This window comes from Caballeronia sp. LZ043 (assembly GCF_031451075.1).
In the GTDB taxonomy this organism is placed as follows: Bacteria; Pseudomonadota; Gammaproteobacteria; order Burkholderiales; family Burkholderiaceae; genus Caballeronia.
On record NZ_JARUXT010000004.1, the window covers coordinates 379,673 to 435,729 of the forward strand.

Consider the following 56,057-nt stretch of genomic DNA (forward strand, 5'->3'; position numbering starts at 1 on the left):
TTTCTTCGCGACCAGTCGCGTGGGCGTGTTGAACAGCTTGCTCGAGAAGGCGATCTGCTCGGCGCGTTGCGGGGTCATCGACATCGACGAGAGCACGCCGTCGAACTTCTTCGCCTTGAGGGCGGGGATCATGCCGTCGAAGTCATTCTCGACCCACACGCATTTCGCCTTGAGGCGCGAGCAGATCTCGTTGCCGAGATCGATATCGAAACCGACCAGCTTGCCGTCGGAACCCTTGGATTCGAACGGGGGATAGCTGGCGTCGACACCGAAGCGGATCGTCGAATAGTCCTTCGCCTGCGCGGCGGTGACGGCGGTGAGCGACGTGGCGGCGAGAAGGGACATCGTCAGTGCCGCGAGCAGTTTCTTCACTGTTGTAACTCCAGAAGGTGGTCGGTTCTACCCGGAAGGTCTCGTTTCCAGGCGACCGGCGCATGGTTGGGGCGCCGGATCAGGTGCATTCCGCGGATCGTGTCCGCTCAGAATCGGCAGAAGGTTACCAAGCCAAAAATGTTGGGGAGCTAGTGAAAGCCCCGATAGCGGGTCTTCGAAGCCTTGCGGTGTGAGGAAGGTGCTTCATGCGGCCTTCAACTCGATGTGCGGATGCAACCCGACGCGCACGGCCAGTGCCAGCAGCATGTCGAGGCTGAACTTGTCCCACTTGCTTCGGTTTAGGTCGGAAACACGCGGCTGGGTGATGCCGAGCGCCTGAGCAGCCTGTGCCTGGGTCCAGCCGCGGGCTTCGATCACCTGACGCAACGAAGCCATCAGGTCGGCGCGGAGACTGAGCAGGAGAGCCTCTTCCTCGGGAAAGCCGAGGTCGGCGAAGACGTTTCCGCTCGAATCTACAATGGGTTCGTTCATGATTCAGCCTCCAATCAGCCGATAGCGGCGAGCCGCCAGTTCAATACCTTCGTGTCGCGTTTTTTGGGTCTTCTTTTGGAACGCGTGAAGCACATAGACTGCGTCGCTGAACTTCGCGACGTAAAGTACTCGCCACTCTCCCTCGACATGAATGCGGATTCATACGCCCCCGCGCCGACTGTTGGCATGGGTTTGAAGTCATCCGGCATCAGGCCACGCTGCACGGCGTCCAGCTGGAATCCGGTGTGGCGGCGCGCTTCCAGGGGAAATTTGCGCAGATCCTCCAATGTTGTACCGACGAAGCGTAAGGTTTTCATCCCTACAATATACAAGTATATGTATATTTTTGAGGCTTGGGCAATGTGAAATTTGGTCGTCGGCGTGTGTTGTCCGAGTTGCTTCGAATTGGCGTGACTTGGGAAGGATTTCGCGGCTCTGCGTGCACTTGCTGCATGTTTGCGTTCCGTGTGCCAAACTCCGCAGGACGTACCCGGGCCGAGACCAATCTTCGAATATGTCCGACACGCTCAACCCAGTCGAAGCAGATCATGCGATGCGCCACTGGACCTACCGGTCCACTGGGAAAATCCCGATCGGTTCGGACCTGCACAAGCGCATGTTCTGCGAGATGCTCCTCACGACGCACAACCCGTACAAGCCCGCCGTCATCGACTGGCCGCCGCTCGAACCCGCCGCGCTGAAGCGCGTGACCTCGCTGCCCATCTGGGATATCGCGGTGCAGACGGAAGGGCGCGCATCGATCCGCGTCGCCACCTACGCGGCCACGGTTGCCGACGCGCATCTGCGCGAGGCGCTGCGCATGAACGGCGGCGAGGAGGCGCGTCACAAGCTGGTGTTGTCGAAGCTGGTGGAGGCGTATGGCATCGAACTCGCGCCGGAACCGCCATATCCCGCCCCCGCCGATCCTTTACGCGCCTGGATGCTGACCGGCTACAGCGAATGCATCGACAGTTTCTTCGCGTTCGGGCTGTTCGAGGCGGCGCGGCAATCGGGCTACTTTCCCGAAGCGCTGGTCGAAACCTTCGAGCCGGTGATCCAGGAAGAAGCGCGTCATATCTTGTTCTTCGCCAACTGGGTGGCGTGGTACCGGCGCAGCCTGCCGTGGTATCGCAAGCCGTGGTTCCTGGCGAAGACCGCGAGCGTGTGGGTCTCGCTGATCCGCGACCGCATTTCCCTCGCGCGCGGCTTCGACACGAGCGGCGCCGCGCAGGACGCGAACTTCCCGGCGAATGTCGGCGATTCGGTGGCGGGCGATGTTTCGGTGCGCGCGCTGATCGAAACGTGTCTGAAAGAGAACGACCGCCGCATGGGCGGTTACGACGCGCGGCTCCTGCGCCCCGTCACCGTGCCGAAGCTCGCGCGCCTCGCGCTGCGCTTCATCCGCAAATAAGGCCTCATTCTTCCCGTTTCCGCTTCGCTGACGCATCGAAGCGCCGCGAGGCTTCCTCGACCTCTTGCCGGAAGCGCACCAGCGCGGCCACCTGCGTGTCCGGCGGCTGCAGCGCCGCCCACAGGACGTCCACGAGTTCGTTCGCCGTCGTCTCGATCTGAGCCTGACTCAAGCGCCGCTTCGCGAGCGTCGCATCCCACAGAACGTGCTCCATCGGGCCGAACACGAGCGAGCGCAACAGCCGCAGCGGCACGTCGCTGCGCACGTGGCCGAGCGCCTGGCCGTGCGCGAGCACGTCCATCAGCGGCGCGGTGTAGCGGCGCTGCAATTCCGTGAGCGCGTCCGACAGATCGTGCTGCTTGGTGCGGCCCTCCGACAGCACCAGCGAGCAGAGCCCGGTGCCGTTCATCAGCATGAGCCGCATGTGCGTCCTGACGATGAACGCAAACTGCTGATGCACCGTGCCGTCGCGCGGCAGGCCGGTTTCGAAGGCATCGATGATCTCGTCGTACCAGTCGGCGATCACGCGCGCGCACAAATCCCGCTTGCCGCTGAAATAGCTGAAGACCGTGGCTTCGGAGATGCCCGCGCGCTGCGCGATCTCCGCGCTGGTTGCGGCGTCGTAACCCTTCTCGGCGAAGACTTCGCGGCCGGCCTGGAGAATCTCCTTCACGCGCTGCTGCGACTTGATGCCGGCGGGCGCGCGGCGGCCGGAAGCGGTGGTATGCGTCGACATGATCGGAATGCAGCCCTGGAAACGTCTCGAATAAATGTGAGCGTAGCTCAAAAACCTATTGACGGCCAGCCAATTTGAGCGTGAAATTGCCCAATCCAGCGGTTACCGGCGTGGTGTGAGCCAGACTCAACACGCGGTAGCCGCCGAAAACATCCGTATTCACGAGGAGACGCTTCATGAGCAACCTGCCCGGTCTGAATTTCGCGTTGGGCGAAGACATCGACATGCTGCGCGATTCGCTCGCCCATTTCGCGGCGAAGGAAATCGCCCCGCGCGCCGGCGAAATCGACCATTCGGATCAGTTCCCGATGGACCTCTGGAAGAAATTCGGCGACCTGGGCGTGCTCGGCATGACGGTGTCCGAGGAATACGGCGGCGCGAACATGGGCTACGTCGCCCACATGGTGGCCATGGAGGAAATCTCGCGGGCGTCGGCGTCGGTGGGCTTGTCGTACGGCGCGCATTCGAATCTGTGCGTGAACCAGATTCATCGCAACGGCACCGAGGCGCAGAAGCAGAAGTACCTGCCGAAGCTCGTTTCCGGCGAGCATATCGGCGCACTCGCGATGAGCGAGCCGAACGCGGGATCGGACGTCGTCAGCATGAAGCTGCGCGCCGAAGAGAAGGGCGACCACTACGTGCTCAACGGCACGAAGATGTGGATCACCAACGGCCCCGACTGCGACACGCTGGTCGTCTACGCGAAGACCGACATCGAAGCGGGCGCGCGCGGCATCACGGCGTTCATCGTCGAGAAGGGCATGAAGGGGTTATCGGTCGCGCAGAAGCTCGACAAGCTGGGCATGCGCGGCTCGCATACCGGCGAACTCGTGTTCGAGAACGTGGAAGTGCCGAAGGAAAACATCCTCGGGCAGCTGAACGGCGGCACCAAGGTGCTGATGAGCGGCCTCGACTACGAACGTGCCGTGCTCGCGGGCGGCCCGACCGGCATCATGCTTGCGTGCATGGACGCGGTGGTGCCGTATATCCACGATCGCAAGCAGTTCGGCCAGGCCATCGGCGAATTCCAGCTGATCCAGGGCAAGGTCGCCGACATGTATTCCACGTTGCAGGCGTGCCGCGCGTATCTCTACGCGGTCGGCCGCCAGCTCGACACGCTCGGCGCCGGCCACGTGCGCCAGGTGCGCAAGGACTGCGCGGGCGTGATCCTCTACACCGCCGAAAAAGCCACGTGGATGGCCGGCGAAGCCATCCAGGTCCTCGGCGGCAACGGCTACATCAACGAGTATCCGGTGGGCCGTCTGTGGCGCGACGCCAAGCTGTATGAAATCGGTGCGGGCACGAGCGAGATCCGCCGCATGCTGATCGGCCGCGAACTGTTCGCCGAGACGGCTTGAGGGCGCGACATGACGATCATCGAATCGAAGCTGAATCCGCGCGGCGAGGAGTTCCGCGCCAATGTGCAGGCGCTCGAAGCGCTCGTCGCCGATCTGAAGCAGAAGGTCGCGAAACTCGCGGAAGGCGGCGGGCAGGCCGCGCGCGACCGCCACGTATCACGCAACAAGCTGCTGCCGCGCGACCGCATCGCGCAGTTGCTCGATCCGGGCACGCCGTTCCTGGAGCTGTCGCAACTGGCCGCGTACGGCATGTACAACGACGAAGCGCCGGGCGCGGGGATCATCACGGGCATCGGACGCATCGCGGGGCAGGAATGCGTGATCGTGTGCAACGACGCCACCGTGAAGGGCGGCACCTACTATCCCGTCACGGTGAAGAAGCATTTGCGCGCGCAGGAAATCGCAGAGCAGAACCGGCTGCCGTGTGTCTATCTGGTCGATTCGGGCGGCGCGAACCTGCCGAATCAGGACGACGTGTTCCCCGACCGCGATCACTTCGGCCGCATCTTCTACAACCAGGCGAACCTGTCGGCGCAAGGCATTGCGCAGATCGCGGTGGTCATGGGTTCGTGCACCGCGGGCGGCGCCTACGTACCCGCGATGTCCGATGAATCGATCATCGTGAAGAACCAGGGCACGATTTTTCTGGGCGGCCCGCCGCTCGTGAAGGCGGCGACCGGCGAGGAAGTGAGCGCCGAGGATCTCGGCGGCGGTGATGTCCATACGCGTCTGTCGGGCGTCGTGGATCATCTCGCGCAGAACGATGCACATGCGCTCGGCATTGCGCGCAGCATCGTCGGCAATCTGAACCGCGTGAAGACGCCTACGCTGGCGCTGAAGGATCCGCTGCCGCCGCGCTACGACCCGCAGAGCGTCTACGGCGTGATTCCCGCCGACACCCGCAAGCCCTTCGACGTGCGCGAAGTGATCGCGCGCATCGTCGACGACTCCGCCTTCGACGAATTCAAGGCCCGTTACGGCACCACGCTCGTCTGCGGCTTCGCGCATGTGTGGGGGCATCCGGTGGGCATCGTCGCGAACAACGGCATTCTGTTCAGCGAGTCCGCGCTGAAGGGCGCGCATTTCATCGAACTGTGCGCGCAGCGCAAGATTCCGCTCGTGTTCCTGCAGAACATCACCGGCTTCATGGTCGGCCGCAAGTACGAGAACGAAGGCATCGCACGCAACGGCGCGAAGATGGTGACGGCCGTCGCCACGGCGAAGGTGCCGAAGTTCACGATCATCATCGGCGGCTCGTTCGGCGCGGGCAACTACGGCATGTGCGGCCGCGCGTATTCGCCGCGCTTTCTGTGGATGTGGCCGAACGCGCGCATCTCGGTGATGGGCGGCGAACAGGCGGCGTCGGTGCTCGCCACGGTGCGGCGCGACGGCATCGAGAAGAAGGGCGGCGCGTGGTCGAAGGAAGAGGAAGAGGCGTTCAAGGCGCCGATCCGCGATCAATATGAAGTGCAAGGCCATCCGTACTATGCGAGCGCGCGTCTGTGGGACGACGGCGTGATCGATCCCGCGCAGACGCGCGACGTGCTGGGCCTCGGGTTGGCCGCGACGCTGAACGCGCCCATCGAAGACACGCGCTTCGGCGTATTCCGGATGTGACGACAGGAGTTGGCGCTTTAGCGCCTTACTCCTGTCCTCTGCAGAGCAAAGACATGTTCAACAAGATACTGATTGCAAATCGTGGCGAGATCGCCTGCCGTGTCGCGGCGACCGCCAAGCGGATGAACATCGGCAGCGTCGCCGTGTATTCGGATGCGGACGCGAAGGCCAAGCATGTCGCTGTCTGCGACGAAGCCGTGCACGTGGGCGGCGCGGCGGCGTCCGAGAGTTACCTGCGCATCGAGCGCATCGTCGCGGCCGCGCTGGCGACCGGCGCGCAGGCCATTCATCCGGGCTATGGCTTTCTCTCGGAAAACGAGGACTTCGCCAACGCCTGCGAGAAGGCGGGGCTGGTGTTCATCGGACCGTCCGTCGATGCGATCCGCGCGATGGGTTCCAAGGCCGCCGCCAAGGCGCTGATGCAGTCCGCTGCGGTGCCGCTCGTGCCGGGCTATCACGGCGACGACCAGGATCCCGCGCTGTTGCAGCGCGAGGCCGACGGCATCGGTTATCCGGTGCTGCTGAAAGCGAGCGCGGGCGGCGGCGGCAAGGGCATGCGCGTGGTCGAACGCAGCGAGGATTTCGCGGCGGCGCTGGCCTCGTGCAAGCGCGAGGCGGCCTCGAGTTTCGGCAACGACCGCGTGCTGATCGAGAAGTATCTGCAACGTCCGCGTCACGTCGAAGTGCAGGTGTTCGCGGATCAGCATGGTCACGCGGTCTATCTGTTCGACCGCGATTGCTCCGTGCAGCGCCGCCACCAGAAAGTGCTGGAAGAAGCGCCGGCGCCGGGTCTCGCCGATGAAACCCGCCGCGCGATGGGCGAAGCCGCCGTTGCGGCGGCGCGCGCGGTGGATTACGTCGGCGCGGGCACGGTCGAGTTCATCATGACGCAGGACGGCCAGTTCTACTTCATGGAGATGAACACGCGCCTGCAAGTGGAACATCCGGTGACCGAGATGGTGACCGGACTGGACCTCGTCGAATGGCAGTTGCGCGTGGCGGCGGGCGAGCCGTTGCCGCTCGGCCAGGATCAACTGAAGGTACACGGACACGCCATCGAGGCGCGCATCTACGCGGAGAATCCGTCGCGCGGCTTCCTGCCGTCGACGGGCACGCTCAAGCATCTGAGCATGCCGCACGCGGTGGAATTTTCCATCGACGGCGACGTGCGCGTGGACAGCGGCGTACGTCGCGGCGATGCGATCACGCCGTTCTACGACCCGATGATCGCGAAGCTCATCGTGCATGGCCGCGACCGCCGCGACGCGCTCGCCCGCATGGGGCGCGCGCTGGCGCAATGCGAGATCGTCGGGCTGTCGACCAATGTCGAATTCCTGCTGCGCATCGTGCAGAGCGAGCCGTTCAGCACGGGGGAGCTGGACACGGGGCTGATCGAGCGGCATCACGACGCGCTGTTCGCGCCGTCGAAGGTATCGCGCAAGCATGCGCTGGCGCTCGCCTGCGCGGCACTCCTCACGCGCGAGGGCGGCGAGGCGCATGGTCACTCGCCGTGGGATGCGCTGTCGCACTGGCGCATGGCGGGCGGCTACAGCCAGGATCTGAACTGGCGCGCGGCGGACACGGACGAAACGCTGAAGGTGATCTTCACGAAAGCCGGCGACAAGCGTCTGCAACTCAACGGCGAGCAGGCGCGCTTCGACTGGTCGCATAGCGGCGAGACCTCGTTCGCGGTGCAACTGGACGACGCGCTCATCAAAGGTCACGTCTTCACCGACGGCGATCTGTTCCACGTCTTCCACGAAGGCGCGGCGATGCAGTTCGAGTGGCAGAACCTGATGGCCCACGCCGGCGATGTCGAGCAGGAAGGTCGCCTCACCGCGCCGATGCCGGGCAAGGTGATCGCCGTGCTGGTGGAACCGGGCGCGCTGGTGCAGAAGGGCGCGCCGCTGATGGTCATGGAAGCGATGAAGATGGAGCACACCATCGTCGCGCCGGGGCCGGGCACGATCGGCGAGATTCTGTTCGCGGTGGGCGATCAGGTTGCCGACGGCTCGCAACTGCTCGTGCTGGAAGCCGCGCAGGCCGCCTGAAAGCTAGCGCCGGCCCCGGGTGGGCGTGCCGAGCAGCGTGCTTTCGCTTTCGGTGCGCACCAGGATTTCCACGCGCCGGTTCAGCGCGCGGCCTTGCGCGGTGTCGTTGCTGGCGATCGGCCGCAGCCAGGCCGCGCCCTTGGTCGTGATGCGCTGGGCCGGCACGCCGCGCTGGATCAGCGCCTGCGCCACCGCCTGCGCGCGCGCTTCGGACAGGTTGCGGTTGTAGCCGAGCGAGCCTTGATTGTCGGTGTGTCCTTCGATCAGCACAGGCCGCATGCTGCGCTTCAGCACGACGGCGACCCGATCCAGCATCGGCGACTGTCCCGCGCGAATGTCGACTTCGTCGGTGTCGAACAGCGGCGCCTCGGGCAGCCGGATTTCGACGCCACCCTTCACGGCAAGCGTCGTGATGCCATAGCGTGCATTGACCTCGTCTTCCTTCGAGCGGTTGAGCTTGGTCGAACAACCGGCCAGCAGCGCGAGCGCCACGCATGCCGAAGCCGTGGCCCGCAGCGTCATTCCCTGTGCGGTCTTTCCCGTCATTGAACCTTCCCTGCATCGATGCGGAGCTTCGATTATAGGGAGAGCGGCGCGCCGTCCCGCAAAGGGGGCGTCGGCACGCGCCCGGGCATGCGTGATTACAATGAACGGGGACGATTTTTGCTCCCGATTTTTGCTTGCTTATCCGCACCCTCACGAGGCCCCCGTTTTCATGCCCATCCCGCCGCGCAACGACTCGACGCCGGATCCATCCGGACGCACCTTCAAGATGCAGCGCACGGCTTCGGCGGTGCTGTACGCGGTTCTCGTGCTGGTGGCGCTGTACACCGCGCGCACCTTCATCCCGGCGGTCGTGTGGGCGGCCGTGATCGCCATCGCGCTCTGGCCGGCCCTCGGCTGGCTCGAACGCAAGCCGTTCTTCAAGCACCATCACATCGTGCTTGCGGTGTGCCTGACGGCGGCCATCGGCCTGTTGTTCGTGGTGCCGTTCTTCATCGTCGCGGCGCAGACCATCAATGAAGCGCACGACATGCTGCACTGGTTCCACGATGTCCTGCGCACCGGCTTCCCGATGCCCGCCTTCGTCGATCATCTGCCGATGAGCGCGCAGATCTCGCGCTGGTGGCAGGCGAATCTCGCGACGCCGCTCGATGCCTCGCCCGCCGTCAAGAACCTGCACAGCGCCACCGTGGTCGCGATGACCCGTCACTTCGGCGGGCGCGTGGTGCATGGTTTCTTCATCTTCGGCTTCATGCTGATGACGCTGTTCTTCGTATTCCAGGCGGGATCGAAGCTCGGGCAGCAGTTGCTCGCGGGCTCGCGCCGCGCGTTCGGCGCCGATGGCGCGGCGATCGTGCGGCGCATGGCCGAATCGGTGCGCAGCACGGTGGTCGGGCTGGTGGTCGTGGGGCTGGGCGAGGGCGCGCTGCTCGGCGTCGCGTACATTGTCACAGGCGTGCCGCACGCGAGCCTGCTCGGCATGCTCACCGCCGTCGCGGCGATGCTGCCGTTCTGCGCGCCGATCGTCTTTCTTGGCTCGGCGCTGTGGCTGCTCGCGCAGGGCTCGACGGTCGCGGCCATCTGCGTCGCCGTGTTCGGGCTGATCGTCGTGTTCGTGGCGGAGCACTTCGTGCGGCCGGTGCTGATCGGCGGCTCGGCGCGGCTGCCGTTCCTGCTGGTGCTGTTCGGGATTCTCGGCGGCGCGGAGACTTTCGGACTCATCGGCCTGTTCATCGGCCCGGCGCTGATGACGATCCTCGTCGTGCTGTGGACCGATTACGTCGTGGAGCGGCGCAGCGGTCCGCGCGCGTGACCGGGCCTCAGCCGCGTTCCTGCACGCAGACCCATGGCGACGTCACCACCGCCCACAATTCGGGGTCGCGCGCGGCGAGATCGGCGGCGGTTTCGGCCTGCATGCGCTCGACGAGCCCGGCCGAGAGCCATTGCGTGACCTGGCGGGTGTCGTCATTGGCAACGGCTTCCGCGACGCTCACCAGATCGAGATCGCCCTTGACCCAGATGAGCTTGCCCTGCGCGAAGAAGCGTTCGAGTTCGGACCAGCCGATCTGGGCGGTTTCACCGAGGAGCCGGGCGTAGAGCGGGCTGGGCGTGGAAGCGTCGGACATGATGTGAGGCGGGGAGAAAACGAAAGGCGTCCGACACTATAGCGCAGTGCCGGACGCCTTCTGTTCTGACTTCTGCCGCGCGTGTCTTACAGGTCGAAGAACACCGTCTCGTTCGGCCCGCGCAGATGGACGTCGAAGCGATAGATGCTGCCCGACGATCCCGGCTTCGCCGCCGGACCCGTCTCGCGCTTCGCAATCAGCGTATGCCGGCGCTCGGCCGGAACGCTCTGCAGCACCGCGTCCTTCGCGTTGGCTTCGGCTTCGTCCTCGAAATAGATGCGCGTGTAGGTATGCAGCAGCATGCCGCGCATCAGCACGATCACGTCCAGATGCGGCGCGGAATCGTCAGCGGTCTTGCCGGGCTTCACCGTATCGACGATGAAGCGCAGCTTCGGATCCGTGCCCGTGCCGACGCGGGCAAAGCCGCGAAAGCCCGACTCGCGCGCTTCCTGCACGCTCTGCACATAGCGGCCCGAGGCATCGGCCTGGGCGACTTCGAGCAGCGCGTCGTTGACGGGCTTGCCTTCGGCGTCGAACACATTGCCGACCACGGCGATATGTTCGCCCGGCACCTCACGGTCCGCCGCCGATGCGGTGAACAGGCTCTTCAGGTCGAAGTTGTACTGCTCGGGAACCAGGCCGTAGGCGAAGTACGGGCCGACGGTCTGCGAAGGGGTTTGCTTGAGCGTGGTCATGGGGTTCACTCCGTCGGCGTCTGGTCGGGGCCGCGCAGCACGATGTCGAATTCGTAGCCGAGCGCGTAGCCTTCCTGCGTGGTGTCGATGGAAAAGCGCGACACGAGACGGTTGCGCGCCTGTTCGGGGATGCCCTGGAAGATCGGGTCCAGTTCCAGCAGCGGGTCGCCGGGGAAGTACATCTGCGTGACGAGACGCGAACCGAAATACTCGCCGAACAGCGAGAAGTGGATATGGTTCGGGCGCCATGCGTTCGTGTGATTGCCCCACGGATACGCGCCGGGCTTGATCGTCATGAAGCGGTAGCGGCCTTCGTCGTCGGTCAGGCAGCGGCCGGCGCCGAGAAAGTTCGGGTCGAGCGGCGCGTCGTGCTGATCCGCCTTGTGCACGTAGCGGCCCGCCGCGTTCGCCTGCCACACTTCCACCAGCGTGTTGCGCACGGGGCGGCCGCCCTCGTCGAGCACGCGGCCCGTCACCACGATGCGCTCGCCCAGCGGCGCGCCGTTCTTCGCGGCGTTGCGGGTGAGGTCGGCGTCGAGCACGCCCAGATCGTCGGCGCCGTAGACCGGCACGCGGCGATTGCGCAGGTTTTCCTTCAGCGGGATAAGCGGCAGCCCGGGGCTGCGCAGCACCGACGACTTGTAGCCCGGCGACAGATACGGCGGATGGGATTCCCAGTCGCGCGGCGTGAGGATGGGGGAGGTCATTCGACTGTCTCCTTGAATTTTGTGAGGACTGAACCCGGTGTTTCTGACAAGTACTTTATAGAACGACGCAAGTTATGGAAAATGATGTTTCGTGCCATCTTGCATAACCAGTCCTCATGGATACCGACTTTACCAACACCCGCGTCAAGTTCCGGCATCTGCAGTGTTTCCTGGCCGTCACGCAGCTCGGCAGCGTGCAGCGCGCGGCCGACAGTCTGTCGATCACCCAGCCGGCGGTGTCGAAGACCATCGGGGAACTGGAATCGATGCTGGGCGTGCGTCTGTTCGAGCGCGGCCGGCGCGGCGCGGTTCCGACCCGCGAAGGGCGCCTCTTCGCGCCGCATGCGAGCGCGTGCGTGGCGTCGCTGCGGGAAGGCGTCGACATGCTGCTGCGCGAGCGCGGCGACGTGCCCGGTTCCATCTCCATCGGCATCCTGCCGACGGTCGCGCCCGTGCTGCTGTCGCCGGCGCTGCTGTCGTTCCGGCAGCAGTGGCCGGCGGTGTCGCTGTCCGTCTGGACAGATTCGAATGCGCTGCTGCTGGAAAAGCTCAAGGCGGGCGAGGTGGATCTGGTGGTCGGCCGGCTGTCCGAGCCGGAGGCCATGCACGGGCTGTCATTCGAGCAGATTTATCGGGAACCACTGGCGGTGGTGGTAAGGCGCGAACATCCGCTTACGCTGGAAACGCCGTTGACGCCCGCGCTGCTGGCGCGCTTTGCCATCGTCGTGCCGCCGTTCGGCACGCTGATTCGTCAGTCGGCTGAAAGCGTGCTGACCGCGTTCGGCGCGCATGCGCTGACGGCGCTGGTCGAGACGCTGTCGGTGTCGCTTGGACGTTCGCTCGCGCTGAACAACGATGCCGTCTGGTTCGTACCTGCGGGCGCGGTGGAGCAGGACATCGCGCTCGGGCTGCTGGCCGCCTTGCCGATGCCGTTCGCCGGCACCGACGAGCCGATCGGCCTGATCCGCCGCAACGACGCGGCGCGCACGCCGGTGGAGGAGACGCTGGTCGATGCGCTGCGGGAAGCGGGCAGGGGCCGTGCCGGGAGCAAATGACCGGAAGGCATGAGCGGCGCGCAAGTTGCTTAAGGAGCATTTACCGCGCAGATCTGGCGCGAAAGAAATACTATGACGATAGGGTGGAGGAACGGCGCGGCTGCAACGAATGCGGGCCACGACGGTCAGAAGCAGATTCCGCCCGCGTCATGGTTGCCACCGTTTGACCGCACCGTACCCCGAACATGTTCGCAAGATGAAGACAGTACTGCTCGTCGACGACGACCCCGCCACCATCGAAGCCTGGACCCTCTGCATGGAGGGCGAGGACTGCACCGTGTTATGCGCGTTCGACGGCAATGGCGCCCTGACGATACTCGGCGAGCAGCAAGTGGATATCGTCGTTTCGGACTGGATGATGCCGGGCCTGGGCGGCGCGCTGCTGTGCCAGACGATGAAGAACGACACGGCGTTCTCGCATATCCCTTTCCTGATGATTTCGGGCCATCCGAATCCACCCGCATTCGTCAGCTACGACGGCTACCTGCGCAAGCCCGTCGACATGGAAACGCTCATTTCCGCTGTCAACCGCTTGTGCGCCGCGAAGAAGCGGCCACTTTACTGAGGGATGGCTAGCGCAGGATCGCCAGCGCTTCGTCCATCTGCGTTTGCGCGAGCCGGTTCAGTTGCTGCGGGATCTCGCAGTCGAGCGGCAGGCACGGCGTAACGATCACGCGGATATGTCCGCCCCGGTCCGGCCAGCCTTTCGCGGGCCATACCTTGCCGGCATCGTGGACCACCGGCACGACGGGCACCCGCGCCGCGCAGGCGAGGCGCACGCCGCCCGAGGCCAGCTTGAGCGGCGCATCGTGCGCGACGCGCGTGCCTTCGGGGAAGATCACCACCGAGTCGCCCTTCTTCAGCCGCACGGCGGATTCGCGCGTCACCGCGCCGTGAGCCTGGCGGATCGAGCCGCGATCGAGGCTCACCATGTCGAGCCCGCGCAGCACCCAGCCGAAGAACGGGATGTTCATGAGTTCGTGCTTGAACACGAAGCTGATGCGGCGCGGGAAAAGCGCCATGAAGGACAGCGTTTCCCAGGTCGATTCATGCCGCGACAGGATGATGCACGGTCCGGCCGGCAGGTGCTCCAGACCTTCGATGGAACAGGTGACGCCGGTGATGACGCGCATCATCGTGACCATCGCGCGGCACCAGAGCCTTGCAAGCCGGTAGCGCCCGTTACGGCCCACGAAGGGAAACAGTGGCAGGATCAGGATCGACCAGACGATGCCGCTGCCGAGCAGATATGTGGCGAACAGCCACTTGACGAGGGTGCGGCGCATCGGATTCACAAGATGACGGGAGGGTGACAGCGGAGCAAGCCGCAAGCATAGCGTATCGGGCCTGGCCTGGCCTGGCCGGGGCGGCTGCGGCGGGCGACGCCTCCAGCGGCCTCGCGCGAGCGATGCAACAATGGACCCCCGGTCAAACCATCACGCAGGGAAGCGAGCTCATGGAAAATCAGGCGCCCAGGGATTTCGACGAAGGCATGCTCGAAGTGGGCGACGGCCATTCGATCTACTGGCGGGCACAAGGTCCGCGCGACGCGCCGGTGATGCTCGTCGTGCATGGCGGCCCCGGTGGCGCGATGAACCTCAAATGGGCGGACGTGCTGGAGCCGGACGCGTGGCGCGTCGTGTTCTTCGACCAGCGCGGCTGCGGCAAGTCCACGCCGTTCGGCAAGCTGGAGCACAACGGCATCGAGGCGCTGGTCGGCGACATGGAAAAACTGCGCGAGGCGTTGCAGATCGAGCGCTGGGCGCTGTTCGGCGGCTCGTGGGGCACGACGCTCGCGCTGGCCTACGGCGTCGCGCATCCCGAGCGCTGTCTCGGCTTCCTGCTGCGCGGCATCTTTTTGGCGCGGCGTGAGGACATCGACTGGTTCCTGTGGGACGTGCGCCGCGTCTTTCCCGATGCGCATCGCGCCTTTCTCGACGCCATCGAGACAGCCAGCGGCAAGCGGCCCGCCAGCGCGCCGGAGATCCTGCAATTGACCGAGGCGCCGCTCGCGCGTTTCGACGAAGCCGGTACGCAGCTCGCGCGTGCGTGGACCCGCTACGAAACCACGCTGTCGGTCGTGAACAAGCCCGAGAAGGAACCGTCGGACGAGGCGAAGCGGCCGAGCGCGGAAGCCAATGCCGCGGCAATCTCGATGGCCCTGCTCGAACGCCACTACATTGCGCACGAATTGCCGCCGGCGCCGCTGCTGCCGCAGGTTGCGCGCATCGCGCATCTGCCTTGCCGGATCGTGCACGGGCGCTTCGACATGGTGTGCCCGGCCGACCAGGCGAGCGCGCTCGCGGCTCACTGGCCCGGCGCGCACTTGTCGATCGTGGATGCGGCGGGGCACTGGACTTTCGAGACCGGAAATGTGGCGGCGCTGCGCGCGGGCGCGGCAGCGCTTGCCGGCGCGGTCAAGCAGGCCTAGGCAGGAAAGCGGCTCAGAGAATCGCGGGCGCGTCTTCAATCAGACGCCGCCAGTCGAGATCCGCGCCGATCACGACGGGCTTCGACGCGCGTTGCGTCGCGATGGTCAGCGTCACGCACAGCGAGGTGCCCGTCACGGAGAGATACGGCGCGCTGGTGATGACCTGCTGCGGGTTGGCGTGGGCATCGACGAAATACGGGCGGTTGTCCCAGCGGCCCGTCGCCGGGTCGGCGATCGGCGCGAAACGTTCGCTCGGCGTCTTCGCGGCGGAACCGGCCAGCCCCGGCGTGAATTCGCGGCCCGCCTGATCCAGAAAGAAGCAACTGAGGGTGCAGGGCAGGGCGAGCAGTTCGGCGCAGGCGCTGTGCGTCGCGGCGCCGGCGGCGAAGCGCTCGGCTGCCTGCAACAGCCCCGCACGATACGGCAGCACCAGCAGATCGCCCGCCAGCCGCTCGGCGCGGCGCAGGTGGGCGAGCTGGTCGAAGACGTCCTCGAAAAGCGGCGTGGCCGCGCCGCGTGCGGCGAGTTGCGCGGCGGGCAGCCCGAACAGATAGCCCTGCACGAAGTCGACGTTCGAGCGCGCGGCGAGCATCAGGTCCTCGCCCGTCTCGATGCCCTCCGCCACGACGAACATGCCCGATTCATGCAGCAGATCGACGAGCTTCGGCATCAGCGCGTCGCGCATGTGGGCGCTTTTCGCGCGCACGAGGCTGCGGTCGAGCTTGACAATATCCGGCCTGAGCGTGAGCAGCCGGTCGATATTTGAATGGCCCGCGCCGAAGTCATCGACCGCGACGAGGAAGCCCTGCGCACGGAACGCGTGCGTCGCGCGCGCGATTTCGACGACATCGGTGCCGCCGGATTCGAGCACTTCGATCACGAGCCGCTCTGGCGCCAAACCCGCGCCGCGCGTGGCCGCGGCGAGCCGTGCGGCATAGCCGGGATCGGTGAAGGTCGCCGGATTGATATTGAGGAAGAGCCATTGCGCGGGCGGCAGCAGCGGCGCGGCGTTGCGCAGATGCGTGACGTGGCTCATGCGGTCGAGTTCGGTCAGCGTGCCCGCGACGATCGCCCGCCCGAACAGATCGAACGGGCCGATCAGCGCGCCATCGCCCGCATCGCCGCGCAGCAGCGCCTCGTAGCCGACCTCGCGCTGATGCGGCAGGCTGTAGATCGGCTGCAGGTGCGTGCGCAGCGTGATCCCGTCGACGATTTGCGTCTGTGCGGTCGCCACGTTCAGACGGCGGAGACCGGCGTCGCCTGCGCGACGGCCGTATTCGGCTCGAGGGACGCGCGCGCCGTCGGACGAGCGCAGAAAATGGCAGACAGGTCGATGAACAACACGGCAGTCACGCGTTTTCGTGGGGATGTGGGCAATATCGGCTGATCGTGCTCAAACTTGAGCAGCGGTCGTCCAGACGTCTGCACTGCGCGCCCGGATTGCCGCCTCGGCCGCCGCGACCTATCTTTGTTGATGCGGCGGTATGATCCGGCTGCAACTTCTGCCGCGTGTCGCTCGTCGAACGCTGCAACGAACCCTAGAGAGAGACTGATGGCGCAACAAAAAACCAACCCGAAACTCGAACAGGCGCTGACCCGCGGCGATCTCGCGATCCGTCAGGCCAACTCGGGCCGCGCCACCGCGGTGCTCCGCGCACTCGGCAAGATGATCGTCGAGGCATCGGCGACCATCGGCGTTGAAGCGCACGTCGTCATTCACGATGGCGACAAGATCTACGATCCCGCCGACGGCGTCTGGCCGCAGCAATTGCTGATTTCGCTCGATGGCCCGGTCGAGGAAAACGATCCGGATGAAATCCGCACCGTAACCCTGCTCGCCGATACCCCGGCCACGATTTTCCGCTGCGAATGGCAACGGGCTGACGGGAATCTCGGCCGTCAGGAAGGCAAGCCGCTCGCGATGGTCGCGTTCATTACCGACGTGGATATTCCCTGGCTCGACGAAGACGACTGATTTTTTCAGACTGTTTTGTCGTCATTCACACGGCCGACATGATTATGTCGTGCCAAAGGCGGACGTCTCTCATCGCAGAGCGTCCGCTTTTGTTTGTTCATTCCATTCGGGGTGAATCCGGATTTTCTCCATTTATGCCATTTCGCAGGATCTGCGAAGTGCCGCGGACAGCAAACGTTACCGCGTCGCGTTTTTCCCGTGTTTTCCAGTATTTACGATGTCCTCCGAAAAGGTTTTTCGAACGCTATTCTTCATCAGGCTTCTCACGTCGTCAGCACAGCACGCCCCTGGTTGCCATTTCACTCAATTTCCGGCCCGCATATATCGGTAGCGCATATGCATATTTCGGCTTGCGGCGGCTGTCTGACGGTCGATTCGTCGATTAGAAGCTTTCCTCCAATGCTTTAGCCTGAAATTTGCTGGGAAACGGCGGCAAGCGCGCACCCCCGTATTTGACTTCGTGAGAGGCTCGTTGAGCCGTGTGTGAGGAACTCACCCAAAACCGTCCTTCACACACGGACCTTTCCAATCGCCAAGAAAAAATGGGGTATTACAAATGGAACGTCTTAACCTTGCCAATCACACCGCCGCTAACCTGACTGAAGCAGCGGCCCGTCCGACTCTCACCGTGGTGCCCACGCTTCAGAAAACGGAGCGGATGCCGTTTACGATTCGTATCGTCCGTGACGATGCGGGGCTCCAGAAGGCCGTGAGCATCAGACGTTCGGCCTATGGGCGACATCTGCCCGAATTCGCCGATACGATGACCATCGAATCGTCCGACCGCGAGCGCGGTACGGTCGTGCTGCTGGCGGAATCGAAGCTCGATGGCGCGCCGCTCGGCACCATGCGCATTCAGACCAATGCTTACAGCCCGCTGGCGGTGGAGCAGTCGGTGCGTCTGCCCGACGAACTGGCCGGCAGCCGGCTCGCGGAAGCGACCCGGCTCGGCGTGGCGGGCGGAATGGTGGGACGGGTGGTGAAGGTGGCATTGTGCAAGGCGCTGTGGATGCTGTGCGAATTGCACGAGATCGACTACATGGTAATCACGGCGCGTACGCCGCTGGACCGCGAGTACGAAGCGATGCTCTTCAAGGACGTGTTCGGCGTCAACGAGTTCCTGCCGATGACGCATGTCGGCGGCCTGCCCCACCGGGTGCTGGCCAAGGATGTCGCCGCCGCGCGCCAGCGTTGGGAGGAGGCGCGTCATCCGCTGTTCAACTACATGGTCAATACGCACCATCCGGACATCGATTTGCATTCTGTAGATTTATCTTTTGAGTGGGAAACGGTAGGATGTTCCAAGACCCCGTTGATGGCTTACGGACGGTAAAAATATGGGTCTCGTGCGGGTAAAAAAGTACGGTCGTATCTAGGACGGTAATAGCAAAAAAAACCGGACACGGAGCGGTCCGGTTGGCCAGAAGCGGCGGCGCCCGGGGATTCACACGGCTCCGCCGCCGCTTTGCGCAGACGCATCGGGCGTCGGCGCACACGGGGGTTTTTCCAGGTATGGCGTCGGTTATTCCAGCTTCCCTTTCGCGTATCAGACGCAGCGGCTCGTGGATCGACGACGCGCTTTATGTCGTCGCGGTTTATGCCGTGCCCGTCCTGATTCTGCTCGGCACGCTGGCCACGCTTTATTTTCTGCCGCGCCAATATGAAACCCGCGGCGCCATTCCGCTTTCTTTACAGGTTGTCGCCGATCGGAGCGATATCACCGACCCTGCCGACGCCCTCGAGGCATTGCACGGGACCGCGCCGGTCACAAGCTACAGCACGCGTCTTTCTGAAAAACCCATCTGGTTCAGCTTCACCTTGCCCAGTATGAGCGCGGACGCGTCGACGGCTGCGGAATTGCCGTCGCGCCACGCGCAGACTCTCGCCTGCTGGAATGCCAGCACGCTCGCGCCGCTGGGGACGGCGGACCGTGACAGCGTCAGCGGCTATATGCATCCGGTCAAGGCCGGTTATTACATTCAGGCGGGCCGCCTGCGCCAATCTGAAAACATTCTCTGTAAAGGCACATTTTCAGGTCCCGCGCAAATCAACGCTTTTGCCTGGGAATGGCAAGGCCTGCGCAGTTCGGCGCTCGATTTTCAGGAAAGCTCGGGTTTGATTGCCGGCGGCTTGCTGACGCTCGCCGTTTTCGTGTTTGTCACCGCGCTGATCAATCACGAGTGGACCTATGTGATTTTTGCGGTATGGCTGGTCGGCAATTTGCGCTTGTGCGCGAATGCAATGGGCTGGGACATGCAATGGCTCGGCCGCATGCTGCCGTCGGATTACCTTCAGCCGTTGCGGCAAATTACCTTCGCCGCTTATTACCTGCTGACCGCCGCGCTGTTTCAGCAGTTGTTCCGGCGTGAACTGCGAGTCGTCGGATACCGGTGGCTGCTGCGGGTCATTCAATACGTCGGCATCGTGCTGCTCGCCGCTGCACTCGCGCTGCCGTATGCGTATTTCATTCCGGTGCTGTGGGTCATCGCCGGCTTCGGCATCTGTGTGCTGCTGTTCTTCCTCGTCCGGCTCGTGTGCATGGCGCGCTCGCGCACCGTCCTCTGGTATGTGGCCTCGCTCGCGGTCGTGCTGTTCGCCACCTTTTCCGAAGTCCTGGGCGCGGCCTTCGGCCTGAAGTTCCTGGTCGGCGGCGTCAATACCGTGATGGCCGCGTTGTCGTCGAGCATGATGGCGGCATTCGCCATTGCCGAGCAGATGCGCGCCGAGCGCGATTTCCGCCGTCAGGCGCAGATGGAACTGCGCAACACCTACGAAGTCACGCCCATCGGGCTTTTCACGCTCGATGCCGAAGGTCGCTTCGTGCGCGCGAATCCGTCCTTGCGCGCGATGCTCGACCTGCAGAAGTCCGACTACAAGATCCGCCACTGGAACGACTATTTCGAGGCGGGCGCCTGGGGAGCGCTGCAGGCGCTGGCGTCGAAGGGCAGCGACGGCGAACTCGAAATGAGCGGTTCGCCCGAACGCGGCACCGGCGAGCGTCGTTATTTGCTGAAGGCCATTCGCTCGAACGGCTGGATCGAAGGCTCGCTGCAGGATACGACCGAGCGCTCGAAGGCCGTCGAGCGCCTGCGCTTCCTCGCCGAACACGATCCGCTGACCGGCTCGCTGAACCGGCGCGGCATCGAAAAGGCGATCGCCGCGCAAAGCGATGAAACGTTGCCCTGGGCGCTGGCCTATGTCGATCTCGACCGCTTCAAGCTCGTCAACGACCTGTTCGGCCATCGCAGCGGCGACGAAGTGCTGCGCCAGGTCGCGGCGCGCACGCGGGCGCATTTTGCGCGCAGCTATCCGGTAGGGCGTATTGGCGGCGACGAGTTCGTCTGCGTGATGCACGACACGTCGATCGAAGAGGCCATCGCGCAATGCCGCGAGCTCATTTCCATCCTCTCCGACGCGCCTTATCAGGTCGGCAATCGCGCGTTCCAGGTGAAGGCGTCGATCGGCCTGGTCGAATGTTCGCAGGGCGTGCGCGTGCAGGAAGCGCTGTCGCACGCGGACCGCGCGTGCCGCGAGGCGAAGAAGGTCGCGCACACGCATCTGGTCACGTATCGCAAGGGCGCAGCCGCGTTCGAGGAGCGCGCGGAAGAATTGAGGCTGGTCGAGACGCTCGGCCGCAATCGCCTGCCGCCGGGCCTGTTCCTCGTCATGCAGCCGATCATGTCGCTCGCGGCGCCCACCGAATCGCTCAACTTCGAAGTGCTGCTGCGCATGCGCGCGCCCGACGGCGCCACGCTGCCCGCCGGCAAGGTGATCGTCGCGGCGGAGGAGTCGGGCAATATCGCGGCCATCGACCGCTGGGTCATCTCCACACTCCTCGAATGGATCGAGGCGCACCAGCATCTGCTGGCCAACACGCAGTTCATCTGCGTGAACCTGTCGGGCGGCTCGCTCAACGACGAGCAGTTCATGGAGGACATCTTCGCGCTGTTCGGCCGTTACCAGTCCATCGTGCATTACCTCTGCCTGGAAATCACCGAGAGCGTGGCGCTGCACGATCTCGAGAACACGCAGCGCTTCATCGCGCGCGTGCATGACATGGGCGGCAAGATCGCGCTCGACGACTTCGGCGCCGGCTACACGTCATTCAAGTATCTGAAGGCGCTGTCGGCGGATGCGCTGAAGATCGACGGCGAGTTCGTGCGCTCGATGTGCGCGCATCCGGCGGATATCGCGATCGTCGAGGCGATCGTCGCGCTGGCGCGTAATCTCGGCATGCGCAGCGTCGCGGAGTGGGTGGAGGACCTGGATACCTTGCGGGCGTTGCAGGAGATCGGCGTCGATTACGTGCAAGGCTACCTCGTTGCGCGGCCGCAGGAGAGCACCGCCATTCTCACGGCGGCTTCGGCGGCGAGCTTCCTCAAGGATCCGGACGTGGTGAGCTTTGTGGAAGGACTCTCGGAGCCCGTCCAGGCCACCGTCTTCAATTACGACTGGCAGGCGCGCGCGTCGGGCACGCACTGAAACGCGCCAGTCCGTCGATCACGCGGTGTCCATCTCGTTGAGAATCTTGCTTGCCGCGATGGGAATGCGGGTGTCGTCCCATTGCGCGAGCCACTGGATTTCCTTGCGGGTGAAATAGCCCGGGTGATTGCGCAGCGCGAACTGCAGCGAATCGACGATGTGATCGCGGATGATCTGGGGCGCGTTGTCGTCGTTGACGATGGCGTGCAGCGCTTCGAGTGTGCTCATGTTTCGGCGAGGTTTTAATGAATGATCCTGCGCCGAACATAACCGACTAAAAATCGCGTCAAAAATAACGGTTCGGGCCGTCAAGTCAGGCGCTCACGTGCTTGCCGGAAGCGGAGCAGGCGGCCTTACCCGATAAAATCAGCAGAATGAGCCACACGGGGACCTGTCCATGAAAGTTGTCCGACGCGCGCGGCCGCGCCACGAGGCCCGCGCCGATGCCTGAACCCAAGCTCGAGCGGGCGTCTCCGGCCTCCACGCAATCCATCGGCTCGAATCAGCTGGGCATGCGCCAGTTCAACGAGCGCATCGTCCTGCAGGCCATCCGCCTGCACGGCGCGCTGCCCAAGGCCGATATCGCCCGCCTCACGCGGCTCTCGATGCAGACCGTCTCGCTGATCGTCGATCATCTGATCGGCGACGGCCTGCTCGCCAAGGAACCGCGCACGCGCGTGCCGGGACGGCTTGGCCAGCCGTCGGTGCCCATTTCGCTGCGCGCGGATGGCGCGTTTTCGATCGGCGTGAAGGTGGGGCGGCGCAGTCTCGATGTGCTGTCGATGGACTTCGCCGGCAGCGTGCGCGCGCGCGAAACCCTCGACTATGCCTATCCCGATCCGCGCACGCTGTTTCCGGCGCTCGAAAAGCGTCTCGCGCGCGTGACGGCCGCGCTCGGCGAGCACGCAAGCAAGATCGCCGGAATCGGCGTGGCTGCCCCTCTGTGGCTCGGCGGCTGGCGCGATTTCTTCGACACGCCTCCCGACGCGCTCGCGGCGTGGAACGAGATCGACATCCGCGCGCGCATCGGCGCGATGACCGCGTTGCCGGTCGAGTTCGCGAAGGACACGACCGCCGCCTGCGCCGCCGAACTCGTAATGGGGCAGGGGCGCGGCCTGCGCAATTTTCTGTACGTGTTCATCGGCACTTTCATTGGCGGCGGACTCGTGATCGATGGCCGGCTGCACGCGGGCCCCGGCGGCAATGCGGGCGCGATCGGTTCCCTGCCGCTCACCCGCAGTGCCAGCGATGGGCAGCCGGGGCAACTGCTCAATACGGCATCGGTGTATGTGCTGGAGAAGGCGTTGGCCGCCGCGGGCGCACCCGCCGAGGCGGCGCACGACGCACGCGCGTGGTCCAGCGCCTGGCGGCCGCTCGCGCAAGCGTGGATGAGCGAGACGTGTCCGGCCATCGCGCACGGGATCGCGTCGTCGTCGGCGTTGCTGGATCTGGAGGCGGTGGTGATCGACGGGGAAATCGATCGCACGCTGCTGCGCGCAGTGATTCGTGCCACGGATCAGGCCCTGTCCGGTTTCGACTGGCAAGGCATGACGCGGCCGCGTCTGGTGGAAGGGCAGATCGGCCCCGACGCCCGCGCGATGGGCGGCGCGATCCTGCCGCTCTATGCCCATTTCGCGCCGAAGCACGAACTCTTTCTGAAGCCGCTGGAAAGCTGACTCGCCCGCGAAGGCCGCGCGCTTCAGTCCAGCGACAGCCGCACGGCGAAGGCAAGCAGTGCGGCCGAAAAGGTCCAGCGCTGCACGGTCTGCGCTCTCGGATGGCGCTTGAGCCAGCCGGAGAGATGCGTGGTGCCGGCGGCCAGCGCGAGGTCGAAAGCCATGCCGACAAGCACCAGCACCACGCCCAGTTCAAGCACTTGCGACCACACCGGCCCGGCTTCCGGATGCACGAATTGCGGCAGCAATACCGAGCAGAAGAGCAGCGCCTTGGGATTGAGGATGCTGCTTAGAATGCCTTTCGCATAAGCGGCGCGCAGCGTCGGCGCACCGGCGCCGGCGGGCGGAGTATCGAGTCCGAAGGCCGGCGAGCGGAAGATCTGGATCGCGACATAGGCGAGATACAGGCCGCCCGCGATGCGCACGCCGTCATAGAGCCAGGGCGCACTGCGCAACAGCGCGGCGACGCCGAGCGCCGAGAGCGTCACATGCGTGGCACGGGCGGAGGCCAGTCCGAACGCCACCGCGACGCCATGGCGGATGCCCCGGGTCGCGCTCATTTGCAGGACGAGCGCCATGTCGGGCCCTGGCAACGCGTAGACGATGGCGAGCGCGCCGATGAAAACCCAGAGCAAATGTGCCGAAACCATGATGTTGAAACTCCTTTGCGAGGGCTCTATCGTGCCATGCTGCGCGCGGCGATTTATGGCAATTTCAGACACGCGTTCGCGTCTTTGGGCGGCTTTACCCTAGAATGATAGAGAATAAAAGGGGAAACCACCATGACCGACCTGGACCGAATCGACCGCGCGATGCTCGCCGCGCTTCAGCAGGACGGACGCATGCCGGTGGCGAAGCTCGCCGAGCGCGTCGGGCTGAGCGAAACGCCCTGCGCTCGGCGGCTGAAGCGCCTGGAGAGCGAGGGTTACATCGACGGCTATCGCGCCGTGCTGTCGCGCAAGGCGCTGCAACTCGGCGTCGTGGCGTTTGCGCAGGTGCGCTTCAGCGTTCACGACCGCGCGTTGTCCGATCGCTTCGAGCGCGAGATTCGGGGCATTTCGCGCATCCTGTCGTGCCACAACATTTCAGGCACCGCCGATTACCTGCTTCAAGTCGTGGCGCGCGATCTGGACGAGTACGGCGAGTTCTTGCGCGACGTCTTGCGGACGCTGCCGGGCGTCACAGCGGTGGAATCGATGCTGTCGCTGCGCGAGATCAAGCGCGACAGCGGCCTGCCGATGCCATGAATATTGTCTATACAAGAATGTCGCCACCTGAACTGAAAAGCATCAGCAACGGCCTCGGGTTCGCCCTAATACAACCGAAGTTGTATATACAAGAAGATGAGGTCGATCATCCCTTCAGGAGCTGCCCGTGACTTCATCTTCCCGTTTCCGCGACATCGAGATTCGCGCGCCGCGTGGTGTCCAGTTGAACGCCAAAAGCTGGCTGACCGAAGCGCCCTTGCGCATGCTGATGAACAACCTCGATCCCGAAGTCGCCGAGAATCCGCGGGAACTGGTGGTGTACGGCGGCATCGGCCGGGCGGCGCGGGACTGGGCGTGCTTTGACAAGATCGTCGAGACGCTGAAGCGCCTCGAAGCCGACGAAACGCTGCTGATCCAGTCGGGCAAGCCGGTCGGTGTGTTCCGGACGCATGAGAACGCGCCGCGCGTGCTGATCGCCAATTCGAATCTCGTGCCGCACTGGGCCAGCTGGGAGCATTTCAACGAACTCGACGCCAAGGGTCTCGCGATGTACGGCCAGATGACCGCCGGCAGCTGGATCTACATCGGCAGTCAGGGCATCGTGCAGGGCACGTACGAGACCTTCGTCGAAGCGGGACGGCAGCATTACGCCGGCGACCTCAAGGGTCGCTGGGTGCTCACGGCGGGACTGGGCGGGATGGGCGGCGCGCAGCCGCTCGCCGCGACGCTGGCGGGCGCGTGTTCGCTCAACATCGAATGCCAGCAGAGCCGTATCGACTTCCGCCTGAAGACGCGTTACGTCGATGAACAGGCCACCGATCTCGACGACGCCCTCGCACGCATGCAGCGCTACACCGCGGAAGGCCGGGCGGTATCGGTCGCGCTGTGTGCCAACGCCGCCGACGTGCTGCCGGAACTGGTCCGGCGCGGCGTGCGTCCCGACCTGGTCACCGACCAGACGAGCGCGCACGATCCGCTGAACGGCTATCTGCCGAAGGGCTGGACCTGGGCGCAGTACCGCGACCGCGCGCAGAGCGATCCCGCGGGCACGGTGAAGGCGGCGAAGCAGTCGATGGCGGAGCACGTGCGTGCGATGCTCGCGTTCCGCGAACAGGGCGTGCCCACTTTCGACTACGGCAACAACATCCGCCAGATGGCCAAGGAAGAAGGCGTCGCGAACGCGTTCGACTTTCCGGGCTTCGTGCCGGCGTATATCCGGCCGCTGTTCTGCCGGGGCGTCGGGCCGTTTCGCTGGGCCGCGCTGTCCGGCGATCCCGAAGACATCTACCGAACCGACGCGAAAGTGAAGGAACTGATCGCCGATGACGCCCATCTGCATCGCTGGCTCGACATGGCGCGCGAGCGCATCAGCTTCCAGGGCTTGCCCGCGCGCATCTGCTGGGTCGGACTGGGCCAGCGCGCGAAGCTCGGTCTCGCGTTCAATGAAATGGTGCGCAACGGCGAACTGTCGGCGCCGGTCGTGATCGGCCGGGATCATCTGGATTCGGGTTCGGTCGCGAGCCCGAACCGCGAGACCGAAGCGATGCGCGACGGCTCCGACGCCGTCTCCGACTGGCCGCTCCTCAACGCGCTGCTCAACACCGCGAGCGGCGCGACGTGGGTGTCGCTGCATCATGGCGGCGGCGTCGGCATGGGCTTCTCGCAGCATGCGGGCGTCGTGATCGTGTGCGACGGCAGCCATGAAGCCGATGCCCGCATCGCCCGCGTGCTGCATAACGATCCGGCGAGCGGCGTCATGCGTCATGCGGATGCGGGCTACGACATCGCCGTGGAATGCGCGCGCGAGCAAGGCCTCGATCTGCCGATGATCACGCGATGAAGACACTCTGGCATCACTGCCACGCCGCGACGATGGCGCACGGCGCGTATTCGATCATCGAGGACGCGGCGATCCTCACCGATGGCCCGCGTATCGAGTGGATCGGTCCGCGCGCGGCGGCGCCCGAATTGGATGGATGCAAGCGCGTCGATCTGCAAGGCGCATGGGTGACGCCCGGTCTGATCGATTGCCACACGCATCTCGTGTTCGGCGGCGATCGCAGCGGGGAGTTCGAAGAGCGTCTGCAAGGCGTGAGCTACGCCGACATCGCGGCGCGCGGCGGCGGCATCGCCGGAACCGTGCGCGCGACTCGCGCGGCGAGCGAGGACAGCTTGTTCGACGACGCGCGCACGCGTGCGCTCGGCTTGCTGCGCGAAGGCGTGACGACGATCGAGGTGAAGTCCGGCTATGGACTGGATCTCGCCGGCGAGCGCAAGATGCTGCGGGTCGCGCGCCGTCTCGCCGATGCCCTGCCGCTGACGGTGCGCGCCACTTGTCTCGCCGCGCACGCGTTGCCGCCCGAATACACCGCGCGCGCGGACGATTACATCGGCCATATCTGCGATGTCATGCTGCCCGCGCTCGTGGCCGAAGGGCTCGTCGATGCCATCGATGCCTTCTGCGAGCACATTGCCTTCTCGCCGCAGCAAGTGGAGCGCGTATTCCGGCGCGCGCAGGAACTCGGCGTGCCCGTCAAGCTGCACGCGGAACAGTTGTCGTCCCTGCACGGCGCGACGCTGGCGGCGCGTTATCGGGCGCTCTCGGCGGATCATCTCGAATACATGACCGAAGGCGATGCCGAAGCAATGGCGCAGTCCGGCACCGTCGCCGTGCTGCTGCCGGGTGCGTTCTATCTGTTGCGGGAAACGCAGTGTCCGCCGGTCGATGCGCTGCGCCGCCACCATGTGCCCATCGCGCTCGCCAGCGACATGAATCCGGGCACGTCGCCCGCGCTGTCGCTGCGCCTGATGCTCAACATGGGCTGCACGCTGTTTCGCCTGACGCCGGAAGAAGCGCTCGCCGGTGTGACGCTTCATGCGGCGCGGGCGCTGGGTCTCGATGCCACGCATGGCTCGCTCGAAGCGGGCAAGGCGGCGGATTTCGTGGCGTGGCGCATCGGCCGGCCTGCCGAACTAGCCTATTGGCTGGGTGGCGCGCTGCCCGCGCGGGTCGTGCGCGGCGGCGCGGAATTGGACTTTGCGCGTCTGCCTGCATAGACGGCGCGCATAAAAAAACGCCTCGCCCGGTGCGGGGCGAGGCGTTGCCTGCCTCAATCTCGATGGGTGCTTACGTGCTGCGCTTGCGGATCATCCCCCAGATGACCAGCAGCACGATCGCACCGATCACGGAAGCGATCCAGCCGGCCGGTTGCCCCGGCTGATACCAGCCGAGCGCGCGACCCACATAGCCAGCGATCAGCGAGCCGGCGATGCCAAGCACGATGGTCATGATCCAGCCCATGTTGTCGTCGCCGGGCTTGACGGCGCGCGCGATCAGGCCAACGACGAGTCCCACGATCAAAGTACCGATGAATGCGAACATGCGCTTGCTCCTTAGCAGTAGTTGACGGCTTCTGACCTGAGCTGCCGGTTGTTTCCGGGAACATCCGGCAGCTTCAAATTAGCACGGCGCACTGCGTTTGGGTATGACAGGGCCATGCCGAAGCCCGCGAGGCCGGGATCGGCCATTCGGACGGTTGCATCAGCACGAACAATGCCGCGCGTCGTTGACACGGTAAAATTCGCGGCATTGCCTCACTGCCTGCTTGCGCATTCACGCCATGACCGATTCCGAATTTCCCTCCGCCGACGAAGCCATCCACGAAGACCGCCTGTGGCGCGATGACGGCTGGACCGCGCGGGTCATCAAGAACGAAGACGACGACGGCTGGGCTGTCGCGATGATCCAGGCGGGCGAGGCCGAGCCCGCGCTCGTCGGCCCGTGGACCATGGGTCGCGACAAGAAGAACCCCAAGCCGCTCGACGGCGCGGCGTTCCGCACGCTGGTGAAGACGGCCTCGGAAGTGCTGCGCCGCCACGAACAACAGCGGCATGCGATGCTGCACAAGAACGTGATGATCGAGGTGAACGGCGAGGAAATCACCGTGACGCTGGAGATCGTGCCCGACGAAGACGATCCCTACGCCAATCTGAAAGCGCTCGATGCCTTCGGCACGCAGCTCGCGCATGTGCGCGTCTCGCCGGCGTTCAAGCTCACGAAGGCAAGCGCTGAGCGCTGGGCGGAGAACGACTTCACCAAGCCGAACTGAGCCACGGCGGCGGGTGCTTCAACGTCGAAACAGGGCAAGCAGATGCCGCGCGCGCATGCGCAGCCATGAAGACCATGTACGCCGCGCTTCGCGCCGGGTCACCGTCAGCGTGATGAACACTTCCGTCGCGGGCGCACGCTTCGCTGCATCGAACCGGGCGGTCCACGCGCACGTCCGGCAGTCGTGCGTCAAACAGGTATTGCAGGGCGGTTGATTGCAGCTCATGACGGTCCTCGGCGGCTCCGCTTCATGATGGGCGAAGCCGTTTCGCAAAGGGATAGGACAGGTCTGATTGCCACTTGAAGCGTAACGCAAACCATCGCGTTGAAATTGCGCCAGAATCAGCTAAATCGGCGCTCCGCCGATTCACCCCGGGAGAAGGCGATGCATCACCTGTTGATCTACGAACTGTGTGCGGATTATCTGGCGCGTCGCGGCGAGTTTCGCGATGCGCATCTCGCGCTGGCGTGGGCCGCCGTCGAGCGCGGCGAGATCGTGCTGGCAGGCGCGCTCGACGCCCCCGCCGACCGCGCCATGCTGCTGTTTCACAGCGATTCGCCGGCGGTGGCGGAGGCGTTCGCCCGGAACGATCCGTATGTGACCAACGGCCTGGTCACGCGCTGGGAAGTGCGCAAGTGGAATACGGTCGTCGGCACGAACGCAGCGACGCCGGTGCGCTGACCTCTACGCCTGATAAAACGTCATCAAGCGTCCGCCGTCTCCTCTTCCGGACGATCGCGGCGCGGCCCGCCGCGCCGCTGCGCCGAGCGATACAGGTTCGTCAGCGTGTCGTCGATCAGCTGCGAGCGCTCGAACAGCGTCGCCAGCCAGTCGACGAACACCGACACGCGCGGCGTCGCCTGACGGCTCTTCAGGAACGCCACCGACACCTTGAGCGGCGGCGCCTTCAGATCCGGCAGCACTTCGTGCAGCTGGCCGGAGCGCAGATACGGCTGCGCCGCGATGCGCAGCGGCTGGATCAGCCCGAGCCCCTCGATGCCGCAGGCGAGATAGGCATGTTCGTCGGCCACTTGCACGAAGCCGCGCATCTTCATCGTGACGGGCTCGCCGTCCACGTCGAAATCGAAGTCGGCAGGGCGGCCTGTTTTCTCCGACACGCAGTTCACCGCGACATGCTGCGCCAGCTCGCCGAGCGTCGCGGGCGCGCCATGCTTCTCCAGATACGCGGGGCTCGCGCACGTCACCTGTTCGAGCACGCCGAGACGCCGGGCGATCAGACCGGAATCGGGCAGTTCGCCCAACTGCACGCTGCAATCCACACCGCTGCCGACCAGATCCACATTGCGATTGCCGATGCCGAGCGAGAGCTCGATCTGCGGAAAGCGCGCATGGAATTCCGGCAGCGCGGGCACGACGATGGACGTCGCGACGGTATCCGGCATTTCCACCCGCAGGCGGCCGCGCAGGCGTTCTTCGCCCGCGCCGAAACCGGATTCGAGTTCGTCGATGTCGGCGAGAATCTGCGCGCTGCGTTCGTAGTACGCCGCGCCGTCGACGGTGAGATTCAGGCGCCGCGTCGTGCGTGCAAGCAATTGCACGCCGACCAGCGCTTCGAGTTGTTGCACGGTCGTCGAAACACTCGCGCGCGGCATGCCGAGTGATTCGGCGGCGCGCGTGAAACTGTTCGTATCGACGACACGCGTGAAAACACGCATGGCATGGACGCGATCGATCACGTTGAGTTTTCCCTTGATGACGATTGAATGGCGATGCGCGAGAAAAAGCGTCTCCGCCGCGGCTGCAAGGCTGCGGAAAAAGGGCGCATCGGCGATGGTTAGATCGTACGGACGGGAGACGTCAACGTGAATACACAAAACTGGAGGATTCTTGCCTGATCCTTTTTTCAGGGTGGACCCTGACGAAGAGCATCGGGCAAGACGCCATGCGGCTCAGAGCGTCGGCATCTCGCCGCGCAGGCGCCCGGCCATGCCATTGAAGTCCGAGCCCGACGGCGCCTGATACAGCCGCAGCCCCATCTCGGGAAGGATGGACAGCAGATGGTCGAACACGTCGCCCTGGATGCGTTCGTATTGCGTCCATGCGGTCGTCGCGGTGAAGCAGTAGACCTCCACCGGAATGCCCTGCGACTCCGGCTCCATCATCCGCACCATGATCGCCATGTCCTGGCGGATCTCCGGATGCCGTTGCAGATACGCAAGCCCATAGGCGCGGAACGTGCCGATATTCGTGAGCCGCCGGCGATTGGCTGGCTCGTTCGCAAGTTCGCCGAGATTGCGGTTGGCCTGCTCCACTTCCGTCTGCTTCTGTTCGAGATAGTCGTGCAGCAGGCGGAAGCGCAGCAGCCGCGCGGTTTCCTCTTCGGTCAGGAAGCGCACGCATTGCGCGTCGATGCGCAGCGTGCGCTTGATGCGCCGCCCGCCCGATTCGAACATGTGCCGGTAATTGCGGTAGCTCTCCGAAAAGAGCTTGTAGGTGGGCACCGTCGTCACGGTGTTGTCCCAGTTCTGCACCTTGACCGTGTGCAGCGCGATGTCCTTCACGAAGCCGTCGGCGGCGGCCTGCGGCATCTCGATCCAGTCGCCGATGCGCAGCATGTCGTTCGACGTGAGCTGGGTGCTCGCCACCAGCGACAGCAGCGTGTCCTTGAACACCAGCAGCAGCACGGCCGAAAGCGCGCCGATGCCGGACAGCATCCAGAGCGGCGAACGGTCGATGAGAATCGACAGCACCAGCACGCCGCACACCAGCGCGAGCGCCAGCTTGCCGATCTGGATATAGCCCTTGATGGAGCGCGTCTGCGCTTCCTTGCTTTCCGCATAGACGTCCTGCCAGGCGGACAGCGCGCTGCCGGCGGCGAGAAACGCGCAGATCCACGCGCCGGCATGCGCGACGCGGCCGATCATCGTGGCCCAGTGACCGACGTGCGGCACCTCGTCGATACCGAGCGCGACCGTCGCGAAGGGCACTGCGTACCAGAGCCGGTGATAGGCGCGCCGCCGGATGAATGCCTGATCCCACTTCACATGACCGGCCAGCACCAGCAAGCGGTGCGCGAGATACAGGACGATGCGCGCGACGACCCATTGCACGAACAGCGCGATGAGCGCGAGCGCGATGAATCCCGCGAGGGTCTGCGCCCATGGATGGGCATCGAGTTGTTGCGGCAGCGTGCCGGGAAGGAAGTCGAAATTCATGCTGGGTCGTTGGCCGGTGGGCGCACACCTTGCAGCGCGTCTGGCCCCGTATTGTGCATGAATGCGCGAGGCGGGGGCATCGGACAGGGCCGAACCGCGGTTCCTGGGGAGCGGTGACAAAGCCTCCCGGAAAACCCGAGTTCGATGAAAATGAATTTTTTTTGGCGAGTTTTTCGAGTAAATATACTTTCATCGCTCACTGGCAACGAACTCGCGCGCTCCATGTCCCGAACGCAGTCAGTCCCCGCTCACATGCAGACAACGGCTCATGCCGATGATCTGATCGCCGCGCGCATCACCGCGGCCATGCCGACGCTCACGCCGATCCACCGACGCATGGGGGCTTTCGTGCTGGCCAACCTGTTCCGTTCGGCGACCATGCGGATCGACGAACTGGCGGGCGCGGTGGGCGCATCGGTGGCGACGGCGAACCGCTTCGCGCGCGCGCTCGGCTTCTCCGGCTATCCGGCGTTTCGCGAGGCGCTGGTGCGCGGCTTCGAGGCGACGATTGCGCCGGTCGAGCGGCTGCGGACCGCGCTCGAACAGCCCGCAAGCGCCGCCGACGTGTTCGACGCGTCGCTGGCGCAGGCGGCGGCGAACCTGCATCTGGCGCAAACCTCCGTCGATGCCGCGACTGCCGAGACCATCGTGGACGCCATCCTCGCCGCGCCGCGCGTGTTCGTACTGGGCTATGGCGCGAGCGCGTTCCTCGCCGGACTGATGGAGCACGGCCTCACGCCGTATTGCGCGAACGTGCAGTCGCTGGCGCTGATGGGCGGACCGTCGCACGCGGCGCGCCGCCTGTTCACCGCGACGCCCGGTGACGTGCTCGTGGCGATTGCATTCCCGCGCTACGTGGACGACACCATCACGCTGGCGCGGCGCGCGCGCGCTCACGGCTTGCGCGTGATCGCGCTGACGGATCATGCCGCCTCGCCGCTCGCGCAAGTGGCGGATCTCGTGCTCGCGATCCGCGCCGAGCGGCGGCTTGCGGCGAATTGCGATACGGCGGTGCTGGCCGTCATCGAAGCATTGTGCGATGCGGTCGCGCACCGGGCGAAGCGCTCGGTGGAGGCGGCATCGGGTCTGACCGAATTCGTGTTGCCCTGGCTCGTCGTGCCGCCGGCGCCGTCGGCGTCGAACGAAACGCCGGGGCTGCGGGCCAGCCGGCCCGCCACGTCAAAGCGACATCTTCAAACGGAACCGCGCGAATCATGAACGCCATCCCCGTCATCGCCATTCACGGCGGCGCAGGCACCATCGTGCGCAGCGCGATGAACACCGACGCCGAAGCGCGCTATCACGCCGCGCTCAACGAGATCCTGGGCGCGGCCCAGCGCCTGCTCGCCGGGGGCGGCAGCGCGCTCGACGCAGTCACCGAGGCCGTGCGCCTGCTTGAAGACTGTCCGCTCTTCAACGCCGGCCACGGCGCCGTGTTCACGGCGGCGGGCACGCATGAACTCGATGCTTCCGTGATGGACGGCGCGACGCTTGAAGCCGGTTCGGTCAGCTGCGTGACGCGCGTGAAGAATCCGGTGCTGGCCGCGCGCCGCGTGCTCGAGGTGAGCGATCACGTGATGTTCACGGCAGCGGGCGCGGAAGCGTTCGCGGCGGCGCAGGGGCTGGAATTCGTCGAGCCGTCGTACTACTACACCGAGGCGCGCCATCAGCAATGGCAGAAGGCGCGCGGCACCTTGCGCACGATGCTCGATCACGACGCCGCGACCTTTGCGTTCGCGGGTGCGTCTGAAATACAGGACACGCCGGGCGAAGACGATCCGCTCGATCCGGCGAAGAAGTTCGGCACGGTCGGCGCGGTCGCGCTCGATGCGCACGGCCACCTCGCGGCGGCGACGTCGACGGGCGGCATCACCAACAAGCAGGCGGGCCGCGTCGGCGATGCGCCGCTGATCGGCGCAGGCTGCTACGCCAGCGACGCCACCTGCGCCGTGTCCACCACCGGCACGGGCGAGATGTTCATCCGCATGCTCGCGGCGTATGACGTGGCGGCGCAAATGGAATATCGCGGCGTGTCGCTCGACGAAGCCTCGCACGATGTCGTGATGAACAAGCTGCCGCGCATCGAGGGACGCGGCGGTCTCGTCGCCGTCGATGCGCGCGGCAACGTCGTGCTGCCGTTCAACACCGAGGGCATGTATCGCGGCTACGCGCGCGTCGGTGAAGCGCCCGTCACGGCGATCTACCGATGATCGATACGGCCAACACGCTTCCCGGTTCGCGCGTCATCGACGTGCGTGATCTGTCGGTGTCGTTCCGCTCGCGTGCGCGCACCGTCGAGGCCGTGCGCAAGGTATCGTTCGCCGTCGACCGTGGCGAGACGCTGGCGATCGTCGGCGAATCGGGTTCGGGCAAGTCGGTGACGTCGCTTGCGCTGATGCGGCTCGTCGAGCATGGCGGCGGGCGGATCTCGGCGGGCAGCATCGACTTCAGGCGGCGCAACGGCCAGGTGCTGGATCTCGCGAAGGCTTCCTCGGCGACGATGCGCGGCGTGCGCGGCGCCGACATCGCGATGATCTTCCAGGAGCCGATGACCTCGCTCAATCCGGTCTTCACGGTTGGCGACCAGATTGCGGAAGCCATTGCGCTGCATCAGGGCAAGAGCCGAGGCGAAGCGCGCGCGGAGGCGCTGCGCCTGCTCGATCTCGTGCGCATTCCCGAATCGAAACGCGTGTTCGCGCGCTATCCGCACCAGTTGTCGGGCGGCATGCGCCAGCGCGTGATGATCGCGATGGCGCTCTCGTGCAAGCCCGCACTGCTGATCGCCGACGAGCCCACCACTGCGCTCGACGTGACCATCCAGGCGCAGATCCTGCAACTCGTGCGCGGTTTGCAGGACGAGATGAACATGGGCGTGATCTTCATCACGCACGACATGGGCGTGGTCGCCGAAGTGGCGGATCGCGTGCTCGTGATGTATCGCGGCGAAAAAGTGGAGGAGGCGGATTCCGACCAGCTGTTCCACGCGCCGCAGCACCCGTACACGAAGGCCTTGCTTGCCGCGGTGCCCACGCTGGGCGCGATGCACGGCACCGACCGTCCGGCCAAATTCCCGATCCTCGAAGTCGCGCCGGTGGAAGCCGCGCCCGACGATGCAAGCGCGTTGCGCCCTTCGGCGGCGGTGGAACACGAGACCCAACCCGCCGTCGATCAGGCCACGCCGCCCATCCTGCGCGTGCGCGACCTGGTCACGCGCTTCCCGGTGAAGACGGGCCTGTTCGGGCGCACGACGGCGGCGGTGCATGCGGTCGAACGCGTGAGCTTCGACTTGCGCCCGGGCGAGACGCTGGCGCTCGTCGGCGAATCGGGCTGCGGCAAGTCGACCACCGGGCGCTCGCTGCTCAGGCTGGTGGAAAGCCAGAGCGGTTCCATCGAATTCGACGGACGCGACATCAGCAAGCTGCAAGGGCACGAACTTCAGGCACTCCGGCGCAATATCCAGTTCATCTTCCAGGACCCGTTCGCCTCGCTCAATCCGCGTCTTACGGTGGGCTTCTCGGTGATGGAGCCGCTGCTGGTGCATGGCGTCGCGAGCGGCCGCGAAGCGCAGGCGCGCGTGGACTGGCTGCTCGACAAGGTCGGCTTGCCGCCAGAAGCCGCGCAGCGCTATCCGCACGAATTCTCGGGTGGACAGCGGCAACGCATCGCCATTGCACGCGCGCTCGCGCTGAATCCGAAGGTCGTGATCGCCGATGAATCCGTCTCCGCGCTCGATGTTTCCGTGCGCGCGCAGATCGTCAATCTGATGCTCGATCTGCAACGGGAACTGGGCGTCGCGTATCTGTTCATCTCGCACGACATGGCCGTGGTCGAACGCGTGAGCCATCGCGTGGCGGTGATGTATCTGGGGCAGATCGTCGAGATCGGGCCGCGCGCCGCCGTGTTCGAGGCGCCGCGTCATCCCTATACGAGAAAGCTGATGAGCGCGGTGCCGGTGGCCGATCCCGCGCGCCGCCATGCGCAGCGCATGCTCGCCGCCGATGAAATCCCGAGCCCGATCCGCGCGCTCGGAGACGAACCCGTAGTCGCGAAACTGGTTGCGGTCGGACCAGACCACTTTGTCGCCGAGCATCACGTGGGCGGCGCTTACTAAAAGCACTTCAACAAGGAGTCAACCGATGCCGTCCTCTCGTCCTCATTCGTTGCGCGCGCTGATTGCAGCCGGCGCCTTCGCGACGCTCGCCGCGCTCGGCCCGGTCACGGCGGCGCATGCGCAAAGCACCGCCGTGATGGCCGTCGCCTCGACCTTCACGACGATGGATCCGTACGACGCCAACGACACGCTCTCGCAGGCGGTGGCGAAGTCCTTCTACCAGGGGCTGTTCGGCTTCGACAAGGACATGAAGATCCAGAACGTGCTCGCCACCAGCTACGAGGCGAGCCCGGACGCGAAGGTCTACACGATCCACTTGCGCCACGACGTCAAGTTCCACGACGGCACCGACTTCAACGCGGACGCGGTGAAGGCCGTGTTCGACCGGGTCACGAATCCGGACAACAAGCTCAAGCGCTACAACCTGTTCAACAAGATCGAGAAGACTGAAGTGATCGACCCGTACACGGTGAAGATCACGCTGAAGATTCCGTTCTCGGCGTTCATCAACGTGCTGGCGCATCCGTCGGCGGTGATGATCTCGCCGACCGCCCTCAAGAAGTACGGCAAGGAGATTGCGTTCCATCCGGTCGGCACGGGGCCGTTCGAGTTCGTCGAATGGAAGCAGACCGACGACCTGAAGGTGAAGAAGTTCGCCGGCTACTGGAAGAAGGGCTTGCCGAAGATCGACATGATCGACTGGAAGCCGGTGGTGGACAACAACACGCGCGCCGCGCTGATGCAGACCGGTGAAGCGGACTTCGCGTTCTCGATTCCGTTCGAGCAGGCCGCCACGCTCAAGGCGAGCCCGAAGGTGGACCTGGTTGCGGCGCCGTCGATCATCCAGCGCTACGTCAGCATGAACGTGCTGCAGAAGCCGTTCGACAATCCGAAGGTGCGCGAGGCGCTCAACTACGCCATCAACAAGGAAGCGCTCGTGAAGGTCGCGTTCGCGGGCTACGCTGTGCCGGCCGAAGGCGTGGTGCCGCCGGGCGTCGACTATGCGACCAAGCTCGGCCCCTGGAAATACGATCCCGCGAAGGCGCGCGAACTGCTGAAGGAAGCGGGCTATCCGAACGGCTTCGAGACCACGCTCTGGTCCGGCTATAACCACACGACCGCGCAGAAGATCATCCAGTTCGTGCAGCAGCAGCTCGCGCAAGTGGGCGTGAAGACGACGGTCGAAGCGCTCGAGGCAGGTCAACGGGTGCAGCGTGTCGAGAGCGCGCCGGATCCGAAGACGGCGCCGGTGCGCATGCTGTACATCGGCTGGTCGTCGTCGACGGGCGAAGCGGACTGGGCCATTTCGCCGCTGCTGGGCGGCTCGTCCTTCCCGCCGAAGCTCTTCAACACCGCGTACTACAAGAACGACAAGGTCGACGACGATCTCGCGAAAGCGCTCGCCACGACCGATCGCGGCGAGAAGGCGAAGCTCTACGCCGACGCGCAGAAGCAGATCTGGACCGATGCGCCGTGGATCTTCCTCGTCACGGAGAAGGTGGTGTACGCGCACAGCAAGCGTCTGTCCGGCGCGTACGTGATGCCTGACGGCTCGTTCAGCTTCGACGAGATCGCGCTCAAGTAATGGCCCGTGGCCGGGCTTCGCCGCCCGGCCGCTCTCTCACTCAAAACGATGCTCACTTTCCTCGTCAAGCGTCTGTTCGGCCTGCTGCCGACGCTCGTCATCGTCGCGGTGCTGGTGTTCTTCTTCGTACACATGCTGCCGGGCGATCCGGCGCGGCTCGCCGCCGGCCCCGAAGCCGACGCACAGACCGTTGCGCTGGTGCGCGCCGATCTCGGCCTCGACAAGCCGCTGCCGCAGCAACTGGTGAGCTTCTTCGGGAAGATCGTGCAGTTCGACTTCGGCACCTCGACGCGCAGCAAGCGGCCCGTCTCGACGGAAATCGCCGAGCGCTTCATGCCGACACTCTGGCTCACGCTCGCGAGCATGGTGTGGGCCGTGATCTTCGGCATGGCGATCGGGATTGTTTCGGCGGTGTGGCGCAATCGCTGGCCCGACCGGCTCGGCATGACGCTTGCCGTCTCAGGCATTTCGTTTCCGGCGTTCGCGCTCGGCATGCTGCTGATCGAGATTTTCTCGGTGAAGCTCGGCTGGCTGCCGATTGTCGGCGACGGCACCTGGAAGGGCTACGTGCTGCCGTCCATCACGCTGGGCGCGGCTGTCGCGGCGGTGATGGCGCGCTTCACGCGGGCGTCCTTCGTCGAGGTGCTGGGCGAGGACTTCGTGCGCACCGCGCGCGCGAAGGGCGTCCACGAGCCGATGGTCATCGTCAAGCACTGCCTGCGCAACGCAATGATCCCGGTCGTCACGATGATGGGCCTGCAATTCGGTTTCCTGCTCGGCGGCTCGATCGTGGTCGAGAAGGTGTTCAACTGGCCGGGGCTCGGACGGCTGCTCGTCGATGCCGTCGAGATGCGCGACTACCCGGTGATCCAGGCGGAAGTGCTGCTGTTTTCGCTCGAATTCATCGTGATCAATCTGGTCGTGGACGTGCTGTACGCCGTCATCAACCCGACCATCCGTTTCAAGTAAGTCAAGTGAGGACCGCATGAGCGCGACCGCAGAAAGCGCAGTGAATGCCGCGCAGGAGATCCGCACGCCGTGGCGCGAATTCTGGCGCAAGTTCAAACGGCAGCATGTTGCATTGATCGCGGCGGGGTTCGTGTTGCTGCTGGTGGTGATCGCGATCATCGCGCCGTATATCGCGCCCTATGATCCGGAGAACTACTTCGACTACGACGCGCTCAACGCGGGTCCTTCGGCGGCGCACTGGCTCGGCGTCGATTCGCTCGGGCGCGATATTTTGAGCCGGATCCTCGTCGGCAGCCGCATCTCGTTGACGGCAGGCCTGCTGTCGGTCGTGATCGGCGCGGTCATCGGCACCTTCTTCGGGCTGCTCGCCGGTTACTACGAAGGCTGGTGGGACCGCATCGTCATGCGCGTCGCCGACGTGCTGTTCGCGTTTCCTGGCATTCTGCTTGCCATCGGCGTCGTCGCGATTCTCGGCAACGGCATGGTGAACGTGGTGTGCGCGGTCGCGATCTTCAGCATTCCCGCGTTCGCGCGGCTGGTGCGCGGCAACACGCTCGCGCTCAAGCATCTGACTTACATCGAGGCGGCGCGGAGCATCGGCGCGTCGGACTGGACGATTCTCGCGCGGCACATCCTGCCGGGCACGATTTCATCGGTGGTCGTGTACTTCACGATGCGCATCGGCACGTCGATCATCACTGCCGCCAGCCTGTCGTTCCTCGGCCTCGGCGCGCAGCCGCCGACGCCCGAGTGGGGCGCGATGCTCAACGAAGCACGCGCCGACATGGCCATGGCGCCGCACGTCGCGATCTTCCCTAGCCTGGCCATCTTCTTCACGGTGCTCGCCTTCAACCTGCTCGGCGACGGCCTGCGCGACGCGCTCGATCCGAAGCTCGACCGGCCATGATGCAGGTACCGCATATCGGCAGGTTGCGGGCGGGCGCGCGCGGCAGCATCACGGACGTCGCCGGCGTAAGCGTCGGTCATTGCACGCTCGATCAAGGCGCGATCCAGACCGGCGTCACGGTATTGCGTACCCATCCCGGCGATCCGTACCGCGCGAAGACGCCCGCCGGCGTCTGCGTCATCAATGGCTTCGGCAAGAGCATCGGGCTCGTTCAGGTGGAAGAACTCGGCGTGCTGGAAACGCCCATCGCGCTGACCAACACGTTCGGCGTCGGCACGGTCGCGAATGCGCAGATTCGCGCGGCGATTCGCGCGAATCCGCGCATCGGGCGCGAGGAGCCGAGCGTCAATCCGCTCGTGCTCGAATGCAACGACAGCTATCTCAACGACTTGCAGGCGCTTGCCGTGGACGAAGCGCATTACGGCAGCGCGCTCGATGCCTGCAGCGCCACGTTCGAGCGCGGCGCGGTGGGCGCGGGGCGCGGCATGTCGTGCTTCGAACTGAAGGGCGGCATCGGCACGGCGTCGCGCGTGGCGCGCGTCGAGGCAAGCGATTACACGACCGGTGCGCTCGTGCTCGCCAATTTCGGCCGCTTGCCGCAACTGACCATCGACGGTGTGGCGCTCGGCCGCGAGTTGCACGGCGATGCGAAAGCACAGCCCGAGCAGGGCTCGATCATCATGCTCGTCGCCACCGACGCGCCGCTCGATGCGCGCCAGTTGCGGCGGCTCGCGCAGCGCGCGGCGGCGGGCCTCGCGCGCACCGGTTCGGTTTATGGACATGGCAGCGGCGACATCGCGCTGGCCTTCTCGACGGCTTATACCGTGCCACACGACGCCGCTTACGTGAACGTGCCGCCGCTGCTCGCCGATGCCGCGCTCGACCCGCTGTTCCAGGCCGCCGCCGACAGCATCGAACAAGCCATTCTCGACGCGCTGTTCAGTGCGCAGACGGTCACGGGGCGCGACGGCCATCGGCGTGTCTCGCTCAACGAAGCTTTGCAGGCGCGATCATGAAAGTCCTTATTTCGACGGATATCGAAGGCATCGCGGGCGTGTTCCATCCGGAGCAAGTGCGCGCCGGCAACGGCGAGTACGAGCAGGCGCGCCGCTGGATGTCCCGCGAGGCCAACGCGGCCGCGCTCGGTGCGTTCGAAGGCGGCGCGACGCAGGTATGGATCAACGATTCGCATGGCGGCTTTCGCAATCTGCTGCCCGACCTGTTCGATCCGCGCGTGCGCCTCGTGCTCGGCAAGCCGCGTACGCTCGGCATGATGGCGGGTCTCGAAGCCACGCCCGATGTGGTGTTCATGATCGGCTATCACGCGCGTGCGCAAAGCCGCGGCATTCTCGCGCACACCATTAACAGCGCGGCGTTCGCGCGCGTCACGCTCGACGGCGAGGAAACCGGCGAAGCGGGCCTGTATGGCCGGCTCGCCGAGGAACGCGGCGCACGTGTCGCGCTGCTCACCGGCGACGACGTATTCGGCGCCGAAACGCTGCCGGTGTTTCCCGGCGCGCGCTTCCTGTGCGTCAAGACCGCGCACGGCTATTCGAGCGGCGTGACTGAAACGCCCACAGCCGCCTGCGAGGCGATCCAGCTCGCGGCGCGCGAGACTATCGAAGGCGCGGCTTCGCTTGATCGGATGCCCAAGCTTTCACGCGCTGAGCATCGCTGTGAACTGCGCGCGCAGAGCAGCGCCTACGCCGATCTCTTCGGCCAGTGGCCTGCGCTCGAACGCATCGATGCCGTCACGCTCGCTTTCGATGGGCCCTGCATCGAACATGTGGTGCGCACATTAAATTGCCTTTCGGCAATGTCCTTCATGTTACGTTAAGCGCCTTAACGGATCGGGTGGTCTGTCGCTAGAATGGAGCCCGCCGTAGGACTGGCTACCCTTGACGCACATCGCAGGCGACCCTCATGCACGACGTGAAGCTCGAACACAACGACGACGAAACCCTCGATCCCGCCGCGCCCCAGGTCGCGGCGCGCGGCTCGCTGTTCATCGACGGTCATGACGCCGGCAGTTGGGAACAGCGGCGCGACGGCACGTGGGCCGCGCACGTGCGGCACCGCGACGGATGGATCGTCGAGCCGAGCCGCGAAGCGCTGATCGGGCGGCTTGCCGGCGCGGCATGAGTCTGCCCGCGCAGCCATCGCATCATCCAAACAACATCGAAGCGGTTCAACACTGACATGTATCTGTCGATCATCGCCGTGGGAATCGGCGGCGGCCTGGGGTCGCTGCTCAGGTGGGTCTTGAGCCTGCGTCTCAACGCCGTCTTTCCGAACCTGCCGCTCGGCACGTTCGCGGCCAACGTCATCGCGGGCTACATCATCGGCGTGGCAGTCGCGGTCTTCGCGCGCTTCCCCGATATCCCGGTGGAATGGCGGCTCTTCATCATCACCGGGCTGATGGGCGGACTTTCGACGTTCTCGTCGTTTTCCGCCGAAGTGGTCGCGCATCTTCAGCAAGGACGGCTCGGCTGGGCATTCACCGAGATCGCCCTGCACGTGGGCGCCTCGCTGCTCATGACCGCGCTCGGCATCGCGACGGTCGCCGTGGCCACCTGACACGACGCGTGTCAATACCGTCGCCGTCCTCTCACACGCATCAGGTCAAACGTTTGCGCGCCGCGTCTCCACGCCGGCCGCGCATGCAGCTGACGCAATGATTTTTTTACTCTTGAAAGCAGGAAGGTAAAGATATGGCAGGGTTCCCGCTCATCGAAGTCTGGCCCTATCAGCCGAGTGACCTATCGGCGGTGATCGAGCTGTTCCAGCATTCGATCCGCGAAACAGCCTCGGCCGATTACAACCAGGCGCAAATCGACGCATGGGTGCAAGTCGATCGCGACGAATGGGAACTCGCCCGCGCGAGCCGGCCGACCTGGGTGGCGCTGGTCGATGGCGACATCGCCGGATTCGCGGATCTGGAAAAGAACGGCCTGATCGACATGATGTTCGTCCATCCGAAATATCAGCGCCAAAGCGTCGGGACCTCGCTGCTCGCGCGGATCGAGGCCGAGGCCGACGAGTGCGGCATCACCTGCCTGCACACCTATTCCAGCATCACGGCGAAGCCGTTCTTCGAATATTGCGGCTTCACGATGCTGCTGGCGCGCGCCGTGGTCGTGCGCGATGAGCGCTTCATCCAGTACGTCATGGAAAAAGTGCTTTGACTGACTGAAAATGTATAGACAACATGCGGATTCCGCTTGCCGCAGGATTGGTGGAATCCCGCATGTCCTGTGTTTCGATCTTGTCGCGGGCTCGTGCTGCGTTTAGACTTGAGCCCAACTTGTATAGACAGGACGAATCATGATGATGCTCACGCCCGGCCAGTTGACCTTGCCACAATTGCGCCGCATCGCGCGCGGCTCGGACACGCTAGAGCTCGATCCCGCGAGCTTCGGCGCCATCGATGCCAGCGCGCGCGCCGTCGCGGCGATCGCCGCAAAGGGCGATCCGGCCTACGGCATCAATACGGGCTTCGGGCGGCTCGCCAACACGCATATCCCCGCCGATCAGCTCGAACTGCTGCAGAAGAATCTGGTGCTGTCGCATGCGGTGGGCGTCGGCGAGCCAATGTCGCGTCCCGTCGTGCGCCTCCTGATGGCGCTCAAGCTGTCGAGTCTCGGGCGCGGGCATTCGGGGATCCGCCGCGAGGTCATCGAGGCGCTCGTCACGCTGTTCAACGCCGACGTCCTGCCGGTCATTCCGGTGAAGGGCTCGGTCGGCGCATCGGGCGATCTCGCGCCGCTCGCGCATATGTCGACGGCCCTGCTCGGGCTCGGCGAAGTGACGATCCGCGGCGAGCGCGCCCAGGCCGCCGACGGTCTTGCGGCCGCCGGTCTCAAGCCATTGACGCTGCAGGCGAAGGAAGGCCTCGCGCTGCTCAACGGCACGCAGGCGTCGGCGGCGCTCGCGCTGCATAACCTGTTCGCGATCGAGGACCTGTTCCGCACCGGACTGGTCGCGGGCGCGCTGTCGGTGGATGCGGCGGCGGGTTCGGTCGTGCCGTTCGATGCGCGCATTCATGAACTGCGCGGGCATCGCGGGCAGATCGAGGCGGCGTCGGCGTATCGGACGCTGCTGAAGGGCTCGGGCATCAATCTGTCGCACGCGGACTGCGAGAAAGTGCAGGACCCGTACAGCCTGCGCTGCCAGCCGCAGGTGATGGGCGCGTGTCTCGACCAGATGCGGCATGCGGCCGAAGTGCTGCTGATCGAATCGAATGCGGTCTCGGACAATCCGCTGATCTTCCCCGACACCGGGGAAGTCCTCTCGGGCGGCAACTTTCACGCGGAGCCGGTCGCCTTCGCCGCCGACAATCTCGCGCTCGCCGCCGCTGAAATCGGCGCGCTGGCGGAACGTCGCATCGCGCTGCTGATCGACGCCACGCTCTCCGGGCTGCCGCCGTTCCTGGTCCGCGACGGCGGCGTCAACTCGGGCTTCATGATCGCGCACGTGACGGCGGCGGCGCTGGCGTCGGAGAACAAGACGCTGGCCCATCCGGCATCGGTCGATTCGCTGCCGACTTCTGCCAACCAGGAAGACCACGTCTCGATGGCTACCTTCGCCGCACGCAAGCTCGGCGATATCGCCAGCAACACGGCCAACATCCTCGCCATCGAACTGCTGGCCGCGGCGCAGGGCGTCGATCTGCGCGCGCCGCATCGCACCAGCGCGCCATTGCTCGAAGTCATGGAGACCTTGCGCGCACACGTGCCGCATTACGATCTCGACCGTTATTTCGCGCCGGACATCGCGGCGATCGCCACGCTCGTGCAGCAGGGCGCGATTGCACGGCACAGCCCGTTTGCGTTCGCGTCGGAACAGGTGGCATGAGCACGCCTGCGTATCAGGAGATCAAGGACTACATTCTCCGGCGCATCCATGTGGGCGAATGGCGCGAGGGCGATCAGGTGCCCTCAGAGAACGAGCTCGCGCGGGAGTTCAAGGTGGCGCGCATGACCGTCAACCGTGCGCTGCGCGAGCTGACCGCCGAGCAGGTTCTCACGCGCGTGCAAGGCGCGGGCACCTTCGTCGCGCAGCCGAAATATGCGTCGACGCTCGTGGAAATCCGCAGCATCTCGGACGAGATTGCCGCGCGCGGGCATGCGTATCGTGCGCAGGTGCTGCATCTGGGGGCGTCCATCGTCGACGAACAACTGGCCGCCGAGATGCAGCTTGCGCTCGGCAGTCCGGTGTTCCATTCGCGCGTGCTGCATCTTGAAAACGACGAGCCCGTGCAGCTCGAAGAACGTTACGTGAATCCCGTGCTTGCGCCGGAATATGCGCGTCAGGACTTTACGACGATCACGCCTAACCAGTACCTGATGAGCGCGGCGCCGTTGCAGCGCGTGGAGTATCGGATCGAGGCGTCGGTGCCGTCGGCGGAGATCCGGCTTGCGCTCGCGATGAAAGAGCACGCGCCTTGTTTGCTGCTGCACCGGCGCACCTGGTCGCGCGACGCAGTGGCGTCCGTGGCCAACCTCTGGCATCCCGGCGACCGCTATCAGTTCACCGGACACTTCTGAATTCATGATGATTCGTGCAGCTTCGCTCGTGCCGCAGCCGTGGAAGAACGGCGGCGGGATGACGCGCGAAATCGCGACGGGGCCGCAGGGCGCGTCGCTGGATGGGTTCGCGTGGCGTCTTTCGCTCGCGGATGTGGCGCTGGATGGCGCGTTCTCTTCGTTTGCGGGCGTCGATCGGGTGCTCGTGCTGCTCGATGGCGCAGGCATGCGGCTCGCGGAAGCGGGCGGTGCGATGCATGTGCTCGACCGGCCGCTGGCCATGGCGCGCTTTGCGGGCGAGACAGCGATTCAGGCGACGCTGATCGACGGTCCGACGCGCGATTTCAACGTGATGGTGCGTCGCGATCTCGCGCGCGCGACTGTCGAGGCCCTGCGGGGCACGCATGCGATCGAGTGTGGGCATGATGTGACGTTCGTCTTTTGCGTGAGCGGACAGATCGACATGGCGCTTGCCGATGGCGCTTGTCTCACGCTTCATTCAGGCGACACGATGCGGCTCGATCAACCGGCAGCGTGCATCGCGCAGGACGAGGCGGGGTGGCTGCATATCGGTATCGACTTGAATCGGGACCGCGCGAAGGCCAATTGAAGCTGTCAGGAAGATGGCGATTGGCTGGCCTATGCGCAATGACGTTTTCGCGTCGTTGCCGCGGGATAGCGGGCAAGGTACGGCTTATTTCTTAAAAAAAACATTGAAATCAATAAGATGGAGCGGGCCGGCACGACTTGGACTGCCGTCGGCGTTCTAACCTGAAGAAACGCATTATTGCAATAAGAACAAATAAGTTTCGTTGAAATCGGGGTTTCCCCTAGGTTGCATGCCTCCTACACTGTCTTCAAGCGAAACAAAATCTGAAACGACTTAATAGCTTTCGATTCGGTTTCGATTTCAAAACAAGACAATCTGGAGGTTCATCATGATCAAGGCATTCGTTCCCGCGCTCGTCATCGCCACTGCTCTTGCTGCTCCGAGCTTCGCGTTTGCACAAAGCAATGCGCCGGTGACCCGCGCTCAAGTCCGCGCCGAACTGGTTCAACTGGAAAAGGCCGGCTACAACCCGTCGCAAGACCGCGTGAACTATCCGCAGCAACTGCAAGCAGCACAAGCCCGCGTGAACGCCGAAGACGGCCAGACGGCTTATGGCGCTTCGACCGCAGGTACCTCGCAGTCGGGTGCTGCGAACGGTGCAGCGCGCGCCAATGTGTCGATGTCGGATCGCAACTCGGTCTACTTCGGTCACTGATTCGACCCGGCGGATGCGCCGGGACAGCAGCGTTGAAGAGCAGGTGCAGTTGATGTAGCAACTGAGGTGGCAGTTGAAGGTGAAGAAGCAGTTGACGTTGTAGTTGCAGTCTCAGAAAGCAAGAGCAGTGGCATTACCAGCAGTATATGCGAGAAATGCAGTAGGCAGTGAAGCATTACCGCTGCAAGCAGTAAGCATCACGCAGTACCGGAACGCCGGCCGCTACAGAGCGACCGGCGTTTTTTTTATTTCTCGACTGCGTCTGCATTGCCAGGCGACACCGCGCCGCATGCGCGAATCACGAGCCTGACCACTTCCTCCGTCTGCGCATCGAAGGCCTTGCGCGTCAGCGCACGTTTGCCCTTGAGCGCGCGGATCTGTGCATCGAAGTCGGCGTAATGCTGGGTGATCGCCCAGATCATGAACATGAAGGTATCCGCCTCGACCGGCGCGAGCAGGCCGCGCGCGACCCAGCCGTCGATCACCTTCACGCGCGTGTCGAGCCAAGGCTTCACGCGCTCGTTGAGAATGTCCTGCATGTGATGGGCGCCGTGGATGATCTCGCTCGCCCACACCTTCGAGCCGAGCGGCCTGCGTCGCGACAGCTCCATCTTCGCGCGGACATAGCCGCCAATCGCTTCCACCGGATCATCGCTGCATTCGAACGTGTCCGCCGCGCGATGCCAGTCTTCGAACAGGTCTTCGAGCACCCGGCGGTACAGCGCCAGCTTGGTCGGAAAGTAGTAATGCAGGTTGGCCTTGGGCAGGCCGGCGCGCTCGGCGATCATCGCGGTGCTCGCGCCTTCGAGTCCCTTTTCCGCAAATACCTCTTCCGCGCAGGCCAGCAACTGCGCCTCGTTGCTCTCGCGGATCTGCGCCTTGCGCCGCCGCAAGGGGGGCGTCTCGGCCTCGCTTCCGGTGATGCCGTGTGCCGCGTCGTCGTGTCTCATCGTCGATTGTCGAGCTCGTGTGTGCCGCATCGTGCCTCAATTGCGCCGTTCATGCACGCCGCGCTGCATCGCGACGAAAGCGCCGCCTGAGCCAAGCCACATCGATGCTGCACAGCAATGGCATGCAAATCGCTTGGTACGCCTGCGCACGAAAGACGTTGATTTGCTTATTTTAATCGGCTACAACCTGTCCAACCGGACAGGATTCGACAAGTGCTCCGTCGAAAAGAAGCACACCGCTTGCAGCATGCATCGCAGAACAGACTTGTGCACCGCCACTGTGCGGCATGCACGAGCGCGGTTCCCACAGACGAAGGCCGATAGTAAGGAGCGCGCCGCATGAACGCTGTCACGGATTCACTTCGAGAGGCTGGTCTCGACACATCCATCAAGGTCAACGGCGAGAGACTGTGGAACAGTCTCATGACGATGGCGAAGATCGGCGCCACGCCCAAAGGCGGCGTGTGCCGCCTGGCGCTGACCGACCTCGACCGGGAAGGCCGCGATCTCATCGTTTCCTGGGCGAAGGAAGCGGGCTGCACGGTGAGCGTCGATCAGATGGGCAACGTGTTCATGCGGCGCGCCGGCCGCAACCTCGACGCCTTGCCCGTGATGACCGGCTCACACGCCGATTCGCAGCCCACCGGCGGCCGCTTTGACGGCATCTATGGCGTGCTCGGCGGACTGGAAGTGATCCGCTCGCTGAACGATCGCGGCATCGAGACCGAACATCCGATCGAAGTCGTCATCTGGACCAACGAGGAAGGCTCGCGCTTCGCCCCGGCGATGGTGGCGTCCGGCGTCTTCGCAGGCGCCTTCACGCTCGACTATGGCCTGTCGCGCAAGGACACCGACGGCAAGACGATCGGCGAGGAACTGAAGCGCATTGGCTATGCGGGCGATCAGCCATGCGGCGGGCGCAAGCTGCATGCGGCATTCGAACTGCACATCGAGCAGGGACCGATACTCGAAGCCGAAAACAAGACGATCGGCGTCGTGACCGATGCGCAGGGTCAGCGCTGGTATGAGATCACGCTGACGGGTCAGGAAGCGCACGCGGGCCCCACGCCGATGCCGCGCCGCAAGGACGCCTTGCTCGGCGCCGCGCGCGTGGTGGATCTGGTGAACCGCATCGGCCTCGACCATGCGCCGCTTGCCTGCGCGACGGTCGGCATGCTGCAGGTGCATCCGAATTCACGCAATGTGATCCCGGGTCGCGTGTTCTTCACGGTGGACTTCCGTCATCCCGACGACGCCGTGCTCGCCCGCATGGATGCGGCGCTGCGCGAAGGCGTCGAGCGCATTGCGGGCGAGATCGGCTTGCAGACCGAACTCGAGCAGATCTTCTACTACGAACCCGTCAAGTTCGATGCCGCGTGTGTCGCGTCCGTCCGCGCGGCGGCGCAGCGCTTCGGCTATTCGCATCGCGACATGGTGTCGGGCGCGGGCCACGACGCGTGCTATCTCGCGCGGGTCGCACCGACATCGATGGTGTTCGTGCCGTGCGTGGACGGCATCAGTCATAACGAAATCGAAGACGCGACGCAGGAGTGGATCGAGTCGGGGGCCAACGTGCTCCTGCACGCGATGCTCGAACGCGCGTCGGAACCCGCCTCTTAAGCAACGCTTTTGTCATCGCAAATCAATCCGTCCGCGACCCCACACGCGGACGGAAGGCATCGTCACGCCTTCATCGAGGAACGTGTATGACCATGAAAACCATCGGCGACATTGCGGCCGGACGCCTTGCACCGGAACAGCTCGCCTGCGAATTCGCGGATGTCGCGCCCTTGCTCGACGCCACCGCCGCGGCCGCTGCGGCGAGCCGCTGCTTTTATTGCTACGACGCGCCGTGCATCCAGGCCTGTCCCACGCAAATCGACATTCCCGGCTTCATTCGCAAGATCGGCAACGGCAACCTGAAGGGCGCCGCTGTGGACATTCTCTCCGCCAATCCGCTCGGCGGCATGTGTGCGCGCGTCTGCCCGACGGAGATTCTTTGCGAAGGTAGTTGCGTACGCAATCATCCGGGCGACCAGCCGGTGGCGATCGGCGCATTGCAGCGTCACGCCACCGACCGCGCAATGGCCCGGGGCGAGCCCTTGTTCGCGCGCGCGCCGGAGACGGGCCGGCGCGTGGCGGTCGTCGGCGCGGGTCCGGCGGGGCTCGCGTGCGCGTACCGGCTCGCGCTGGCGGGACATCGCGCGGTGATCTTCGATGCGCGCGACAAACCGGGCGGCCTCAACGAATACGGCATCGCGGCGTACAAGACGGTCGAAGACTATGCGCAACGCGAGATCGAATGGCTGCATTCGATTGGCGGCATCGAGATCAGGACGGGCATGGCGCTCGGCCGCGATGTCACGCTCGACGAACTGCGCACGCAATACGACGCGGTGTTCATCGGCTTCGGGCTGGCGGGCGTGCGTGAGCTGGCGCTCGAAGGCGAGACGCTCGGCGGCGTGATGAACGCGGTGGATTTCATCGAGCAGGTGCGTCAGGCCGATGAACTCGCGAGCGTGCCGGTGGGGCGGCGTGTCGTTGTGATCGGCGGCGGCAATACGGCCGTGGATGCCTGCGTGCAGAGCCGCAAGCTCGGCGCGACCAGCGTGACGATGGCTTACCGGCGCGGCGTCGACAACATGAGCGCAACGTGGGCGGAGCGCGAGTTCGCGCAAACCAACGGCGTCACGATCGTCACGCATGCGAAGCCCGTACGGCTGCTCGGCATGGACGGCCAGGTGAGCGGCGTGGAGTTCGAGCGCGACGCGGAGCGCTTCGTGATCGAGGCCGACATGGTGCTGAAGGCGATCGGTCAGACGCTCGTGCCGGTGGGCGTTGCGCGCGAACTGCTGACGCTGGATGGCGGACGCATCGTCACGGACGAGAACCGTCAGACGACCCTCGCGAAAGTCTGGGCGGGCGGCGACTGCGCGACCCATGAAGGACTCGATCTCACCGTGCAGGCCGTGCAGGACGGCAAGATCGCGGCGGCGTCCATCGATGCATCGTTCGAACTGACCGCCATCAAGGCTGCGTGAATCCCTGCGTGAATCCCTGGAAGGAATCCAACGAACATGGCTGACCTGACTTGCAACATCGCCGGCATCACTTCGCCGAATCCCTTCTGGCTGGCCTCCGCGCCGCCCACCGACAAGGCCTATAACGTCAACCGCGCCTTCGAGGCGGGCTGGGGCGGCGTGGTCTGGAAGACGCTGGGACTGGACCCGCACGTCGTCAACGTGAGTTCGCGCTACGGCGCGGTGCAATGGAACGGCCAGCGTATCGCGGGGCTGAACAACATCGAGCTGATTACCGACCGGCCGCTCGACATCAACCTGCGCGAGATCGAACAGGTGAAGCGCGACTGGCCCGATCGCGCGCTGATCGTGTCGCTGATGGTGCCGTGCAACGAACGCGACTGGAAGTGGATCCTGACGCAGGTCGAGGACACGGGCGCCGATGCGGTCGAACTGAACTTCGGCTGTCCGCACGGCATGAGCGAGCGCGGCATGGGCGCGGCTGTGGGACAGGTGCCCGAATATGTGGAGATGGTCACGCGCTGGGTGAAGGAGGGCACGAAGCTGCCGTGCCTCGTCAAGCTGACGCCCAACATCAGCGACATCCGCATGGGCTCGCGCGCCGCGTTCAAGGGCGGCGCGGACGGCGTGTCGCTGATCAACACGATCAACTCGATCGTGGCCGTCGATCTCGACGAGATGGCGCCGATGCCCACCGTCGATGGCCGCGGCACGCACGGCGGCTACTGCGGCCCGGCCGTGAAGCCGATCGCGCTGAACATGGTCGCGGAAATCGCACGCGATCCGGAGACGCCGAACCTGCCGATCTCGGGCATCGGCGGTATCTCGTCGTGGCGCGACGCGGCCGAGTTCATGGTGCTGGGCGCGGGCAGCGTGCAGGTCTGCACGGCGGCGATGCACTACGGCTTTCGCATCGTCAGCGATCTCGCGGATGGCCTCTCGAACTGGATGGACGAAAAAGGCTACGCGACGCTCGACGACATTCGCGGCCGCGCCGTGCCCAACGTCACCGACTGGAAATACCTCAACCTCAAGTACGACATCAAGGCGCGCATCGATCAGGACAAGTGCATTCAGTGCGGGCTGTGTCATATCGCGTGCGAGGACACATCGCATCAGGCCATTCTTGCGCAGAAGGACGGCAAGCGTCATTTCGAAGTGGTCGATGCGGAATGTGTCGGCTGCAACCTGTGCATGCATGTGTGCCCGGTCGAGCAGTGCATCACGATGGAACGCGTCGATGCCGGCGAGTACGCGAACTGGACCACGCACCCGAACAATCCGGCGCGCGTGACCGACGAAGAGGCCGTGAAGGCAGCCTGAGCGAGGCGTAGCGTTCCGCATCCATCGTTTCCTGGACACATCAACCGGAGTGCATCCGATGAAGCAGACAGCGCACGACGTCGAGGCCAGCAGCCTGTACAACGACGATCTCGCGCCCACCGGCCCCGCGCAGCGAACCTGGAAGTGGTATCACTTCGCGGCGCTGTGGGTCGGCATGGTGATGAACATCGCGTCGTACATGCTCGCGGCAGGTCTCACGGAGCAGGGCATGTCGCCGTGGCAGGCGGTGCTGACCGTGCTGCTCGGCAACCTGATCGTGCTCGCGCCGATGCTGTTGATCGGCCATGCGGGCGCGAAGCACGGCATTCCTTATGCGGTGCTCGTGCGTTCGTCGTTCGGCACGCAGGGCGCGAAGCTGCCCGCTCTGCTGCGGGCGGTGGTCGCGTGCGGCTGGTACGGCATCCAGACCTGGCTGGGCGGCAGCGCGATCTACACGCTGTTGAACATCCTCACCGGCAACGCGCTGCACGGTGCCGCGCTGCCGCTCATCGACATCTCGCTCGGACAGCTGGCGTGCTTCCTTGTGTTCTGGGCCTTGCAGCTGTACTTCATCTGGCATGGCACGGATTCGATCCGCTGGCTCGAAAGCTGGTCGGCGCCGATCAAGGTCGTGATGTGCATCGCGCTCGTGTGGTGGGCGACTTCGAAGGCGGGCGGACTGGGTTCGATGCTGTCGGCGCCGTCGCAGTTCGCGGCGGGCGGCAAGAAGGAAGGGTTGTTCTGGGCGACCTTCTGGCCGGGACTCACGGCGATGGTCGGCTTTTGGGCGACGCTCGCGCTCAACATTCCCGACTTCACGCGTTTCGCCCGCACGCAGCGTGATCAGGTGATCGGCCAGTCGATCGGACTGCCCGTGCCGATGGCCTTGCTCTCCGTGATCTCGGTGGTCGTGACCTCGGCGACGGTCGTGATCTACGGCCACGCCATCTGGGACCCGATTGACCTGACGAGCCGCATGACGGGCATCGGCGTGGGTGTCGCGCTGCTGATTCTCACGCTCGATACCATGTGCTGCAATCTCGCGGCCAATCTCGTCGGACCGGCCTATGACTTTTCGAGCCTGTGGCCGAAGGGCATTTCGTACCGGGCGGGCGGCATGATCACGGCGACCATCGCCATCGTGATGATGCCGTGGAAGATCCTCGCGACCACGCAGGGCTATATCTTCACTTGGCTGGTCGGCTATTCGGCCTTGCTCGGACCGGTGGCGGGCATCCTGATGGTCGATTACTTCCTGATTCGCGGCACGCGGCTCGATCAGCGCGAACTCTTCGACGAGCACGGCCAGTACTCGTATAGCAACGGCTGGAACGTGGCCGCCGTGGTTGCGTTGCTGGTCGGCGTGCTGCCCAACTTGCCGGGCTTCCTGCACACCGCGTTTCCAGCCTCGTTCCCGGGTGTACCGGCTTTCTTCAATACGCTCTACACGTATGCGTGGTTCGTGGGCCTCGTGCTGGCGGCGCTGGTCTATGGATCGTGGATGAAACTGCGCGGCTCGCCGCGCGCCGGCGTACTCAGCGCCTGAACGGCTCATTATCGGATTGCTTTCTGGAGGACGACTCATGCCTATCCTGATTCGCGGCGGTACCATCATCGATGCGGACCGCACCTGGCGCGCCGACGTGCTGTGCGCGGACCGGCAGGCCGGCGGCGCGATACTCGCCATCGGCACGGATCTCGACGCGCCCGCCGGCACGCAGACGGTCGATGCGGGCGGGCAGTACGTGATGCCCGGCGGCATCGATCCGCATACGCACATGGAACTGCCCTTCATGGGCACGACCGCCAGCGACGACTTCTACACCGGCACGGCGGCGGGTTTGTCGGGCGGCACGACGAGCATCATCGACTTCGTGATTCCGAGCCCGAAACAGCCGCTGATGGACGCGTTCAAGGAGTGGCGCGGCTGGGCCGAGAAGGCGTCGGCGGATTATGGCTTTCACGTCGCGGTGACGTGGTGGGACGAGTCCGTGCACCGCGACATGGGTTTGCTCGTGCAGGAACATGGGGTGTCGAGCTTCAAGCATTTCATGGCGTACAAGAACGCCATCATGGCCGACGACGAAGTGCTGGTGAACAGCTTCACGCGCTCGCTCGAACTCGGCGCGTTGCCGACGGTGCATGCCGAGAACGGCGAACTCGTATTCCAGCTGCAGAAGCAGTTGCTGGCCAAGGGCTTTCGCGGACCGGAGGCGCATCCGCTGTCGCGTCCGCCGGAAGTGGAGGGTGAGGCCGCCAATCGTGCGATCCGCATTGCGCAGGTGCTCGGCGTGCCGCTGTACATCGTGCATGTGTCGGCGAAGGATGCCGTCGAGGTCATCGCTAAGGCGCGCAACGACGGCCTGCGCGTGTTCGGCGAGGTGCTGCCGGGACATCTGGTGATCGATGAATCCGTTTATCGCGATCCGGACTGGACGCGTGCCGCCGCGCACGTGATGAGCCCGCCGTTCCGGTCGGCCGAACATCGCGAGGCCTTGTGGCGCGGCTTGCAATCGGGCCAATTGCACACCACGGCGACGGATCATTGCGTGTTCTGCGCGTCGCAGAAGGCGATGGGCCGCGAGGACTTCACGCGCATTCCAAACGGCTGCGGCGGCGTGGAAGACCGGATGTCGGTGCTGTGGCACCACGGCGTCAACATGGGCCGCCTGACGCCGAACGAATTCGTGCGCGTGACCTCGACCAATGCGGCGCAGATCTTCAATCTGTATCCGCGCAAGGGCGCGGTGCAGGTGGGGGCGGACGCGGATCTGGTCGTCTGGGATCCAAACGCGACGCGCACCATCTCCGTGAAGACGCATCATCAGAACGTGGACTTCAATGTCTTCGAGGGGATGACGGTGCAGGGCGTCGCGACCAGCACGCTTTCGCGGGGCGCGCTTGTCTGGACGGACGGCGAGTTGCGCGCGGAGCGCGGCGCGGGGCAGTATCTGAAGCGTCCGCCGAATGGGTCTTACTTCGAGGCGGCTCGGGTGGCGAACCGGTTGAAGGAGCCGCATCCGGTGGAGCGGGTCTGAGGCAGCCGCTGCGTGGCGTGGCTGTTTTTGCAGATGCGGTTTCACGCTCTTTCACGCGCTCGCAAGCATAATCCGGCAGGCTGGTGACTTTCTCACACTGCCGGATCATGCCGATGAAGATTGTTCAGGGAATGGGGCGCCTTGTGGCGCTGTGCGGCGTCGCAGTTGCGCTCGCGTTGCCGCTCGCATGCGTGGCGAACCCGAACGCATTGTGGGACATCGTCCACGATTATTGCGAGCCGGCCGCCGAAGGCGCGCCGGTGAAGCAGAAGTGCGCAGACGTAAATCTGCCGGAAGGTTATGCGGTGCTGAAGGATCTTGTGGGCGTCGCGCAATATCTGCTGATTCCGACGGCGCGCGTCTCCGGTATCGAAAGTCCCGCGCTGCTGGCACCGGATTCACCCAATTACTTTCGCGATGCCTGGAACGCGCGCGGGTACGTCGACCGCAAGCTGCATCGCACCTTGCCGCGCGATGAAGTGTCGCTTGCGATCAACTCCGCGAGCGGGCGCACGCAGAATCAATTGCATATCCATATCGATTGCCTCGCCGCCGATGTCGCGCAAACGCTGCGTGAGGTCGGGCCGCGTATTGGCACGGAATGGGCGCCGCTGCCGGTGCGGTTGCGGGGGCACGTCTACAGCGCGATGCGCATCGACGACGCTGATTTGTCGCACACGGATCCGTTCAAGCTGCTCGCGCCGTATGCCGCGCAACGCGGACAGACGATGGGCCAGCAGACGCTGCTGCTGGTGGGCGCGGTGCGCGGCGACGGGACGGCTGCTTTCTATCTGCTCAACGATCATGTGCAGGCGGGCGACTGGGCTTCGTCGGAGGAGCTTCAGGATCACACGTGCTCGCTGGCCGATCGGTCTATAGAGAAACCCTGAGGGTCGCAGAAGAATGAAGTGACGCGGGATCTCGCGAGGATTCCTATCAGGCGGTTGCGAATTCGGAGATTTCGCGGGTTGTTACTTCATCTTCCGGGAACCACAATGAATGCATTCGGATATCACGTTTGACCCGTTGAAGGACGCGATCAACTGTACCGTAACCTGGCTAAAAGAAAGAGTAATGGAACAGAAACGAACACCCAAAGTTTTCATCTATCCCACGGACGAAGAAGACGAAGCAATCAACCGCGGCATAGCGTTGGACCCAGACACCTGGGAGTTGACCGACGAAGTTTTCAAGCGCCTCAAGCCCTACGCCATTTATGAGGAGGAGCGCCGGAGGGCTGGTCAGCGGTAGTGACGTGAGTTACCGTGACCGCGCCGCACTCTATCGTCTTCAAAGCGTTGTTTGCGGCGCGTGAAATAACGCGATCAAATCCTGGAAGCCTGTCCGCAGGCGTGTGCTTCGCATGGTTTGCGCGGAAGATTCAAGTCGCGGCGCGTGATCAGTCTGCGCCGGGCAAACGCTAGAAGGATCGAAAAGTATGCGAAGGAAGCTTAGCGAAATCATCCGCCCAACGCCCGAGGAAAACGAGGAAATCAACCGAGGCATAGGATTAGACCCGGACACCTGGGAACTGACCGACGAAGAGCTCAAACAACTCAAGCCCTACGCCATCTATGAGGAGGAACGCCGAAAGGCAGGTGACCGATAGCGCGATGCATAGCCGCAACCCCGCCGCACGTCACTAGCCCTTGGGCCATCACGT

Annotated in this window: 56 protein-coding genes (1 of these 56 cut by a window edge); 39 read left to right on the forward strand and 17 right to left on the reverse strand. The window is 64.7% G+C overall.

From position 1 onward, the window contains the following. The 3 genes from QCE64_RS29185 to QCE64_RS38000 form a co-directional block, all read right to left on the reverse strand. Window positions 1-372 carry the 5' portion of an ABC transporter substrate-binding protein gene (locus QCE64_RS29185; RefSeq protein WP_309925808.1) on the reverse strand. It extends 423 nt beyond the left edge of the window, so the window shows 372 of its 795 coding nt (coding positions 1-372); it begins with the start codon at window positions 370-372; its stop codon lies beyond the left edge, outside the window. 204 nt (window positions 373-576) lie between these two features. Next, a complete protein-coding gene (locus tag QCE64_RS29190; protein ID WP_309819528.1) occupies window positions 577-864 on the reverse strand; it encodes a helix-turn-helix transcriptional regulator in 288 nt (95 codons plus the stop codon). Between the two features lie 3 nt (window positions 865-867). After that, on the reverse strand, window positions 868-1,023 hold the full coding sequence (locus tag QCE64_RS38000; protein ID WP_404987788.1) for a type II toxin-antitoxin system RelE/ParE family toxin: 156 nt from the start codon (window positions 1,021-1,023) through the stop codon (window positions 868-870). Between the two features lie 355 nt (window positions 1,024-1,378). Here QCE64_RS38000 and QCE64_RS29200 point away from each other — a divergent pair, with 355 nt between their 5' ends. Beyond that, window positions 1,379-2,275 carry a ferritin-like domain-containing protein gene (locus tag QCE64_RS29200; RefSeq protein ID WP_309925814.1) on the forward strand — a complete coding sequence of 299 codons (897 nt, stop codon included), beginning with the start codon at window positions 1,379-1,381 and terminating at the stop codon, window positions 2,273-2,275. A 4-nt stretch (window positions 2,276-2,279) separates the two neighbouring features. Here the strand turns inward: QCE64_RS29200 and QCE64_RS29205 are convergent, their stop codons facing one another. Continuing rightward, window positions 2,280-3,011 carry a TetR/AcrR family transcriptional regulator gene (locus QCE64_RS29205; protein WP_310007668.1) on the reverse strand — a complete coding sequence of 244 codons (732 nt, stop codon included), beginning with the start codon at window positions 3,009-3,011 and terminating at the stop codon, window positions 2,280-2,282. A gap of 176 nt (window positions 3,012-3,187) precedes the next feature. On the opposite strand from QCE64_RS29205, the gene QCE64_RS29210 reads away from it, so the two are divergent. From QCE64_RS29210 to QCE64_RS29220, 3 genes are read left to right on the forward strand one after another with little or no spacing between them, the layout of a single operon-like run. After that, window positions 3,188-4,369, forward strand: a complete 1,182-nt coding sequence (locus tag QCE64_RS29210) for an isovaleryl-CoA dehydrogenase (protein ID WP_310007670.1) — start codon at window positions 3,188-3,190, stop codon at window positions 4,367-4,369. Window positions 4,370-4,378: 9 nt separating this feature from the next. Beyond that, entirely contained in the window at window positions 4,379-5,986 is a 1,608-nt protein-coding gene (locus QCE64_RS29215) for a carboxyl transferase domain-containing protein (RefSeq protein ID WP_309934497.1), read from the forward strand. A 53-nt stretch (window positions 5,987-6,039) separates the two neighbouring features. Next, a complete protein-coding gene (locus QCE64_RS29220; protein ID WP_310007671.1) occupies window positions 6,040-8,037 on the forward strand; it encodes an acetyl/propionyl/methylcrotonyl-CoA carboxylase subunit alpha in 1,998 nt (665 codons plus the stop codon). A gap of 3 nt (window positions 8,038-8,040) precedes the next feature. Here the strand turns inward: QCE64_RS29220 and QCE64_RS29225 are convergent, their stop codons facing one another. Continuing rightward, window positions 8,041-8,583, reverse strand: a complete 543-nt coding sequence (locus tag QCE64_RS29225; RefSeq protein ID WP_309925825.1) for an OmpA family protein — start codon at window positions 8,581-8,583, stop codon at window positions 8,041-8,043. A 169-nt stretch (window positions 8,584-8,752) separates the two neighbouring features. Here QCE64_RS29225 and QCE64_RS29230 point away from each other — a divergent pair, with 169 nt between their 5' ends. Next, entirely contained in the window at window positions 8,753-9,853 is a 1,101-nt protein-coding gene (locus QCE64_RS29230) for an AI-2E family transporter (protein WP_309934500.1), read from the forward strand. 7 nt (window positions 9,854-9,860) lie between these two features. Here the strand turns inward: QCE64_RS29230 and QCE64_RS29235 are convergent, their stop codons facing one another. The 3 genes from QCE64_RS29235 to pcaH form a co-directional block, all read right to left on the reverse strand. After that, complete coding sequence (locus tag QCE64_RS29235; protein ID WP_309925828.1) at window positions 9,861-10,166, reverse strand: DUF2288 domain-containing protein; 306 nt, start codon at window positions 10,164-10,166, stop codon at window positions 9,861-9,863. Between the two features lie 86 nt (window positions 10,167-10,252). Continuing rightward, the gene (gene pcaG, locus QCE64_RS29240; protein ID WP_309925829.1) at window positions 10,253-10,861 is read right to left on the reverse strand and encodes a protocatechuate 3,4-dioxygenase subunit alpha; all 609 of its coding nucleotides are present in this window, start codon (window positions 10,859-10,861) and stop codon (window positions 10,253-10,255) included. Window positions 10,862-10,866: 5 nt separating this feature from the next. Continuing rightward, complete coding sequence (gene pcaH / locus QCE64_RS29245; protein ID WP_309819549.1) at window positions 10,867-11,568, reverse strand: protocatechuate 3,4-dioxygenase subunit beta; 702 nt, start codon at window positions 11,566-11,568, stop codon at window positions 10,867-10,869. Window positions 11,569-11,684: 116 nt separating this feature from the next. Between pcaH and pcaQ the strand changes: the two genes are divergently transcribed. Continuing rightward, a complete protein-coding gene (pcaQ, locus tag QCE64_RS29250) occupies window positions 11,685-12,623 on the forward strand; it encodes a pca operon transcription factor PcaQ (RefSeq protein WP_309925830.1) in 939 nt (312 codons plus the stop codon). A gap of 196 nt (window positions 12,624-12,819) precedes the next feature. Beyond that, complete coding sequence (locus tag QCE64_RS29255) at window positions 12,820-13,188, forward strand: response regulator (protein WP_309925831.1); 369 nt, start codon at window positions 12,820-12,822, stop codon at window positions 13,186-13,188. A 7-nt stretch (window positions 13,189-13,195) separates the two neighbouring features. Here QCE64_RS29255 and QCE64_RS29260 read toward each other — a convergent pair whose 3' ends face one another. Then, a complete protein-coding gene (locus QCE64_RS29260; RefSeq protein ID WP_309819555.1) occupies window positions 13,196-13,909 on the reverse strand; it encodes a lysophospholipid acyltransferase family protein in 714 nt (237 codons plus the stop codon). A gap of 170 nt (window positions 13,910-14,079) precedes the next feature. Here QCE64_RS29260 and pip point away from each other — a divergent pair, with 170 nt between their 5' ends. Then, a complete protein-coding gene (gene pip / locus QCE64_RS29265) occupies window positions 14,080-15,054 on the forward strand; it encodes a prolyl aminopeptidase (protein ID WP_310007673.1) in 975 nt (324 codons plus the stop codon). A 13-nt stretch (window positions 15,055-15,067) separates the two neighbouring features. Here pip and QCE64_RS29270 read toward each other — a convergent pair whose 3' ends face one another. Beyond that, complete coding sequence (locus tag QCE64_RS29270; protein ID WP_310007674.1) at window positions 15,068-16,288, reverse strand: EAL domain-containing protein; 1,221 nt, start codon at window positions 16,286-16,288, stop codon at window positions 15,068-15,070. 318 nt (window positions 16,289-16,606) lie between these two features. Here QCE64_RS29270 and QCE64_RS29275 point away from each other — a divergent pair, with 318 nt between their 5' ends. The 3 genes from QCE64_RS29275 to QCE64_RS29285 all read left to right on the forward strand — a co-directional run bounded on the left by QCE64_RS29275 (window position 16,607) and on the right by QCE64_RS29285 (window position 21,511). Then, the gene (locus QCE64_RS29275; protein WP_309819560.1) at window positions 16,607-17,029 is read left to right on the forward strand and encodes a hypothetical protein; all 423 of its coding nucleotides are present in this window, start codon (window positions 16,607-16,609) and stop codon (window positions 17,027-17,029) included. A 556-nt stretch (window positions 17,030-17,585) separates the two neighbouring features. Next, window positions 17,586-18,362 carry an N-acyl amino acid synthase FeeM domain-containing protein gene (locus tag QCE64_RS29280; RefSeq protein WP_310007676.1) on the forward strand — a complete coding sequence of 259 codons (777 nt, stop codon included), beginning with the start codon at window positions 17,586-17,588 and terminating at the stop codon, window positions 18,360-18,362. Window positions 18,363-18,541: 179 nt separating this feature from the next. Further along, window positions 18,542-21,511, forward strand: coding sequence for a putative bifunctional diguanylate cyclase/phosphodiesterase (locus QCE64_RS29285; protein WP_404987548.1), 2,970 nt, complete (start codon window positions 18,542-18,544; stop codon window positions 21,509-21,511). 18 nt (window positions 21,512-21,529) lie between these two features. On the opposite strand, the gene QCE64_RS29290 is transcribed toward QCE64_RS29285, so the two are convergent. Next, on the reverse strand, window positions 21,530-21,739 hold the full coding sequence (locus QCE64_RS29290; RefSeq protein ID WP_309819565.1) for a hypothetical protein: 210 nt from the start codon (window positions 21,737-21,739) through the stop codon (window positions 21,530-21,532). Window positions 21,740-21,954: 215 nt separating this feature from the next. Here QCE64_RS29290 and QCE64_RS29295 point away from each other — a divergent pair, with 215 nt between their 5' ends. Then, on the forward strand, window positions 21,955-23,187 hold the full coding sequence (locus QCE64_RS29295) for an ROK family transcriptional regulator (protein ID WP_309925839.1): 1,233 nt from the start codon (window positions 21,955-21,957) through the stop codon (window positions 23,185-23,187). A 23-nt stretch (window positions 23,188-23,210) separates the two neighbouring features. On the opposite strand, the gene QCE64_RS29300 is transcribed toward QCE64_RS29295, so the two are convergent. Continuing rightward, window positions 23,211-23,837, reverse strand: coding sequence for a LysE family translocator (locus QCE64_RS29300; protein ID WP_310007680.1), 627 nt, complete (start codon window positions 23,835-23,837; stop codon window positions 23,211-23,213). A gap of 132 nt (window positions 23,838-23,969) precedes the next feature. Here QCE64_RS29300 and QCE64_RS29305 point away from each other — a divergent pair, with 132 nt between their 5' ends. From QCE64_RS29305 to hutI, 3 genes are all read left to right on the forward strand, one after another. Continuing rightward, complete coding sequence (locus tag QCE64_RS29305; RefSeq protein ID WP_309925841.1) at window positions 23,970-24,434, forward strand: Lrp/AsnC family transcriptional regulator; 465 nt, start codon at window positions 23,970-23,972, stop codon at window positions 24,432-24,434. 127 nt (window positions 24,435-24,561) lie between these two features. Then, window positions 24,562-26,235: a urocanate hydratase gene (gene hutU / locus QCE64_RS29310; RefSeq protein ID WP_310007682.1), complete on the forward strand. Its 1,674-nt coding sequence runs from the start codon at window positions 24,562-24,564 to the stop codon at window positions 26,233-26,235. Beyond that, a complete protein-coding gene (gene hutI, locus QCE64_RS29315) occupies window positions 26,232-27,452 on the forward strand; it encodes an imidazolonepropionase (protein ID WP_310007684.1) in 1,221 nt (406 codons plus the stop codon). Before hutU ends, hutI begins: the two co-directional genes overlap by 4 nt. 70 nt (window positions 27,453-27,522) lie before the next feature. On the opposite strand, the gene QCE64_RS29320 is transcribed toward hutI, so the two are convergent. Then, window positions 27,523-27,777, reverse strand: a complete 255-nt coding sequence (locus tag QCE64_RS29320; protein WP_309925851.1) for a GlsB/YeaQ/YmgE family stress response membrane protein — start codon at window positions 27,775-27,777, stop codon at window positions 27,523-27,525. Window positions 27,778-28,015: 238 nt separating this feature from the next. Here QCE64_RS29320 and QCE64_RS29325 point away from each other — a divergent pair, with 238 nt between their 5' ends. Next, window positions 28,016-28,504, forward strand: a complete 489-nt coding sequence (locus tag QCE64_RS29325) for a hypothetical protein (protein ID WP_310007685.1) — start codon at window positions 28,016-28,018, stop codon at window positions 28,502-28,504. An 18-nt stretch (window positions 28,505-28,522) separates the two neighbouring features. On the opposite strand, the gene QCE64_RS29330 is transcribed toward QCE64_RS29325, so the two are convergent. Next, window positions 28,523-28,729, reverse strand: a complete 207-nt coding sequence (locus QCE64_RS29330; protein ID WP_310007687.1) for a hypothetical protein — start codon at window positions 28,727-28,729, stop codon at window positions 28,523-28,525. 159 nt (window positions 28,730-28,888) lie between these two features. On the opposite strand from QCE64_RS29330, the gene QCE64_RS29335 reads away from it, so the two are divergent. Beyond that, the gene (locus tag QCE64_RS29335) at window positions 28,889-29,185 is read left to right on the forward strand and encodes a YciI-like protein (protein WP_309925857.1); all 297 of its coding nucleotides are present in this window, start codon (window positions 28,889-28,891) and stop codon (window positions 29,183-29,185) included. 23 nt (window positions 29,186-29,208) lie between these two features. On the opposite strand, the gene QCE64_RS29340 is transcribed toward QCE64_RS29335, so the two are convergent. Continuing rightward, on the reverse strand, window positions 29,209-30,201 hold the full coding sequence (locus QCE64_RS29340) for a LysR substrate-binding domain-containing protein (protein ID WP_309934515.1): 993 nt from the start codon (window positions 30,199-30,201) through the stop codon (window positions 29,209-29,211). Window positions 30,202-30,414: 213 nt separating this feature from the next. Then, the gene (locus QCE64_RS29345; RefSeq protein ID WP_309819585.1) at window positions 30,415-31,680 is read right to left on the reverse strand and encodes a mechanosensitive ion channel family protein; all 1,266 of its coding nucleotides are present in this window, start codon (window positions 31,678-31,680) and stop codon (window positions 30,415-30,417) included. 252 nt (window positions 31,681-31,932) lie between these two features. Between QCE64_RS29345 and QCE64_RS29350 the strand changes: the two genes are divergently transcribed. The 15 genes from QCE64_RS29350 to QCE64_RS29420 all read left to right on the forward strand — a co-directional run bounded on the left by QCE64_RS29350 (window position 31,933) and on the right by QCE64_RS29420 (window position 46,042). Beyond that, window positions 31,933-32,898, forward strand: a complete 966-nt coding sequence (locus tag QCE64_RS29350; RefSeq protein WP_310007690.1) for a MurR/RpiR family transcriptional regulator — start codon at window positions 31,933-31,935, stop codon at window positions 32,896-32,898. After that, entirely contained in the window at window positions 32,895-33,890 is a 996-nt protein-coding gene (locus tag QCE64_RS29355) for an isoaspartyl peptidase/L-asparaginase (protein ID WP_310007692.1), read from the forward strand. The genes QCE64_RS29350 and QCE64_RS29355 overlap by 4 nt, the downstream gene beginning before the upstream one ends. Beyond that, window positions 33,887-35,791, forward strand: a complete 1,905-nt coding sequence (locus QCE64_RS29360) for a dipeptide ABC transporter ATP-binding protein (RefSeq protein WP_309925869.1) — start codon at window positions 33,887-33,889, stop codon at window positions 35,789-35,791. The genes QCE64_RS29355 and QCE64_RS29360 overlap by 4 nt, the downstream gene beginning before the upstream one ends. Window positions 35,792-35,816: 25 nt before the next feature. Further along, window positions 35,817-37,376, forward strand: a complete 1,560-nt coding sequence (gene gsiB, locus QCE64_RS29365) for a glutathione ABC transporter substrate-binding protein GsiB (protein ID WP_310007694.1) — start codon at window positions 35,817-35,819, stop codon at window positions 37,374-37,376. Window positions 37,377-37,424: 48 nt separating this feature from the next. After that, the gene (gene gsiC, locus QCE64_RS29370) at window positions 37,425-38,345 is read left to right on the forward strand and encodes a glutathione ABC transporter permease GsiC (protein WP_309819598.1); all 921 of its coding nucleotides are present in this window, start codon (window positions 37,425-37,427) and stop codon (window positions 38,343-38,345) included. Window positions 38,346-38,361: 16 nt separating this feature from the next. Beyond that, window positions 38,362-39,252: a glutathione ABC transporter permease GsiD gene (gene gsiD / locus QCE64_RS29375; protein WP_309819600.1), complete on the forward strand. Its 891-nt coding sequence runs from the start codon at window positions 38,362-38,364 to the stop codon at window positions 39,250-39,252. Next, on the forward strand, window positions 39,249-40,268 hold the full coding sequence (locus QCE64_RS29380) for a P1 family peptidase (protein ID WP_310007695.1): 1,020 nt from the start codon (window positions 39,249-39,251) through the stop codon (window positions 40,266-40,268). The genes gsiD and QCE64_RS29380 overlap by 4 nt, the downstream gene beginning before the upstream one ends. Then, a complete protein-coding gene (locus QCE64_RS29385) occupies window positions 40,265-41,089 on the forward strand; it encodes a M55 family metallopeptidase (RefSeq protein ID WP_310007697.1) in 825 nt (274 codons plus the stop codon). Before QCE64_RS29380 ends, QCE64_RS29385 begins: the two co-directional genes overlap by 4 nt. Before the next feature lie 86 nt (window positions 41,090-41,175). Then, window positions 41,176-41,394, forward strand: coding sequence for a hypothetical protein (locus QCE64_RS29390; protein ID WP_310007699.1), 219 nt, complete (start codon window positions 41,176-41,178; stop codon window positions 41,392-41,394). Between the two features lie 57 nt (window positions 41,395-41,451). Beyond that, window positions 41,452-41,829, forward strand: a complete 378-nt coding sequence (crcB, locus tag QCE64_RS29395) for a fluoride efflux transporter CrcB (protein ID WP_309925878.1) — start codon at window positions 41,452-41,454, stop codon at window positions 41,827-41,829. 134 nt (window positions 41,830-41,963) lie between these two features. Beyond that, complete coding sequence (locus QCE64_RS29400) at window positions 41,964-42,437, forward strand: GNAT family N-acetyltransferase (protein WP_309925879.1); 474 nt, start codon at window positions 41,964-41,966, stop codon at window positions 42,435-42,437. Window positions 42,438-42,576: 139 nt separating this feature from the next. Then, window positions 42,577-44,106 carry a histidine ammonia-lyase gene (hutH, locus tag QCE64_RS29405; RefSeq protein ID WP_309934523.1) on the forward strand — a complete coding sequence of 510 codons (1,530 nt, stop codon included), beginning with the start codon at window positions 42,577-42,579 and terminating at the stop codon, window positions 44,104-44,106. After that, the gene (hutC, locus tag QCE64_RS29410) at window positions 44,103-44,798 is read left to right on the forward strand and encodes a histidine utilization repressor (RefSeq protein ID WP_309925882.1); all 696 of its coding nucleotides are present in this window, start codon (window positions 44,103-44,105) and stop codon (window positions 44,796-44,798) included. Before hutH ends, hutC begins: the two co-directional genes overlap by 4 nt. Window positions 44,799-44,805: 7 nt before the next feature. After that, window positions 44,806-45,387: a HutD family protein gene (locus QCE64_RS29415; protein ID WP_310008596.1), complete on the forward strand. Its 582-nt coding sequence runs from the start codon at window positions 44,806-44,808 to the stop codon at window positions 45,385-45,387. A 331-nt stretch (window positions 45,388-45,718) separates the two neighbouring features. Further along, window positions 45,719-46,042 (forward strand): DUF4148 domain-containing protein, encoded by a 324-nt coding sequence (locus QCE64_RS29420; RefSeq protein ID WP_309927490.1) that lies wholly within the window; start codon window positions 45,719-45,721, stop codon window positions 46,040-46,042. A 245-nt stretch (window positions 46,043-46,287) separates the two neighbouring features. On the opposite strand, the gene QCE64_RS29425 is transcribed toward QCE64_RS29420, so the two are convergent. Next, a complete protein-coding gene (locus QCE64_RS29425) occupies window positions 46,288-46,992 on the reverse strand; it encodes a TetR/AcrR family transcriptional regulator (RefSeq protein ID WP_404987555.1) in 705 nt (234 codons plus the stop codon). 339 nt (window positions 46,993-47,331) lie between these two features. Here QCE64_RS29425 and QCE64_RS29430 point away from each other — a divergent pair, with 339 nt between their 5' ends. The 7 genes from QCE64_RS29430 to QCE64_RS29460 all read left to right on the forward strand — a co-directional run bounded on the left by QCE64_RS29430 (window position 47,332) and on the right by QCE64_RS29460 (window position 55,645). Continuing rightward, entirely contained in the window at window positions 47,332-48,612 is a 1,281-nt protein-coding gene (locus QCE64_RS29430) for a Zn-dependent hydrolase (RefSeq protein ID WP_309934525.1), read from the forward strand. A gap of 86 nt (window positions 48,613-48,698) precedes the next feature. Further along, the gene (locus tag QCE64_RS29435) at window positions 48,699-50,033 is read left to right on the forward strand and encodes an NAD(P)-dependent oxidoreductase (protein WP_310007702.1); all 1,335 of its coding nucleotides are present in this window, start codon (window positions 48,699-48,701) and stop codon (window positions 50,031-50,033) included. A gap of 36 nt (window positions 50,034-50,069) precedes the next feature. Further along, window positions 50,070-51,356 carry an NAD-dependent dihydropyrimidine dehydrogenase subunit PreA gene (preA, locus tag QCE64_RS29440; protein WP_310007704.1) on the forward strand — a complete coding sequence of 429 codons (1,287 nt, stop codon included), beginning with the start codon at window positions 50,070-50,072 and terminating at the stop codon, window positions 51,354-51,356. A gap of 58 nt (window positions 51,357-51,414) precedes the next feature. Further along, complete coding sequence (locus QCE64_RS29445; protein WP_309925891.1) at window positions 51,415-52,902, forward strand: NCS1 family nucleobase:cation symporter-1; 1,488 nt, start codon at window positions 51,415-51,417, stop codon at window positions 52,900-52,902. 37 nt (window positions 52,903-52,939) lie between these two features. After that, window positions 52,940-54,394, forward strand: coding sequence for a dihydropyrimidinase (hydA, locus tag QCE64_RS29450; protein ID WP_309925893.1), 1,455 nt, complete (start codon window positions 52,940-52,942; stop codon window positions 54,392-54,394). Between the two features lie 113 nt (window positions 54,395-54,507). After that, window positions 54,508-55,284, forward strand: coding sequence for a CDP-diacylglycerol diphosphatase (locus QCE64_RS29455; protein WP_309934531.1), 777 nt, complete (start codon window positions 54,508-54,510; stop codon window positions 55,282-55,284). 109 nt (window positions 55,285-55,393) lie between these two features. Then, window positions 55,394-55,645 (forward strand): hypothetical protein, encoded by a 252-nt coding sequence (locus QCE64_RS29460; RefSeq protein WP_309935450.1) that lies wholly within the window; start codon window positions 55,394-55,396, stop codon window positions 55,643-55,645. The last annotated feature ends 412 nt before the right edge of the window (window positions 55,646-56,057 follow it).

Coding starts and splice junctions, on each gene's coding strand:
- QCE64_RS29400 (WP_309925879.1), top strand. CDS start 41,964: ATGGCAGGGTTCCCGCTCATCGAAGTCTGGCCCTATCAGCCGAGTGAC.
- QCE64_RS29260 (WP_309819555.1), bottom strand. CDS start 13,909: ATGCGCCGCACCCTCGTCAAGTGGCTGTTCGCCACATATCTGCTCGGC.
- QCE64_RS29290 (WP_309819565.1), bottom strand. CDS start 21,739: ATGAGCACACTCGAAGCGCTGCACGCCATCGTCAACGACGACAACGCG.
- gsiD (WP_309819600.1), top strand. CDS start 38,362: ATGAGCGCGACCGCAGAAAGCGCAGTGAATGCCGCGCAGGAGATCCGC.
- QCE64_RS29230 (WP_309934500.1), top strand. CDS start 8,753: ATGCCCATCCCGCCGCGCAACGACTCGACGCCGGATCCATCCGGACGC.
- QCE64_RS29360 (WP_309925869.1), top strand. CDS start 33,887: ATGATCGATACGGCCAACACGCTTCCCGGTTCGCGCGTCATCGACGTG.
- crcB (WP_309925878.1), top strand. CDS start 41,452: ATGTATCTGTCGATCATCGCCGTGGGAATCGGCGGCGGCCTGGGGTCG.
- QCE64_RS29320 (WP_309925851.1), bottom strand. CDS start 27,777: ATGTTCGCATTCATCGGTACTTTGATCGTGGGACTCGTCGTTGGCCTG.
- pip (WP_310007673.1), top strand. CDS start 14,080: ATGGAAAATCAGGCGCCCAGGGATTTCGACGAAGGCATGCTCGAAGTG.
- QCE64_RS29350 (WP_310007690.1), top strand. CDS start 31,933: ATGCAGACAACGGCTCATGCCGATGATCTGATCGCCGCGCGCATCACC.
- hutI (WP_310007684.1), top strand. CDS start 26,232: ATGAAGACACTCTGGCATCACTGCCACGCCGCGACGATGGCGCACGGC.
- QCE64_RS29255 (WP_309925831.1), top strand. CDS start 12,820: ATGAAGACAGTACTGCTCGTCGACGACGACCCCGCCACCATCGAAGCC.
- QCE64_RS29380 (WP_310007695.1), top strand. CDS start 39,249: ATGATGCAGGTACCGCATATCGGCAGGTTGCGGGCGGGCGCGCGCGGC.
- QCE64_RS29455 (WP_309934531.1), top strand. CDS start 54,508: ATGAAGATTGTTCAGGGAATGGGGCGCCTTGTGGCGCTGTGCGGCGTC.
- QCE64_RS29235 (WP_309925828.1), bottom strand. CDS start 10,166: ATGTCCGACGCTTCCACGCCCAGCCCGCTCTACGCCCGGCTCCTCGGT.
- pcaG (WP_309925829.1), bottom strand. CDS start 10,861: ATGACCACGCTCAAGCAAACCCCTTCGCAGACCGTCGGCCCGTACTTC.
- QCE64_RS29215 (WP_309934497.1), top strand. CDS start 4,379: ATGACGATCATCGAATCGAAGCTGAATCCGCGCGGCGAGGAGTTCCGC.
- QCE64_RS29225 (WP_309925825.1), bottom strand. CDS start 8,583: ATGACGGGAAAGACCGCACAGGGAATGACGCTGCGGGCCACGGCTTCG.
- hutC (WP_309925882.1), top strand. CDS start 44,103: ATGAGCACGCCTGCGTATCAGGAGATCAAGGACTACATTCTCCGGCGC.
- QCE64_RS29300 (WP_310007680.1), bottom strand. CDS start 23,837: ATGGTTTCGGCACATTTGCTCTGGGTTTTCATCGGCGCGCTCGCCATC.
- QCE64_RS29435 (WP_310007702.1), top strand. CDS start 48,699: ATGACCATGAAAACCATCGGCGACATTGCGGCCGGACGCCTTGCACCG.
- QCE64_RS29285 (WP_404987548.1), top strand. CDS start 18,542: ATGGCGTCGGTTATTCCAGCTTCCCTTTCGCGTATCAGACGCAGCGGC.
- QCE64_RS29385 (WP_310007697.1), top strand. CDS start 40,265: ATGAAAGTCCTTATTTCGACGGATATCGAAGGCATCGCGGGCGTGTTC.
- QCE64_RS29205 (WP_310007668.1), bottom strand. CDS start 3,011: ATGTCGACGCATACCACCGCTTCCGGCCGCCGCGCGCCCGCCGGCATC.
- QCE64_RS29220 (WP_310007671.1), top strand. CDS start 6,040: ATGTTCAACAAGATACTGATTGCAAATCGTGGCGAGATCGCCTGCCGT.
- QCE64_RS29390 (WP_310007699.1), top strand. CDS start 41,176: ATGCACGACGTGAAGCTCGAACACAACGACGACGAAACCCTCGATCCC.
- QCE64_RS29335 (WP_309925857.1), top strand. CDS start 28,889: ATGCATCACCTGTTGATCTACGAACTGTGTGCGGATTATCTGGCGCGT.
- QCE64_RS29325 (WP_310007685.1), top strand. CDS start 28,016: ATGACCGATTCCGAATTTCCCTCCGCCGACGAAGCCATCCACGAAGAC.
- QCE64_RS29355 (WP_310007692.1), top strand. CDS start 32,895: ATGAACGCCATCCCCGTCATCGCCATTCACGGCGGCGCAGGCACCATC.
- QCE64_RS29430 (WP_309934525.1), top strand. CDS start 47,332: ATGAACGCTGTCACGGATTCACTTCGAGAGGCTGGTCTCGACACATCC.
- hydA (WP_309925893.1), top strand. CDS start 52,940: ATGCCTATCCTGATTCGCGGCGGTACCATCATCGATGCGGACCGCACC.
- QCE64_RS29210 (WP_310007670.1), top strand. CDS start 3,188: ATGAGCAACCTGCCCGGTCTGAATTTCGCGTTGGGCGAAGACATCGAC.
- hutH (WP_309934523.1), top strand. CDS start 42,577: ATGATGATGCTCACGCCCGGCCAGTTGACCTTGCCACAATTGCGCCGC.
- QCE64_RS29190 (WP_309819528.1), bottom strand. CDS start 864: ATGAACGAACCCATTGTAGATTCGAGCGGAAACGTCTTCGCCGACCTC.
- preA (WP_310007704.1), top strand. CDS start 50,070: ATGGCTGACCTGACTTGCAACATCGCCGGCATCACTTCGCCGAATCCC.
- QCE64_RS29460 (WP_309935450.1), top strand. CDS start 55,394: ATGCATTCGGATATCACGTTTGACCCGTTGAAGGACGCGATCAACTGT.
- QCE64_RS29275 (WP_309819560.1), top strand. CDS start 16,607: ATGGCGCAACAAAAAACCAACCCGAAACTCGAACAGGCGCTGACCCGC.
- gsiC (WP_309819598.1), top strand. CDS start 37,425: ATGCTCACTTTCCTCGTCAAGCGTCTGTTCGGCCTGCTGCCGACGCTC.
- QCE64_RS29345 (WP_309819585.1), bottom strand. CDS start 31,680: ATGAATTTCGACTTCCTTCCCGGCACGCTGCCGCAACAACTCGATGCC.
- QCE64_RS29415 (WP_310008596.1), top strand. CDS start 44,806: ATGATTCGTGCAGCTTCGCTCGTGCCGCAGCCGTGGAAGAACGGCGGC.
- QCE64_RS29425 (WP_404987555.1), bottom strand. CDS start 46,992: ATGAGACACGACGACGCGGCACACGGCATCACCGGAAGCGAGGCCGAG.
- pcaH (WP_309819549.1), bottom strand. CDS start 11,568: ATGACCTCCCCCATCCTCACGCCGCGCGACTGGGAATCCCATCCGCCG.
- QCE64_RS29445 (WP_309925891.1), top strand. CDS start 51,415: ATGAAGCAGACAGCGCACGACGTCGAGGCCAGCAGCCTGTACAACGAC.
- pcaQ (WP_309925830.1), top strand. CDS start 11,685: ATGGATACCGACTTTACCAACACCCGCGTCAAGTTCCGGCATCTGCAG.
- gsiB (WP_310007694.1), top strand. CDS start 35,817: ATGCCGTCCTCTCGTCCTCATTCGTTGCGCGCGCTGATTGCAGCCGGC.
- QCE64_RS29305 (WP_309925841.1), top strand. CDS start 23,970: ATGACCGACCTGGACCGAATCGACCGCGCGATGCTCGCCGCGCTTCAG.
- QCE64_RS29200 (WP_309925814.1), top strand. CDS start 1,379: ATGTCCGACACGCTCAACCCAGTCGAAGCAGATCATGCGATGCGCCAC.
- QCE64_RS29280 (WP_310007676.1), top strand. CDS start 17,586: ATGGAACGTCTTAACCTTGCCAATCACACCGCCGCTAACCTGACTGAA.
- QCE64_RS29330 (WP_310007687.1), bottom strand. CDS start 28,729: ATGAGCTGCAATCAACCGCCCTGCAATACCTGTTTGACGCACGACTGC.
- QCE64_RS29295 (WP_309925839.1), top strand. CDS start 21,955: ATGCCTGAACCCAAGCTCGAGCGGGCGTCTCCGGCCTCCACGCAATCC.